This is a genomic window from Nostoc sp. CALU 546, from assembly GCF_048836525.1.
Genome location: NZ_JAWJTF010000039.1, coordinates 7,180 through 64,850 on the forward strand (window position 1 = coordinate 7,180; position 57,671 = coordinate 64,850).

Sequence of the window (57,671 nt, forward strand, 5' to 3'; positions counted from 1 at the left end):
GGTTATGAAGCCCGCAGCGAAGCTATTTCTAGCTTAAGTTGACACCAATGGGCGGCATCCCTCTCCATGCCACTTGCCGGATGGAGTTTTCCGCCGCTTTCAATGATTCAAACGCGACTCGAAAATACTCGCTTGCCGCCGGCGCTATCCACTTTGTCGTTTAGAATTCAATTCTGAATTCTGCCTCCTGACTCCTGAATTCTTCTTCGGTAAATAATATTGGCTGTTTGGTGGTACAATGTTCTCGTATTATATTAGTGAAACCAAAAGCTGCTTGATTCACTTAATAGTTAAGTTGACAAGTGTAACAGCTAGCATCAACTACATCTGCCTCTAGTGAACCTAATCACCTAGTGGTTTTTCGTTACGATTCGCTAGAGCATCTACCGAGTAAACTTCCTTTTGTTCCTGATAATTTTCCCAAACTTGGCTTTAAATGCAGTTGGGTTTCTAAAAAACTATTGCGTCTTCTAGCTATTTTTGTAGTTTAGATTGCAATTTCTAAATTTGGGTTGCTGGCAGCAATATTTTCTGAGTATGATGTATTATGTGTCCGCTTTCCCAGGTTTTTAATTAACGCCTCACGTTTACCATTCTGAGGGTTTGCGCTGTTATATTTAGTGTATGACCTGGCTTGTTTGTTGTGTACTAGCGATCGCTAGTACGATCCCCAATAGCCAAGTTATTTAACTCTTGCTTACCAGCGTTATTCGCCTAACCTATACCCTGAATCTCCATTAACCAATACCTGTTTTTGGTGTGGTTGGGTGTAACAACAGCAAACTTATATATCGTGTAGTAATTACTGATTTATCAGCATATTTACTATACTCGCATATCTTTGCAAAAAAACATTCAGTACCTTAGTAAGAAAAGGTGTAGACGATGATACCTAATTTTTGTAAAACTCTGCAAACTTTGAAGAAATTATCTAGTCATTGCTTTTAGTTTCTTGTTATACATATAATTACCGCCTGCCCCATTGCTGCTGATGTATTGCTTCTCACATAGCAACCGCCCCCTCTAGAGAGTCTACAAATGCTTAAACCCCTTTTGCTGTCAGGATGGTTCCGCGCACAACCATTTCTCAATTACGTTGTCGTTGTGATACTGATTGCACCCTTGTTAGGGGCATCGGGTCACTCGATCCCAGTAAGATCCGAAGTAGCTAAACTAGCTTCGACAACTGGAGATTCTGACTCTGTATCAAAGGAAATAGCTGTAGTTGGGGAACCTGAGATAGCTGAAATATTCAAAGCAGATCAAATCAACTCATTAACAGAAGATTTTGACTCTGTACCAACACAAAGTACTGCTCTCCAGGAACCGCAAGTATTACCAGCGGATAAAATTGATTATTTGGCTCAAGTAGATAGTTTTGTGGCAAACAGCGATTTAACTGTTCCTGATACTTTGGCAGCAGTTGAACTCGCACCATTGACAGATGCTCCTGTTAGTCAGCTGAATTTAATACAAAAACTCAAAGCTGCGAATATTAAGTCTTTGAAAGGACAAGAGAATTCTCTCTCTAGAGAAAAGTCTTTTACTAAATCATTGGCAGCAGTTCAAGTAGCACCAACTCTGAGAGAATTACAACCAACCATAACAACAGAAATACCTGCGACTGAATCAGTAGATGAGTCCCAAGCAGAACAAATAGATCCTATCGGTAGCCCTCATCCTATTCCTTGGAAATGGATTACAACTACTCAAGAAGCAATTGGTTCCAATGGTGGTTCTGGAGTGCGTCACTACCGCAGCGTACCCGTAGTTTCTCCAGATGGTAAATATGCTGTTTATAGCCGGGTGCAACTAGAAGTAAAACCCCAAATGTATAACAGTCGTGTCACCAGCATTATGTTTGTCCAAGATATGCAAACTAAAAAGTTGTGGGTGATGGCTTCAACGACTCCAGTGAGTGATCCTTTATTAAAGGTAAAGGCTGTAAAGGCGGAAGCCTCAGAAGAAACTGATCCGAGCGGTAAGATTGGGGTATTAGTTCCAGTTAGCTGGTCAGAAAAAGGCGATCGCTTCTTAGCACGCAAATTTGAAGGTATATTTAACGCAGGTGAATCTACAGATAGTGCAGTGATTTGGGATCGGCAAAAAAATCACGCTAATACAGTAGCTCCTGCGAATCAGGAAGATGAGCATGAGAAAATCGCTGTATTGTTAGGCTGGAGTAAAAGTCAACCAGATCATGTGCTGTTCCGTGCAGGTGAATTGGGCGAGGAAGACTGGCCGTTAATGCAAGTTACTAATGATGGTAAGACTGTAACTACAACAGACGATGATCAGCCGATTACTTTTGGCAAAAAGGTTACAGAAATTTGGGCAGGCCCACAAGTCGCCTATCGATAGTTTATCAAAAATCCTATATATTCCCGTTGTCGTCACTAACGACAACGGGATTTTTATTTTGTACAGTTTCAGATTTTATCCAGAAAACAATGAAGAGTGCTGTTCACGGTCGCGGGGCGTTTAGCAAACAAATTGTAGGTTGGGTGGAGGCTTTGCGTAACCCAACATTCAGATATGTGTTGGGTTACGCAAAGCCTCCACCCAACCTACTGGTCTGCCCCATTAATTTTGCAAGGTTTGTAGTAAGCACTTAAGTGCTTAAAAATACAGGAATAAAGTCCTTACTACAAACTTTCAAAATCGTAGAATGATAGGTCATGATTTCTGTTTTTGGCTCTGCTGTATCCGCGATGCAATAACTGCTCTCCGAACGTCTCGATCTGATAAATTACCAACTGATAGCAAATGTTGGGGAATTCCTCCCATACGCTCTAGAATGCTTTGCTCACCATGAGATGCGGAATTTTTCTGATCCTGTCTATCTTTTATGAATAGCAAGAAGTCCAGCACTTCTTCCACTAGAGAATCTGAAACCTGCTCAATTTCCCGAATTAGTTCTTCTCTGGCTGTCACAGGTTATTTGCCTCAATACCAAACTATTTCATTTATCACGTTAACAGGATTCCAGGGACGATTGCATCCTAAGAGCTTAGGCAAAGACGCGATCGCTTTTTTACTAAATCGTGCGTAGTCGTAGCCCAACTCAGGCATCGCTCCTATGTTTTGGATAGATATTTGAAAGATAATAGACTAGAGAATATTTCTTGCCATACTCAATTTATGAAGCGTATCGTACAATTCGCCCACAACTATGAATCTAAATAAAAATACTTAAAATTAAAACTAGAGAGGCTTAGGCTTATCACCCCTTTCCCATTCAGGGATAGCCCCTTTCACCCGGCGGATGGGCAAATTAGCAATTAAAGCTGTGGTTCGTTGGTTGCTTTCTAAGGAGAACTCCAAGCCCTCTGTCTCAATTTCTACATAGCGACAGACTACATCTAGGATTTCTTTCCGCATTTTTTCCAACGTTTGAGGATCTAAGTCAGCGCGATCGTGAGCAATCACCAATTGCAGGCGACGTTTAACTTGAGTTCGACTGCTATCAGGGCCGCGAAAAAAAAGTTTTTCTAGAAGTTCAATCATTACGAATAGGTCTGGGGCGGAGACTGGAAAGGTAAGTTAAACAATCTTTGTCCACAACAACCTTCTTAGACGGGCGAAGATGCTGTCTTGGGACGAGTCGATCTCCAGAAATTCGACACTTTCTCCTTCTAATCTACGAGCAATGTTCTCAAAGGCTGTGGCAGCTAAAGAGGGATTTTCCGCTAACACTAAGGGTTCGCCGCGATTGGTAGATACAATAACACGCTCGTCGTCAGGGATTACCCCGATCAGGGGGATGGCGAGAAGTTCCTGAACATCTTGCACTGACATCATATCATTTGCTTGCACCATTGCGGGTCTGATACGGTTAATTATTAAATGAACACGCTTGATACCTTGTGCTTCTAGTAACCCTACTACCCGATCAGCATCACGAACTGAAGAAATTTCTGGTGTGCTGACAACTAGCGCTTCTTTTGCCGGCCCGATCGCATTTTTAAACCCATTTTCAATACCGGCAGGGCTATCAATAATCACATACTGATACTTTTGCGCTAGTGCATTCACCAATAACTTCATCTGTTCAGGTGTGACTGCATCTTTCGAGCGATTTTGGGCTGCTGGGAGGAGTACGAGATTGGGTTGGCGTTTATCTTTCACCAAGGCTTGTTCTAACCGGCACTCTCTGGCTAAAACTTCTACCGCAGTATAAACGATGCGGTTTTCCAGCCCTAAGAGCAAATCCAAATTTCTCAGACCAAAATCCGCATCAACCAAAGCAACTTGACGCCCCATTTTGGCTAAAGCCATACCCAAATTTGCTGAAACTGTGGTTTTACCCACTCCTCCTTTACCGGAGGTAATCACAATAATGCGAGTCATGATAGAAATGCGGTCAATGAGGGTTCAGGAAATATAAAACAGTAAATTGCAGTATAAAGTATGAAGTATCGTATCAAGTATGAAGAAATATCTGTTCTCCTTGATGATAGCGAGGCATGAATATTTTTTTTATTTCATCCTTACTTATATACTTCATTCTTTAAGTAAATATTTATGGCTCTTGATTGCTCTTGGTGAATTGGTTTCTGGAAAAATCAGTCGCTCTAGCGATGCGAATTCCTTGGGGTGTAATATGTGCCACCTCTGGAGAAAACTGCATTGGTGGTTTTTCTGGTGCTCTAGCGACAGCATCGGCAATCCGCAGTTGGGTTGGTTCCATTTGCAAGGCCATAATCAGACACTCACGATTACCTCCAGCCCCAGCATGAGCGATTCCACGCAGACGACCCCAGATAATGATATCTCCATCTGCAATTACAATACCACCTGGGTTTAAATCTCCCAAGACAATTACTGTACCAGGATGACGAATTTCTACTCCAGAGCGGACTGTCATTTCTAAATAGAGGGCATCTGCCTGGGGGATGGCTGTAGCCGTTGGCTCGGTACTCAGGGAAGTTACGGGTTGTAATTGTTCTACTGAATACCCTGAAGTTACAGCAGCGATCGCAGTTTGCCGCCGACTTGTGGAGACAGATATAAGCCTGAGTTGGACTTCAGTTAAAGCCTCGGCGAGTTCTTGGAGTTGTCTAGCATCTACCAAACGATCTTGTGCCATTAAATGCACAGGTGTATTAGATACACGGAAGCGATCGCCAGCATTCAGACGTTGCCTTATTTGTTGCCAAATATCAGACCAACTAAGTTCTGAGGCAGATACTTGAGATTCCGGGGGCAAAATTAATAACAGTCGTCCCTCCTTACTCTTTAACTGGACTTGAGTATTGTCACTTACACGATGCCCTGGTATTGCTGATTCATTAGGATTTAAATCAGTCAGAATAAAATCTGATGGGGCATTGGTATTTGATTCTACATCTGGGTTGGTAGGATTTGACTCTACATCAGCAAGGACAGTATTTGATTTTAAATAAAGAAGGACAGATTTTAACTCCGCATCCGGGAGGATAGAATCTGACTCTACATCAGAAACAGTAGGATTTACCTCTATCTCGGAAAGGATAGAGTTTGGTTCTGCATTAGGAAGTGCAGAATTTGACTTTAGATTGGGAATCGCAGAATCAGAAGTCATGCAGTACTAGCCAAAAGACAAGGGACACTCCGAATAATTACTAATATTAGATCAGTTGCAAAATTCAACAACATCCTCAGACCAGAAAGTGCAGAGTGCCGAGTCCTGAATCATAGCGACAAAATTTTGCTTCTTTACTACCCTACAACAACAATTCTTATACTCTGCACTCAGCAAGAACTCTGTTCGGTATCTCGTGACTCAAGACTGTTTAGTTAACCTCTGATAAATTGTTCCCAAGGCATCAGCATCACCGACGTTACCAGGAAACAGCACCACAGGTAAGTTAGGAAACTGAGGATGATCGGACGGCGTTAATACCATTGAACAACCAGCTAAAATTTGACCTAGTAAACGGGCTGAGGTTAAAGCTAGTCCAGTACTTAAGACATCGTTTGAAGTAATACCACCCTTGCTGATTAAGAATCCTATATCAGATGGTAAACCACGCACAATATCCATCAATAAAGCTGAAACTTTTTCCCCAAACTCCAATCGTGTCTCGACATCTTTAAAACTTAGTTCCTGACGGCTAGTATAAACCACTGGTGTTTTGCCAGCTTCGTGTGCCGCCCCTGTACTTTCCTGAATTTCAGTTAGCAATGCAGTAGATTGATTTGCATCATCAAGTAATCGTGCTACATTTACTTCGATTCCTACTGTTCCTTCTACTTGTAACAGCGCCTCTAATTGCTGAGTAGTCTTTTTCACATGAGAACCAACAATCACCACACCGGGTTTGCCTTGGCGCACGTACTGCGCCATCTTTTCGGCGGCAATGGGTTGGGGAGGTAAAGCGGCTAAAGCTGTTAAAATACTTGCTGCACTGCGAAATAGAAAGCGTTTCCCTTGACTTGCTGCTGCTAATATATCTGCTGCAAAGCGGTTGAGATCGTCTTGAGTTTCACCATCTACAACAGCGCACTGATTACCATTAAATTGTAACAATCGTTCCAAACTACCAGCGCGAATATCGGACAGGAGAAACCTTTCTACTGCTTCAGCACTAATTCGTCCTTGAGTCTTTTCTTCGACATACTTGGGCAAGTAACTGTGATGGTAGCCGAAGACTGAATCATGGGCAAATTCTGTTTCATGGACTGGGGTGGGTACACCGCCAATAATTAAGTAATGCACACTGTCGCGAGTGATACGTCCGCCCTCAAAAAAAGCTGGTACGAGAAAATGAGCATCAAAAGGGCCGAGTTCTTGTGCGATCGCATCAGTTTCAATGGGATAATGTCCCCGCAAAGTAGAATCAGAACGGCTGACAATCAGAAAATCGTCAATCCCTTCAGCATTCAAAGCGATTTTTAGGTTCTGGCAAACTTCTTTGGTGACAGATGCAGCTGACTCTGGCGTTAGCGATCTAGTATTAGTCAGCACAAAGAAAATCGGCGAATCATCCTGCAACCCGCTGCGTAAAGTGTCCACATCCCAGTGCATTAGCAGCAAGCAGCTGTGGACTGTTTGAGAACCTGTAGGGTCATCATCCAGGACAATTATTTTGGGTTTGTTGCTCATTTAAGTCAACGGGGCGATTGTTTTCTGGGAAAGTAAAAGCGAATAGAAGTCGCTACAACACAAAGCTTAGTCCTCCTCCGTGGACTAATCCAAAATCAAGGGTTTTCTAACCTGCGGAGGCAGGTTTTGTCTCGTGTAGCTGCGACTTCTAGTCGCCCAAGCTTTACAAACATCTACTCAGCCTTTCTGCAATTTTCTGATTTCTGCTTGCACATCGATCGCAATTTGCAATGATTGATTTAGCAGTTGAGCATATTCGCCTGCTTGACTACTAACTTGTAAAGCTTTCAGGCTGGGTAAATTATTGACAAATAGCTCTTGATTATTCGCAAGCAATTTTTTATTATCTCGCAAAATTCGTTCCGTTTTCAGAGCGCGGACTAAATCTTCTCTAATTAGTTGCAGGGCGGCGGTTACTTTATCTCGGTCATGGATACTGCTTTCTACGTTTCCTGATGCTGCCAATTGGTCATTAATATCGATGGCAGCAACCAGATCATGATATTTATCAACTTCGTCTAAAAGTATTGTCAGTCCTTCAGGACAGCTTAATTGTCGCCACAGCCATCGCCCCACTAATATCGGCATGGGCACTAAAATTAATAAAAGAATTCCTAGTCGAATTGAAGAACCAATTGTTGGCAAAATAATAAACGCGTAAACAAAGCCAACAATTATTGGCGTTAGCGCCAGCGTCACCAGCATTTCACTGATAAAAAACCCTAATCGCTTTTTGCTATCTCGCAGAACCGAGGGACGAAAAACGTCTTCTGGATCGAACCCAGTTAAACGTCTCAGTTCCCCTTTACTAATTTCCAAGCCTATTAAATCCGGCTGCACGACTGGATAACTCCTATGGAAGCCCAAGTTAAGTATCTATTTTAATCGGCTTTACCGTGATGATTGTGGTTATATTCGGGAAACCAGTTTTCATCTAAAATTTGTTCTAAAGAGCCAATAAGTGCGATAGGGAATTTATCAATGGGAAGTTTTGAGCGATCGCTTGCTTCTGCTCTTCCTTCTTGGTAGCATGTATCAAAAATTTCTAAGATGTAAGGCTTAAGACTAGGACTATCTTTGAGTTGATCCTTAATTTCTCTGCGGAATGTCCTGATTTCCCCTTTCCAATGTCCTTCATTTCGCTCTCGTTCCACATCCCAATATGTGAGCTTAAGCAGATGTTCAAAAAGTCGAATCAACAGACTTTTCACCGCTCGCTTCTCGCTCCTACCAATATTTTCTAATTCTTCAGTCAAGTTATCTAAATCTACAGATGAAAATTGACCAGCGCGAAGTTGGTTGATAGTTGTCCTGAGCCACAGGTAATAATCTTGGTCATATAAAGTCTGAGTTGTTGATTGTATTTCTGTCACCATGCACTTGTTAAGCTCCTATTATCTTTGTCAAGCAATGTGTATTCTTATACACTAATTTTCATTCAGGTGTTGAATACTGAGAATTGCCTCTAATCTCTGACTCTAGCTGAATAGTTCTACCTTCACCAAAAGAAAATTACGCCTCTGTGACACCATCATAATAAAGAAATTCAACCGGAATTTCTGTTGTAACATCAAAAACAACTAGTACTAGTACCGCAAGGCGGAAGTCAAAAAAATTGTATTCCAAGCTCTTGCGCCATTTCAAATCAATGAAACGCTTACGCTGTATTCATTTTTAATTTTTAATTCTGCCTTGCGGTACTAGTCATGTTGTTGCGATCGCCTATCGGTGATTGTAGAGTACAATCCATCAACCTATTGGCGATCTAACTCATCAGTTACAATCCAGTAATATGTAGGCGATCGCATTTAAGCAAGGCAAGCCCACGTCAAGTTGAGTAGCATGGCTGCAAAACAACGATTAATAAATTTTGATGCTGCAACCGCTGAGATTGTATCTTCGCAGATGGGCGCAAAACTAAATTATCGACCGCAAGCCGCCGATACCAGTATCGATGCCGATACTTATCTATTCACCCAGTTGCGAAAACTCTCACTTGAACAACGAATAAAAATGTTCGCGGCTCATGAACGTGGAGTGAAAAAACTTTGCCTTGCAGGAATTAAATCACGACATCGCAATGTTTCCAAGGAAGAAATTCGTTGTATATTTGCCCGTGCCTTGCTGGCAGAAAAGTTCTCTCCAAACTTCCAGTCAATTGGTGTTGATGAAAGTATGTGGATTCAAGATTCCATTTCACTAGCAGGCGAACTCCACCAACTTTTTGAGTCAATAAATATACCTTATTACGTTAGTAGAGGTGTTGCTAGTTCAATTCATGGGGAACCTCGCTCGACTCGCGATTTGGATTTGGTGATTTCAGTTCAACTTGACCAAATCGATTTGTTGGTAACGACACTGGAAACAGCGGGATACTATTGTCCAGCAGGAGCGGTTGAAGATTTGAAGCGAGGATCTGAGCGAATGCTCAACATCACGCATACCGAAACCATAGCTAATGCCGATCTGTACATTACTGATGGTTCACCATTTGCAGTATCGCAGATGGCACGTCGCATATTGCCCAATTTAGATGGGATACCTGCATTTTGGGTAGCTTCGCCAGAGGATACGATTTTACAGAAGTTGCGCTGGGGGCAGAGTAGTCAATCCGAAAAACAGTGGCGTGATGTATTGGGGATACTCAAGTTGCAAGCACAAACTTTAGATTACACTTACCTTATAGAGTGGGCAGAATATTTAAATTTGGTTGATACGTTGAGTCGAGCATTGACTGAGGCTGGTATTTAACAAAATAGAATTCAGAATTCAGGAGTCAGAATTCTGAATTCCCTAGCAGTAAATCTTAAGGATAAAGACCTCTATCAGTCAGTGCTTGCGCCACTCTACCCACTCCTAAAGTGTAAGCTGCTAATCTTAAAGGAATTTGCCGCACCTCCGATTGGTGAATCACCTTGCGGTAGGCTTGCACCATCAAATGTTCCATTTCGCGGTTGACGCGCTCCTCATCCCAAAATACATAAGAAAGTCCTTGTACCCACTCCAAATAACTGACTACCACACCGCCAGCATTCGCCAAAATGTCTGGTAGTACTGTCACTCCCCGCGCCTCTAAGGCCAAGTTAGCCTCAAGAGTAACCGGGCCGTTTGCTGCTTCTGCTACAATCTGCGCCTGTACCTGATTAACATTTTCTTCAGTGATTTGGTTTTCTAAAGCGGCTGGTATTAAGACATCGCAGGGTAAAGTTAATAAATCTGCATTGCTAATTGGTACAGATTGCGGAAAACCCACAATACTCTTACGATTTTCAGCAGCATAAACTTTCAACTTGGGAATATCAAGACCAACTTCAGAAAATATTCCTCCAGCACCCGTTGAAACGGCAAGAATTTTCGCGCCTGCTTCATATAGTAATTCTGCTGCGGCACCACCTACATTACCAAACCCCTGAATAACTACTCGCACTCCTGCCAAAGATTTACCTTGATCTGCTAGCGCCTCACGCACAGTAATCATCACACCACGTCCGGTTGCCATTTCTCGTCCCAGAGAACCACCAATAGAAAGCGGTTTCCCAGTTACAACCCCTGGTACAGCATTACCAACATTCACAGAATAAGTGTCCATCATCCAAGCCATTTCACGGGACGAAGTACCCATATCTGGCGCAGGAATATCTACGGAAGGCCCAATATCTTTAATTAATTCGCTGATATAACGGCGGCTGATTCGCTCTAATTCACCAACACTGTAACGTTTTGGATCTATGGGAATGCCACCTTTACCACCACCATAAGGAATACCTAATAATGCACATTTCCAGGTCATCAGCATTGCTAGAGCGGATACTTCCCGCAGTGTCACAGCTGGATGGTAACGAATTCCGCCCTTGTAGGGGCCTAAAACATCGCAGTGTTGCACACGATGTCCAGCGAGAACTTGTATTTCGCCATTATCTAGTTTCACGGGAATGGAAACTGTGACGACCTTACGCGGGTGGCTGAGAATTTCCAGTAAACCCTGATTTAAATTTAATTCTTTAGCTGCCGCTTCTAAGTAGCTACACGCTTGATCAAATGGGCATATATGCGCTGGAGAAGCGGGTTCTGGCAGCAACAGTGATTTTGAAATCATAAAATTTTCTCCTAATCACGGTATCTTTGCGAACCGGATATCATTCTGTAACTAGCTTATCCTTTTTTTGGGAGAAGTGGGGATTTTGTAGTTTTTGTTACAGTTTTATATTTTATATTCTGCTATAGGAAAAATCAATATGTGGACTACTGGTCTGTCAAATTCATTTTGACGGTTAGAGAGACGCGATAAATCGCCGTCTCTACAGGAAATTTATCCATCAATTATTTATTGACAGACTACTACCACATCCTAGATAGTCTGCTTTCTTAAGGAAATCCAAAAAATAAATTATCCCCACAGGTTTTTATCTTGTTAATGCGATCGCAACATTCTGTCCACCAAAGCCAAAACTCAAACATAATATCTGGCGAATTTTACTTAGACGTGCTGCTGTAACGATTTCTAAGTCAAACTCTGGCTGCTGGAATCCTACACAAGGTGGTAAAATTTGATGCTTTAATGCCATGAGAGAAAAAGCCACACCTAACGCTCCAGATGCCCCTAATGTATGACCTGTGCTTCCCTTGGTGGAACTAACCGCCACGCCTTGAGGAAACAAACGCTGGATTACCATACTCTCCATCTGGTCATTTAGCTGGGTAGCTGTGCCATGAGCATGAATATAATCGATATCGGCTGGTGAGAGACAACTACGTTTTAGACATTGTTTAATAGCAGCGATCGCACTTTTGCCTTCTGGTTCTGGCGAATTACTATGATATGCGTCGTTAGTTAAGCCAAAACCGAGAATTTCACCATACACTTTTGCTTGACGCTGTTTTGCCAACTCTGCTGATTCTAAGACAAATAAAGCTGCGCCTTCGCCCAACACTAAGCCTTCCCGATGCAAATCAAAAGGATAAGCCCCAGTTTTCGCCAAAGCACCCATCTGCTGAAACCCAGCTAAAGTTAGGGGTGTAATCGGCGCTTCCACTGCACCTGCGATCGCTTGTTGACATTGCCCAGTTTGGATAAGTAAAGCGGCCTGAGCAATAGACCAAATTCCTGTTGCACAAGCTGCCATTGGTGCTAAAACCGTTCCAGATGAACCAATTTGCCTTGCAGCTGCGATCGCATTTATATGAGGTAATGTATCTAGCCAGTTTCCAAAAGAGGATACGGGAAAATTCGCCGAGTCTTCATACATTTGCCGCGCCAGAATTTCCCAAGATGCTTGATAAGAGCGACTAGATCCAATTACTACAGCACAATCAGCTAAAGGTGGAACTAACCCAGAATCTTGCAAAGCAGAATTAACAACCATCTGAGTTAACATTGTCAATTCAGATGGTTGTTGTCCAATTAAACCTAAAGGAAGTGGTGTTAGTTCTGGAAATGGTTGATGTAATCGAATTCCAGATTTCCCTGCTAGCAAATTTTGCCAGCTATCCTCTAAGCTTCCACCCAAGGCGGAAACTAGACCAATACCAGTAACAACAATTTTGACCAATTTATGAGTTAGGAGTTAAAAGTGAGGAGTTAAGAGTTAAGAGTTTTTTTACTACCTTCCTCGCCCCCCTGCTCCCCTGCTCCTCTGCCCCTTCCTCCTACTGTCCTGGTGTTTTCAGATTTTCAGCACCTTGGGTAACTTTGGCAGAGTCAATGCGATCGCCTTGTTGAATTTTGTTGACTACATCCAGGCCTTGAGTGACATTGCCAAACACGGCGTAGTTGCCATCTAAAAACGCCAAATCCGCCAAAGCAAAGTAAAACTGAGCAGAAGCGGAATCTGGTGATTGCGATCGCGCCATTGCTACTGCACCCTGTTTATGGGGCAATATGACAGGTTGAGTAGTAGCATCAAATGGTTTATTGTAAACCGGAGTATCTGAACCTTTTGGCTTAACTTCTAAAGGTATATAGCGAGCATTGCCCGTTTTTGGGTCAATATAGCTACCGGTTCCGAGTCTATCTGCTGGAACTTTTGGGTCTTTACCTTGGGGATCGCCGCCTTGAACTACAAAAGGTTGGGGTTCACGCACAACTCGATGGAAAGGTAAACCATCGTATACACCCTTTTGTACTAAATCTACGAAATTGCCAGCTGTAATGGGGGCATCAGTGCCGTCTACTTCAATAGTAATCGGCGAACCTTTAACCGTTAGCACCACAGTAGCCTTGCCTTCAAGCCGTGGTAAATCCGCCATTCCAGGAACACTCTCACTACTAGTTTGAGATACAGATGTTGCATCACTAGTTGTTTTGGTGCTTGCCTCACTTGTAGTCGAGGTAGCTGTTGAGCCTGGAGAAGAAGTATTAGAAGCGACTTGCTGTGGTGAACATCCTCCCAACATCAAGCCACTGATAATTACAAGGGAAAGCAAAAATTGTGAAATTTTTAACCGCATTGCCACTTACTGATTTAACCAGAGTATCTTATCGTTTTCAGGGGCATTGGGATTAGGGGAGAGGTGACAGCTAACAGGTGATAGGGAATAATCTGTACCCTGTAACCTCTACCCTAATATCTTACAGTCCTTCTAACGAGACTCCCAAAAAGCGGGCTAACTTTGCGCCTTCTGTTTCCAACTCTGTTAGAGATAACGGTTGTCCAACCCGTGTTAAGGGTATATCTCGCCGCCCCTTAATGCGTAGATAGAGGGCGCGACGGGGATTAAGACCTTCCTTGACGGCGATTCGCACAGATTGCACATCTTCTATGCGACTATCAATCTCAATTCGGCGGTTTTTGCCAGGAAACCCCCAACGGAAGATTTTGATTGTGCCAGTTTCCTGATTAAATTCGTTGTAACCGCCTCCTACATCCAATAAAATCACTAGCCACAAGTATGTAGCTAATAACAAACCAGCAGCGCCATATAACCCCATTACCAATCCTTGGGGGACGAATACCAGTTGAGTTGGATCGGAAACTATGAGTAAATTAACTTTTAAATAACTGGATAACCCAGCCAATAAAAAGCCGCTTGCTCCCAAGGTAACGATGGTTGCCCACCAGTAGTTACTAAACCGACGAGAACCGAGAACATTTTGATGCAGGAGGCGATCGCCTTTGTTAATCGTTGTTGATGTCGTCATTGAACTACCATTGCCTGTGAGATACTCGCTGTGACATACTCGCACACTGAATGCTTTTGCATAGAGTGGTGGCTCTCTGTGCTAATCCGGCTATTGCTTAGGAGGCACTTCAGCACTGTTTTAAGTCCACCGGATAACCTGCCGCAGACTATGAATTTTTTACCCTGTAATCTACAAATTTTACTATCCCGGATGATGCTGGCTTACTTGCACTACGAGACAAACCGCTTAGGCTATTTGTATTAGTCAAGATATGCCAACTTCTTTTCCCCTTGGCTAACGTTTCACATAGGTTTTCCAGAGGTGTATCAACGACAGTGGTGGCGAAGTTACCATCCACATTTTACCAAACATCGTTCACAAAAACTCAACTGCGCCCCTCCATGTTCCTGCTACCGATATAATTTCTTAGGGCATGTCAATACCATTTTTTTACTCAATGCCTGATAAAAATTCTTTCTCCCCTGCCCCTCTGCCCCCCTTCTCCCCTGCTCTCCTCTCCCTGCCTCTTTTTCACCTATTGGGAATGAGTTAGCTATATACGTCCATCTGCATTAATTTTTTTTAGATTTCTGAGAAAAGTTGTGTCAAATTGTAAAAATTCTGATATTCATATTATTAATAAGGTTCGTGTTTCATAGCTCATTTGCTTCTGCGTATCAGGCAAAAACCCTGACTAGTGTGATAAATTAAGAATCATTAAGTTACCACAAGCTAGATTACTAGCCGATGGTACGTGTAATGTCATAACCCTGAGAAATAACGACTTAACTAGTCTGCAAGCTCTCAGAATCTCAGTTGTTTAAAAGCTGTTGAGATTGTCAAAAAAAACGTTAATTCCTCACGGTAGTCGGTTAGATTGACTCTCCGTACTACCTTAAAAACGTTGCAATTTTAGTAAAAAATGAGGATTTAGTCTGATGACCATCGCAGTTGGACGCGCCCCCAGTAGAGGGTGGTTTGACGTTCTAGACGACTGGCTCAAGCGCGATCGCTTCGTATTCGTAGGTTGGTCAGGGATATTATTGTTCCCCTGCGCCTTCCTAGCACTAGGCGGTTGGCTGACCGGCACAACCTTTGTTACGTCTTGGTACACCCACGGATTAGCCTCCTCATACCTAGAAGGTGCTAACTTCCTGACAGTGGCAGTATCCACCCCCGCCGACAGCATGGGACATTCCCTATTGCTGTTGTGGGGCCCAGAAGCCCAAGGCAACCTCACCCGTTGGTTTCAATTGGGTGGTTTGTGGCCATTCGTAGCCCTGCACGGAGCCTTTGGTTTGATTGGCTTCATGTTGCGGCAATTTGAAATTGCCCGTCTGGTAGGTATCCGTCCTTATAACGCCCTCGCCTTCTCAGCTCCCATTGCAGTATTCGTCAGCGTATTCCTGATGTACCCCTTGGGACAATCTAGCTGGTTCTTTGCACCCAGCTTTGGCGTAGCGGCAATTTTCCGGTTCCTACTATTCTTGCAAGGTTTCCACAACTGGACACTCAACCCCTTCCACATGATGGGTGTTGCAGGTGTATTGGGTGGTGCTCTATTGTGCGCCATTCATGGTGCCACAGTTGAAAATACCCTGTTTGAAGACGGTGATGGTGCTAACACCTTCCGCGCCTTCAATCCCACCCAGTCTGAAGAAACCTACTCAATGGTGACAGCAAACCGTTTCTGGTCACAGATTTTCGGTATTGCTTTCTCTAACAAACGCTGGTTGCACTTCTTTATGTTGTTCGTGCCAGTCACAGGTTTGTGGATGAGTGCCGTCGGCATCGTCGGTTTAGCACTCAACCTACGGGCTTATGATTTCGTTTCCCAAGAATTACGGGCGGCGGAAGACCCTGAGTTTGAAACCTTCTATACCAAAAATATTTTGCTGAACGAGGGTATCCGCGCTTGGATGGCTCCTCAAGATCAACCCCACGAACAATTTGTATTCCCTGAGGAGGTATTACCACGTGGTAACGCTCTCTAATAGACCAAATGTCTTAGGCGGCGCTGGACGCGACCAAGAATCCACTGGCTTTGCCTGGTGGTCTGGTAACGCACGTTTAATCAATCTATCTGGCAAACTCCTGGGCGCTCACGTTGCCCACGCTGGTTTGATTGTATTCTGGGCTGGAGCGATGACTTTGTTTGAAGTCGCTCACTTCGTTCCCGAAAAGCCCATGTATGAACAGGGCTTGATCTTGTTACCTCACCTTGCCACTCAGGGCTGGGGTGTTGGTGCTGGTGGTGAAGTCATCGACACCTTCCCCTACTTTGTTGTTGGTGTACTCCACCTAATTTCCTCAGCCGTCCTTGGCTTTGGCGGTATCTATCATGCCGTTCGTGGCCCAGAAACCTTAGAAGAATACTCTTCTTTCTTTGGTTACGACTGGAAAGACAAGAACAAGATGACCAACATCATCGGCTTCCACCTGATTATTTTGGGATGCGGTGCGTTGCTGTTGGTGCTGAAGGCAATGTTCTTTGGTGGTTTGTATGACACTTGGGCACCAGGCGGTGGTGACGTTCGTGTTATTACCAATCCGACATTGAACCCAGCAGTTATCTTCGGTTATGTAATCAAGTCTCCCTTCGGTGGCGAAGGCTGGATTGTTAGCGTTGATAACTTGGAAGATGTGGTCGGTGGTCACATCTGGATTGCCTTTATTTGTATTGCTGGCGGTATCTGGCACATCTTCACCAAGCCTTTTGCTTGGTCACGTCGTGCATCCATCTGGTCTGGTGAGGCTTACCTCTCCTACAGCTTGGGCGCTCTGTCGTTGATGGGCTTCATTGCCTCAATCTACGTTTGGTTTAACAACACCGTTTACCCCAGCGAATTCTACGGCCCTACCGGCCCAGAAGCTTCTCAAGCTCAAGCTTTGACCTTCTTGATTCGTGACCAACGCTTGGGTGCTAACGTCGGTTCTGCCCAAGGCCCTACAGGTCTAGGTAAATACCTGATGCGCTCTCCAACTGGTGAAATCATCTTCGGTGGTGAAACCATGCGTTTCTGGGATTTCCGTGGCCCTTGGTTGGAGCCTCTACGTGGCCCCAATGGTCTTGATTTGGAAAAAATCAAGAATGATATTCAACCTTGGCAAGCTCGTCGCGCCGCTGAATACATGACCCACGCTCCTTTGGGTTCTCTGAACTCCGTAGGTGGTGTGGCTACTGAAATTAACTCCTTCAACTACGTATCTCCTCGCGCTTGGTTGGCGACTTCTCACTTCGTACTAGGATTCTTCTTCCTAGTTGGTCACTTGTGGCACGCTGGTCGCGCACGGGCTGCGGCTGGTGGTTTTGAGAAAGGAATTAACCGTGAGACTGAGCCAGTGATGTTTATGGACGACCTAGATTAGGTTGTAAAGTTTATCTCATCACTGACAATCAAATAGTCTAAAGGCTCTTGCGTAAAAGCAAGGGCTTTTTTTATAGGAAAATTAGTAATCTAGTGATTAAACGGTAATTAATACTATGAGCGATTCCAATTTTATTGATGCTTTGCGATGGACATCTGAAGCTAAAGAAAAATTGCAAAATATTCCCTTTTTTGTCCGCTCTCAAGCTAAAGCTAGAATTGAACAGCTGGCTCGTGAAGCAGGACAAGAGGTTGTGACGGCTGATTTAGTAGAAGAGGCTAGGCTTGAGTTTGGACAATAAAATATTCTGGAGATATTAACAATGACAGTCGCCAAGAATCGAGCAGACCGAGTAATGCTTTATGACATTAGCTGGCAACAGTTTGAAAATCTTCTAAAAGACTTAGGAGAGCATCGGGCAGCAAGGTTAGCTTACGATCGCACTACCTTAGAAATTATGACACCTTTACCAGAACACGAATATTACAAAGAGGTAATTAGTATTGCAGTTCAAGACATCGCTGAAGAGTTGGCTATAGACTATGAAAGTTATGGCTCGACTACTTGGAAGCGAGAAAGCCGAATGGCAGGGGTAGAGTCAGATAACTGCTTCTATTTTCAGAATGAAGCTACGGTTCGGGGTAGATTGGATCTGGATTTGAGACAAGACCCACCGCCTGATTTGGCACTGGAAATTGATGTTACCAGTAAGTCTTTAAATCGTTTTCCCATTTATGCCCGCCTGGGAGTACCAGAACTCTGGTGTTATGACTCCGGTGAACTAAAGATTTACCACCTGCAAGATGGAGAATATGTCGAATCAGAGAACAGTTTAGTATTTCCTACTTTAGCTATTCGGGATTTGCCAAAACTGATTGAGCAAAATCGGGCAAATGGCAGACGGGCAATTCGTCAAGCGGTGCGCGAATGGGTCAGAAAAGGCGGCAAGGGTGAACTACCCAGTAACCTAATTACGAATTACGAATTACGAATTACGAATTACGAATTATGATCAGCTTCCTCCCACATTCATTGCTGTTAAAAAAGCCTTCTGGCTCACATCTCTGTAAACTGTATTCAAATGCTTCATTACCACATCACTAGAAGTTGAGTTGACTGCATTTTCCTCTTCCTTCGCTAGTGGGATTGCTCCTAATACATCTAATACCATTTCGTTAGTAGATGGCGCAATCACTACCAAGGATGACTCTAGTGGCTCATTATATTGCCAGAAAGAATCAATTTTTACCGAGTATTTGTTATTAGAAATTGGCTGTTGAATATCGGGCGCTTCTGTGGTATTGGGTTTAATCTTGGCACTACGTAATTGACGTAAATCGCTGATAATTTGCTCTTTGGTGCGTCCCCGCAATTGAAATAATACAAAGGGGTCTTCACTAAATCGATCGCCTAACTGATAGTACAGCGCACCAATATGCTTGCAGGGATTTGCTTTATCAGGACAAGAGCATTTACTCTGGACATCACCAAGAGTAAATGGAAATATCGAAAGACCATTTGCCGTAAACACTTCTTCTATATTTTGTGGCATTTCTCCTGCTAGTAGCTTGGCAGCAAAAATTGCCCTTTGGGACATGGTTTCAATTACATAACCCCATTGTTCATCGCTAAATGGTTCAAGGGAAAGGGAAACTTTATAGGGTTCGATTTCACTACCTTGCACCCTAGCTAATACTTTTGCACCTTTAAATTCGATGCTCAAAACATTTCCTTGACGAGCATAATTTCTCGCACGTTCTAAACGCTTTTTAAAACGATAAGAATCTAGCAAATCTAGCCATTGTTGTGACCACCATTCTCGACTTGCTTGTAATGTGTAATTAGTCATAATTAATTCAAAATTAAAAATTATGGAATGGATGGGTTAATCTTACTTTGTGACAGTTACCTCAGACTATAGCGCTTATCGTTGGGAGCGTATCAGTTCCACAAAAATACGCCTACAGATTGGAAGTCCAGGGCTACAGAGGGACGTAAAACCTTAAATTAATTACGAATTACGAATTACGAATTACGAATTATTCCATCCCTGCCTTGTGTCGCAACCGCTCAACTAATCGGCGCGAAAAATCCAAGCCCTGATCGCGCAGACGCTCTCGGATTTCCAGGGCAGACTGTGCTAATGGTAGCGCCTCTGCGTAGCGTCCCTCTTGCTCCAGAACTTGCGCTAGCCCCGATTGAGCAGAAGCTACCAAGTTTTGCCGTCCCACTTTTTGCGCTAGCACTAACCCACGCTCGTACCAAGGGCGGGCTTCTGAAGGGCGATCGCGGTCAAGGGCTAGAAGTCCCAAGTTGCCGTAATAAATTGCTTGTCCTTCTTTATCTCCTCGTTTTTCTTCTATTGTCAATGCTTGCTTGTAGTAGGACTCGGCGCGATCGTATTGTCCCTGCTCTTGGGCAACTCCTCCCAGATCACTGAGGGTGATCGCCTTCATCTCTTCATCCCCCAACTCTCGGTAAATTGCTAATGCCTCCTGATACAGCTGCTCCGCCTCCACCCAGTCCTCGTGTTGCTCTGCAATCAGTCCTTGCAAACGAATTGCAAAAACCTTATCCCGACGGCTACCGCCCTGCTCGATCGCTTCTGCCATCTGATCTGCCCAACTTGCTGTCCGATCTATCTCCCCCTGATTGTAGTGAATCCAGGCGACACTATAAGCACCCCAACCAGCATCGCTCCACTGACCGAGCGCCTTTCCCGCCTGATATCGCCACTCACCCAAGCGCACCCCCTCATCCCAGTAGCCGCGAAACCAGAGGAATTGAGACAAAGCCTTTTCCAAATCGATGAGCATCTGGGCAGCCTGTCGGTCTTTCAACGTACCAGGGATACCTGCCATCTCCCGCAGAGTTGTCGCCACACCCTCTAGATTCTGCCACTCAGCTTCCAGCTTGTCATGGGTTTGATAGGCATCTTTGCCCTCACCCCCGTACTTCTGGGCAAAGTCCACCCAGTAGCGCAGAACTTTGCCTTGGGCAGCAGAGTCAAACCGAATTCCACTTAGGGGTGCAGTTACAACGGTATCTGTTCCGCCCATAACTGCCCGAATATATGTGCGGGTGAGGGGGTGCAGGCCAAACCGTTCTCCATCCAAGTCATTTACCAAAGATAGAGTGACTAACCGCTCTAAAGAAACTTGGATCTCGGTTATGGCTAAATCCGTAGCATCTGCCAATGCTGCGGTTTTTGCTGGTGTCAGGAATACAACTAAGGCAGACAACACTGTGCGATCATTTTCAAAGAGAGTTTTGGCAGTATCAGCAAACAGAAACCCGTAGAGATCCTCAGATTTGGCGGCATTCCGCAACCGCTCTAGGGCAACACTGATAGAGTAACCTTTGTGTGCCACCTGTCCCAATGTCCAATCTAGCGCTAGGGGATTGCCACCAGAGGCTTCATATAAAGCGGTCAATATCTCTGGCTTCGTGGCGTTTAGTTCCTGGGCTAGACGGGGGTGCGATCTTCCCTTCTCTGTCATTAATTCCAAAGCTTCTGCCTCTAAGAGACGATCTAAGCGGATGGTGACGGCACTTTCCCCAGTGCGGCGGCGGCTGGTGATGATGGCTTTGTTGGGGGTGGGCAGTTTCCGCAAAAACTCGGCAATCATATCGCGTTCTTCTGCATTCAGAGTTTCCAAGTTGTCCCAAATTAATAGGGTGCGCCGTCCCCGCAGAGCATCGAGAAGGGCGCGGCGGCGTTCTGTGGCATCAGTCATTTTCACAATGTCTGTCTGTCCCAACCCCTTGGCAAATTCCCGGCAGAAGCTATCGAGAGAAGACAGAGCGAGGGTTTCTTCCCGCACTCCTTCAGCTGAGAGCCAGGTAGTCTTGGCAGAAACAAACAGGTAGGCATCAAACAAGGCTTGCTCACGGGCTAGGTGTGCTACCTCCAGTGCTAAGGCCGTTTTGCCCATACCACCAATACCATCGATCGTTACACCCCAACCGCGCTCCTCTGGTGAAAGTGCTTCCAAACAACGGGCGATTTCTTGTTTGCGCCCCACAAACACATCGTTATAGCGGGGCAGGTTATCGGGCAAATTTTCTGAGCGCTTTCCCTGTAATTGGCTTAATCGCGCCTCTAGGCTAGTAACTTCCTGGCGTTTCTCGTCTAGTTGCACCTTCAGATGAGCCGGAATAGTCAAGTTGGTATAGCCTGCCGCCTGCTGTTCCAACACCATCAGTATCATACGGGCGGTAGAAAGCATTTGTTCGAGGTTTGTTTGCTCTTCCATAGCAGCCTGTGGGAATTACTTACTCTGATTTATTCAGTCTAGCTTCAAGATTTGCCACTTCTTGACGTTTTTCTTCTAGCTCAATTCTCAGATGACCTGGCATTTGCAGCTTACCAAATCCAGCAGCCTGCTCTTCTAAAATTGCTAGTGAACGACGTGCCATTGCCAATGCAGGTGTTACAACCTCTTGATTGCTCATCACTCTAGGCAAATCTGCGACTGGGGTTGAGTTTGGTAGTCCTTTCCCTCCCCGCAGCATGGCGATAGGAAAATCTTCCATCGCCGTATCAAAAAACGGAGTCTGTTCTGCCTGACGTTGGGTTCTGGCGCTCTCTGGAACGGTTTTACCCAAATGATTGATCAGATTTGAGAGCATAACTTTGGAATCGCCTGGTTGATTAGCCGCTCCCCGCAATGCCTCAATTAGATGATAAGTATAGAGACTCATGCTTCCATCAGGGCGTATCCAAGAAACCTGATTGCCTCTAGAGGACGTAAACACCGCCCTTCCTTCGCCCTGCTTCAAAGCATCGACTACGCCCTTGGGCAACGCCGTGGCGATAAAATCAGCAGGTAGTTCGCCTTTAGAAGTAGCCATACCCTCTGCATGACAACTATCAATTACCACCCACAACCGCTTTGCTTGAATCTGCCGCAAAGCTTCAGTAAATTCTTGGGCAGATAGCGCGGTATTAGCAATATCTGTGGATTTGAAATCATGTTGCAGCAAATAATAACACTGACTTGATAAGTCAAAGCACCCATGACCAGAGTAAAAAACTACAATTGTTGCATCTTTATCGGCAGCAGCCTTTTCCTTTAACCACGTTAATCCATCTAAAATTTCACTGCGCGTTGTCTGTTCATTCTGCAATAAGCGAATATGTTCGGAATCATCGAGATAGGCACACAAGTTTGGATCGGTTAACACTGTTTTCAGGGCTTGCACATCTTTAACTGTGACAGGCAATGAATATCGAGATTCGGCTGTTCTGCCAACCCCAATTAACAGCGCATAACCGTGGGTAAAGTGATTCGACATGATGGCACAGGGTAAAGAAGAAGGTGTGATATTTTTCAATATCGCATATTTAATCTAGTGGTCTGTCCCATTAATTTTGCGAGGTTTGTAGTGAGCGCTAAAGCGCTCAAATTAAGGACTAAAGTCCTTACTACAAACTTATTCTGCATCATCGTCAATTACTGCACTGCGATCGAGTAATAGTAAGTTGCGAAGTTGGTCTGTATCCATTTCGGTTAACCACTCTTCACCAGCACCTACAACTTGTTCAGCTAGTTGTTTCTTACTTTCAATCATGTCATGAATTTTTTCTTCTAAAGTGCCTGTACAAACAAATTTATGTACTTGCACATTTCGGGTTTGACCAATCCGAAATACTCTATCTGTGGCTTGATTTTCTACGGCTGGGTTCCACCATCTATCAAAGTGGAATACATGATTTGCTCGTGTTAAATTCAGTCCTACTCCACCTGCTTTCAGAGAAAGAATCATAATCGGTGGCCCTTGAGGATCGTGTTGGAAACGGTCAATCATTTCCTCTCGTTGTTTTCTACTGGTGCTACCATATAAAAAGAATATTTCTCGTCCTAACTGTTTTTCTAAATAGGGTTTAAGTAACTTACCCCATTCAGCAAATTGTGTGAAGATTAAAGCGCGATCGCTTTCTGCTAAAACTTCTTCTAACATTTCTTCTAGCCGCAGAAGTTTGGCTGAATTATGTTGTTCTAATGTCGCTTGTTTCAAATATTGGGCTGGGTGATTGCAGATTTGTTTAAGTTTGATTAACAAAGCCAAAATCATCCCCCGACGTTGCAATCCTTCAGCAGATTCTATCTCTACTAAAGATTGTTCTACAACTTGTTGATAAAGTGCAGCTTGTTCACCAGTTAAACCACAAAATACGGTCATTTCTTGCTTATCTGGTAAATCTTGAATGATGTCGCGATCGCTTTTCAATCGCCGCAGTATAAATGGTTGCACTAATGAACGTAACTGAGTCAAAGAAGCCGTATCACCATACTTTTCAATTGGCATGGCAAACCGCCTCTGGAAAAATTGCTTATTGCCTAAATACCCAGGATTGAGAAAATCCAAAATAGACCATAGTTCTTGCAGTCTATTTTCTACTGGTGTCCCCGTTAATGCAATGCGAAATGTCGCTTCTAACTCCCGGACTGCTTTTGACTGCTTCGCCTCTGGATTTTTCACATTCTGGGCTTCATCTAAAACAATTATCTGCCAAGAGACACTTTGCAATGATTTAATATCTCGATGAAGAAGTGAGTAGCTGGTAACGATTAAATCGTGCTTTTTCACTGCTTCTAAAAACGCTTTCCCTTTAGGGCGTTTATCACCGTGATATTGCAAAATTTTCAGGCTTGGTGCAAATTTATTAACTTCCCTTTCCCAGTTGCCTAAAACAGAAGTTGGACAAACTAATAGTGTTGGATTTTCTAGTGCATCCTGTTCTTTAAGATGTAGCAAGAAAGCAATGAACTGCACGGTTTTACCGAGTCCCATATCGTCGGCGAGACACGCGCCTAAGCCCCAACGTTCTAAGAATGATAGCCAAGCAGCACCACGTTCTTGATAAGGTCGCAACTGTCCTTTGAAGCCTGCTGGTGTGGGCAAAGGTGCGATCGCTTGATTATTATTCAGCGCCCCAATCAACTCTTGCAATGCCCCAGATGCATCAAAGCTGACCACTGGCAACTTTTCAATTGCCTGAGTATCCCCTGTACTAAGGCGCAAAGCATCTTCTAGGGAAAGCGCCATTTGGTCTTTGCGAGTGGTAAAAAATGTTTGGGCTGTCTTAATGTCTTGGGGACGCAATTCTACCCACTCACCGTTAATTTCCACTAGTGGACTATTTAAAGCCACAAGTTTATCAAACTCAGCTTTGGAAATAGTCTGTCCGCCAATTGCTAATTGCCATTGGAAATTTAGTAGACTCTGTAACCCTAAACGTCCCTGCTTTCCTTTTGGGGTTTCGGCAGTAATTTTCAACCCCAAACGATTTGCCCATCCTTCACGGTTTGCCAAACTGGGAGGCAAAATTACTCCTAAACCACTGTCTTCCAACCTCCAAGCTACAGCTTTGATAAACTCATAAGCTTGAATGGGGGTGAGACGAGAAGCTTGGGGATATTCGCTTTCAAAACTGCCTACTATTGTTGGATATAATCGGGAAGCTACACCCAAACCTCGCAAAAATGTTTCCTGTGGTTGCTCAATTGTCCGATTTTCATAAACCAATCGTTCAACCGGATTGTTCCAAATAGTTGCCGCATCCACCAAAAACTCAGGATCGTCAGCCGCTTGTAGGAAATATGCTAATGTCCAATCTGTTTCGCCAAACTCTGGAGAACGCAGTTGAAAACAGGTACGAAATAGAGTTTTAAGAGTTAATTGGTATTGTAGCGGCATAGTCCAAGCCTTCAGTGCCGCTTCCAGTCGTTCTATTTCAATGGCATCTGCATTGACAGTGCCAGATGTACTAGTTAAGGCTTGCAACCACTGTCGCACCCCAGCTGGTAAAGATGCGATTGTCTTAGCTTCAATTGGAGGTTGAGAACCTACCATTTCTCGTACTTGGGCATCTATCGTACTGTTGAGAAATCCCAAAAGTAATTCTTGAGGTTCGGCTGGGAAGTCTACATAGATTGGGCATGGGGCATGGGGCATGGGGCATGGGGCATTAGTTATTAATTCTTCTCCACCCAGTCCCTCTTGATAAGTACGACAAACCAACGGCATATTCGCAGAATATTTTTCTAGGCGAGTTCCATCTACTGCACTGTCTAGAAGTACTCGCCATTTGGCAGCAAATGCACCATCTGATTGTCGGTCAATTGTTGGTAAAAACTTACACCGTGAGATTAAATCTAAACTCCAACGGGCAACCTGCGACCAAAAGCGTAAATCTCCACCTAAAAAGGCATCTTCCCCTTTAGCAGCATTTAAGGGAACAGCAGCAAGAAATTTTACTGCTTCGCTGGGGTTGAGACAAAAACCCTCAACTCGCCACGGTTGCAGATATTGCGGGGAGTCTGTATCTAGCCCCAAGCTGGCAGAATGTACAGGGAAAATCGCTGTTGTTCCCTCGCCGCTGTCGTCTGGGATATAAGTTGGTAGGGCAATGATTTGGGAGTGCGTTGGCAAACTGATCTCAGTGGCACTGGCGGCTTTGCGGGTTCGCCCAGTAGTTGCGATGGCTACTTGGGGTTTTTGAATGAAGTTGGTAATTGCCATGTTCTGCGATCGCAACCACTCACTCAACTCAAGCGATGTCATTGCCAATGGATGTAGTGCTATATCTCCAGATCCACTAGACTCTAAATTTACTCGTGGCGATCGCCAAGTTTCCCCCCAAATAAATAAACGACTATTTTGATTTCTTAGTAACCAATTACAGTGTAAAATCGCCATTTGCTAACTACTTATATTTTCCCAGAACTCAATAATTAAAATTGCAACTATTCTACTTTTTGCATTTTATCAAGAAGAATTTTTGACAAAATTGTGCATACAATAAATATTTAAGTAATTATTCCACATAACATCGTTAATAATGAATTTTCCCCTAATTAAAGTTTTAAAAAATGGAATATTAGTGGAACTAGATTATATACATCCTCAAGAGCATGAGGTTGTAAGAGCATTACTCAATGTTGTAATTGTTGAAGGTAAAACCTATCCGCAAAAGCAACCTTTATCTCAGGCAGAATTTTCAGCTTACTGGTTAAGCAAAGATGCCTTTGTTGTCAGGACATCTGTTGTAAATCCTACACACGAGACAAAAAAAATATTAGGGGCGTTTTATTTAAAGCCAAACTTTCCCGGTCGGTGTAGCCATATTTGCAATGCTGGTTTTATTGTACAACCAGGGTTGCGAGGTCAGGGTATAGGGCGGTTCATGGGAGAGGCTATGCTTTCGATCGCAGCAAACCTGGGCTACGAAGCAGTAATGTTTAATTTGGTCTTTGAGACTAATATACCTTCAATTACACTTTGGCAGTCGTTAGGATTTGAGATTATTGGGCGAATTCCAGGTGCGGCGAAGCTAGAGAATGAGCAGATGGTAGATGCGCTGATGATGTATCGCCCTTTGTATTGAACGACTTGTCTATCTTTGTATGTACCAGAAGTCAGCCATAGGGCATAAATGTTAGGATTGCCACAGAAAGAGAATAGCGAAAGAGAAGGACAAAAAACTGAATGGCAGAAGTTGACAAGTCAATATCCTTCGATGGAAGGGATATTCGACTGAAAGTAGGCCTACTTGCTCCCCAGGCTGGTGGGTCGGTTTTGATAGAATCAGGGGACACATCCGTTTTAGTGACGGCTACGCGATCGCAAGCCAGAGAAGGCATTGATTTTCTTCCCCTTACAGTAGATTACGAAGAAAGGCTATATGCCGCTGGTCGGATTCCCGGCGGGATCATGCGGCGGGAAGGTCGCCCACCAGAAAAAACAATTCTCACCAGCCGTCTTATAGACCGTCCCATGCGTCCTTTGTTCCCCTCATGGTTGCGGGATGACCTACAAATTATTGCTTTAACGCTGTCGATGGACGAGTTAGTTCCACCCGATGTGTTAGCAGTTACAGGCGCTTCCATTGCTACCCTGATTGCTCAAATCCCTTTTAATGGGCCAATGGCAGCAGTGCGGGTTGGTTTAGTGGGAGATGATTTCATCATTAACCCCACTTATGCCGAAACTGAAGCTGGAGATTTGGATCTGGTAGTAGCAGGTTCACCACATGGCGTGATCATGGTGGAGGCGGGAGCCAATCAGTTGCCAGAACGAGATATTCTTGAGGCGATTGACTTTGGTTATGAAGCAGTGCGGGACTTAATCAAAGCGCAGCAAGATTTAATTGCAGAATTGGGTCTGGTCATAGTGCAAGAAGCACCACCAGAAGTAGACCAGACGCTAGAAAATTATATCCGCGATCGCGCCAACGGTCAGATTAAGAAAATCCTGTCTCAATTTAGTTTGACCAAACCCGAACGCGATGCAGCTTTAGATGTCGTCAAGGATGAAATTGCCGCGACGATTACCGAACTGCCAGAAGAAGACCCCATTCGAGTTGCCGCAACTGCAAATAAGAAGGCACTTGGTAACACTTTTAAAGATATTACCAAACACTTCATGCGGCGACAAATCATCGAAGATAACGTCCGCGTTGATGGTCGTAAACTCGATCAAGTGCGTCCGGTTTCCTGTTTAGTTGATGTCTTACCAAAGCGAGTCCACGGCAGCGGTTTATTTAACCGGGAACTAACTCAGGTATTATCCACTTGTACTCTGGGTACACCTGGGGATGCTCAAAACCTCAACGATGACATGCAGCTAGATCAGCACAAGCGTTACCTGCATCATTACAACTTCCCGCCGTTCTCAGTCGGAGAAACCAAGCCAATGCGTTCTCCAGGAAGGCGTGAAATTGGTCACGGGGCATTGGCAGAACGAGCGCTCCTACCTGTGCTACCGTCAAAAGAACAATTTCCCTACGTGATTCGCATCGTCTCGGAAGTACTTTCTTCCAACGGTTCCACCTCAATGGGTTCAGTCTGCGGTTCCACCCTCGCCCTGATGGATGCTGGTGTACCAATTCTCAAACCCGTTAGTGGCGCAGCAATGGGTCTGATTAAGGAAGGGGACGAAGTACGAGTCCTGACGGATATCCAAGGGATTGAAGACTTTTTGGGCGACATGGACTTCAAAGTTGCCGGGACGGATACCGGGATTACCGCCTTGCAAATGGATATGAAAATCTCCGGTTTGTCTTTGGAGGTGATAGCCCAAGCCGTCCACCAAGCCAAAGCAGCCCGGTTGCACATTCTGGAGAAAATGCTCGCCTGCATTGACACGCCGCGGACTGAAACCTCACCTTATGCCCCACGTCTGTTAACAATCAAGATTGATTCAGACATGATTGGTCTGATCATCGGGCCTGGAGGCAAGACTATTAAGGGGATCACAGAGGAAACTGGTGCAAAAATTGACATCGAAGATGATGGCACCGTGACAATTTCGGCTGTGGATGAGAACAAGGCCAAGAGAGCTAGAAATATCATCCAAGGCATGACCCGCAAGTTGCACGAAGGGGATGTCTATGCAGGACGCATTACTCGGATCATACCGATAGGTGCATTTGTGGAATTTTTGCCTGGGAAAGAAGGCATGATCCACATTTCTCAACTAGCTGACTACCGCGTTGGCAAAGTTGAGGATGAAGTAGCGGTGGGCGATGAAGTAATTATCAAAGTGCGCGAAATTGATAACAAAGGTCGCATCAATCTCACCCGCTTGGGTATTCACCCAGATCAAGCAGCAGCAGCACGAGAAGCTGCGGCGGTAAATCGTTAAATCGATTTGGGATTTTAGATTAGATTAAATCTAAAATCCGCGATGCCTATTGTGAAGGCATCGCCGTATGCTTCTCTAATTATTTGCAATTTTGTAGGATTTCTGATGTAGCAGGAGGCAGAAGGCAGGAGGCAGGAGGTAAAAGTATTAAGCTGTTCCTAGCCTTGGGGTTTTCAAAATGTCCTAACCTGTGTGGCTACGGCTATATCAAGTTACCGAATATTTCTTTGTAATCTCTGCAAAAATGTTCAGTGCTCTAAAATACCCACTGATGAGCTACTTACGTGACCGTAGTTGTCTTAGGATCAGTATCTATTAAAATACGGTATACTTTATTAAAAAGTTGAATTTTACGAGCAGCGATCGCAGTTAAACCAAAAATATTTTGAAAGCTAAAGGCACTCTGCTAGTTTTTAATTTGTTGCACATTTGTGTTATGTCCAAGAATTTATTGTTATATGATTGTGCAATCTCTTCAGCTTTGTTGACAATGGAATAACCAAGGAAAGTTTTTGGACAGTGTTCGGTTTTGTCGTGCGCTTTTTCCCTGCGTACTAGTTAACTTCAATAGCACAGTGAATGGTACAGTTGGGATTGGATTAATGCAAACTTCCTTTACCTTTTAATTGCAATGTGGAAAAAGGCATGAAAATCGGATTAGTAGAACTTCCTCAAATAAAAATCCTAGATCCTGAAGGCAATGACTGGACAAAGGAAAACCAATATTCTTTATGCGATCGCATTCTCTATGGATGTAAAGAAACATTATTCAATCAATTAGTTTAATGGAAACTAAAAATTCATTACATTTAAAAGGAATAATACTGCTTATCCTTGTTAATGTAATTAGCGCTACAACCTTTCCATTGACTAAAGACATCGTTACTAGTCTTTCACCAAGTGCATTGATTGTCAGCCGCTTTGTCATCGCGGCAGGGGTTTTTACCTTAAATTTACGTAATATTAATGCACTTTTATTTCGTGATGGTACAGTACTAGGGCTTTTGCTTTTCTTTTTCTTAGCTATAGAAACAGTTGCACTCAAGACGATACCAGCAAACCGGGCAGCATTCATTGGCAGTTTGAACGCACTCATCGTCCCCCTACTAGGATGGCTGAGTGGTCAACGCGTGCTGTTAAGAAGTTTCCTAGCTGCTGGAGTCGCTGTGATTGGTATTGGCGTGATGTTTTGGGAAGGGGGAGAACTAGGAATTGGCGATCTGTTGATGTTTTTTGATGCTTTTGTCTATGCAGCATACATACTTTTTTTAGAGCGAGTCGCCTCCCGTCACCCCACTTTAACACTCACTAGTGTTCAACTTTTGTTCATTGCGTTAGTAGGGGTACTCTGGAATAACACACAAATCCTTAACGAATTTGAGGCAATTCGCCAGCACTGGGGAGCGATTCTCTATTTAGGGCTGTTGGCGACGGCTGCTGTCATCTGGCTTCAAACATTAGCACAGCAATGGGTTTCATCTGACGAAACCGCCTTACTCTATACACTTGAGCCATTGTTCGCCACAATTTTCTCGTTTTGGCTACTTGGAGAACATCTGGGAATACGCGGTCTCATTGGTGCAATTCTTGTCTTAGTTGCTCTGTTTCTAAGTCAAATCCCTCAAAAAATTGAGCCGGAAGCGGAAGCAAAAGTTGAGGTACAGAGCAGTTAACGGACTATTAACTTATTAGAACCATAAACTTCTTAGGTTGAGTTTCGTTCTTAAACTCAACCCAAAATTATCCTTAACCCAATACAGTTCAGATAAGACCAAAACACTTGTAGAGACGGCGATTTATCGCGTCTCGAAAACCCACAATTTTCTACACTTAGCCCTTAACTGAACCGTATTTATCCTTAACCCAGGCGTATTTCAATACTGCACGCTTTGTGCATTTTTAACTCGGAATTGGGTTTGGGGAAAAGGTTAAAGGGTAAAGGTTAAAGGTTTTTTCTTTCCCCTTTTCCCCTTAACCGACAAGTATTGAGGCGTATTGCTCTTTAATCTATTTGTTTAAAAGTATCGAAAAATTAAGGTTAAATGCCTGAAATCCATACCAAATATTTGATACTTCAGTCTAAAAAATGTAGTTCAGCCTGAAGTGAGAATTGAAATTTTATAGAGCATAAAATCTTGCAAATATGCATGAATTCAAAAAATATATTAGAAATATATTTGAAACTTATTTTGCCATAAAAGCAGCAGTAAAATTAGAAAAATTTACTTTACAAAAAATCACTTTACATAGTAGATTTAACTCTAATTAAGCCAAGTTTTTTTAAATAAAATGGTTCTTTTTTTATGAGTACAATAGAGGTAATTTCAGCTTCAAAGCTCAATTCTCGTATCACGATTCAACAAACAGGAAAAGGACGAGGAGTATTTGCTAGACAAAAATTTGTCCAAGGAGAAACTGTCGTGGTGGGTATTCCAATTGAAGAAGTTCCCGAACGAACAATTTATTCCTTTCAGACGGATTTTAATTTGTATGTCAACCTAGACGAGCCTGCTGTCGTCATTAACCATTCTTGTGATCCAAATACTGGGGTAAGAAACAATCAGTTTGGAGGATATGACTTCGTTGCTTTAGGGGATATCGAAGCAGGTGAGGAGATTACCTGGGACTACGAAACCACTGAATATGAATCAATTGCTGTCCGCCGATGTTTGTGCGAATCTCTATCTTGTCGAGGGAAAACATTAGGATTCAAATTTCGGGAACAAATGTTGCGTGATACTTATGGAGAGTATATTGCAGATTATCTCAAAACTAAAAGCAAATAATATTTGTTAAACCACATCTATTTTGAGAAGTATAGTTTTTCAAAATCCTGGGAGCATCAACTGTTGTAGAGACGCGTTAGCACTGCCAGACAAAGTACAATTTCGCGTCTCTACATTCTTTTATTAAGCCTTTTTCAACCAGCTAAACATAGCGCGTAAATCTTTACCAACTTCTTCAATTTTGTGTTCAGATTCTTTACGACGCATGGCGGTAAATCCTGGTTTACCAGCTTGGTTTTCGAGAACAAATTCTCGTGCAAATTGCCCAGATTGAATTTCGCTGAGAATCTTCTGCATTTCAACCTTGGTTTGTTCGGTAACAATCCGTGGCCCACGAGTATAATCGCCATATTCAGCAGTGTTAGAAATGCTGTCGCGCATTTTGGCTAAACCACCTTCTACAACCAAATCAACAATCAGCTTGACTTCATGCAGACATTCAAAATAAGCCAATTCTGGTTGATAACCAGCTTCTACTAAAGTTTCAAATCCAGCTTTGATTAAAGCGCTCAAACCACCGCATAATACTGCTTGTTCGCCAAATAAATCTGTTTCGGTTTCTTCGCGGAAAGTAGTTTCGAGAACACCGGCGCGAGTACCACCAATACCTTTAGCGTAAGACATGGCGCGATCGCGTGCCTGACCACTGGCATCTTGATAAACTGCAAACAGCGCTGGTACACCTTCCCCACCTTCATAAGTCCGGCGTACCAAATGCCCTGGCCCTTTGGGTGCTACCATCACCACATCGACGTTAGCTGGTGGTACAACTTGCCCAAAGTGAATATTGAAGCCGTGGGCAAAAGCTAACACATTCCCTTCTTCTAGATTTGGTTCAATCTCGTTTTTGTAAATCGTTTTTTGGACTTCATCAGGTAACAAAATCATGATGAAGTCAGCAGCATTAGCGGCATCTGCAACGTTTTTCACAGTTAAACCAGCTGCTTCAGCTTTTGCAACTGACTTACTACCCGGATATAGTCCCACAATCACATTCAAACCACTATCTTTGAGATTGAGAGCGTGGGCATGACCTTGGGAACCATAGCCGATGATAGCAATAGTTTTTCCAGCCAAAAGGTCTAAATTGGCATCTTCGTCATAATACATCCGGGCCATAGAAGCATCTCCTGTCAGCAAGCATTGTCATTAATTGGCAGACTTACGATTTTACCTCAAATCGAGTAACACAGATGAACTGTCAATCGTTCAATTTATCTCTGGGGATTAGGGACTGGGGATTGGGGATTAGGGAGATGAGGAAGCAGGGGAAGAAAAACTATTAATTATTGCCCAATGACTAATGACTAAATCTGTTACATAAATCGCAACAATACAGGCTTTGAGTTTTACTTCAGTAATACTGGGGTTAAATTCATCCATCTGGGGGTAGATTATGTACGCTTCAACTAAATTACCGCGCACATCTGCTTTATTTGTGAGTGCATTATTAGGAGGGGTGATTTTCACCAGTTGCGCTTCTTCCGATCGCTCAACAAATTCGGCTATACCTCAAATGGCCGCCGATGGGATGGCAAATCGAGCATCTGCACCTGCTGGTGAAAGCAGTATTTCCCAAAAGGCGGAAGCTTCACCAATAGCGCGTTCTCGTCCCCAACTCATCAAAAAGGCAGCAATCTCTTTGACTGTCAACTCTGTAGATCAGACTGTTGATGCTGTTTCACAAATTATCAATAAACAGCAAGGGGATTTAATCGGTTTGAAGCAACAACAACCCAAAAGTGACAACCCGCGTCACACAGCAACAATACAGTTGCGGATACCTGAGAATCGGCTAGAACCTACCCTAGAGCAATTAGCTAAATTGGGCACTGTCGAGAGTCGTAATATCACTGCGGAAGATGTAGGCGATCGCCTTGTAGATTTCCAAGCTAGATTAACGAATTTACAGAAAACTGAAGCCAATTTACAAAAAATTATGGATCGGGCTGGTTCTGTCAGAGATGTGCTTAGTGTTGCCCAAGAACTAAGTAATGTCAGACAAACCATAGAACAAATCAATGCCCAATTGAAAAGCCTACAAAATCAAGTTGCTTATTCCACGATTACCCTGAACCTAGAAGCCGCAGTTTCTAGTACCAGTCCCCAACCTGCCTTGGGTTTGCAAGTTCAGGAAACTTGGAACAACTCTACCCACTCTTTGAGTGCATTTTCTGTTGGCTTACTCAAGCTGGGTATTTGGTTAATTGTTTACAGTCCCTATTTGTTAATTTTTGTTGCTCTTATCTATGGCTTTAACCGTTGGCGGCGAACTCATTCACCACGTTTGACACAAACACCAGAATCAACTAGCTCTGAGTAAACTTGCATAAACCTTACATCTACTTTTGATAAATTTACACAAGTAAAAAGCGATTCAAGTATTCCCAACTATGATTGTCTGCGCCTCTCTCTTGAAAAGTTCTGCTTATCCTGTAGTTTTGATTACTTTAATCATTCTTTAAATGTAAAAGGCAATACAAAATATATGATGACAAGTTTGATACAAATTTGTTAAGAATAGTTACAATAGTCGGCATCCCGGATAATATTTCTTATGGTAAATTCACTTGACAATAATCCACCCCATCAAGTAGTTATTGTAGGCGGTGGTTTTGGTGGACTTTATGCGGCAAAAACACTAGCCAAAGCGGCAGTAAACGTTACTCTGATTGATAAACGTAACTTTCATCTATTTCAACCCCTTTTATATCAAGTCGCTACAGGTGCGCTGTCTCCGGCTGATATTTCTTCGCCGTTGCGTTCTGTCCTCAGCAAGAGCAAGAATACGACAGTGCTGCTGGGAGAGGTGAATAATATTGATTCACAAGCGCAAAAAGTTATTGTAGGCGACGAAGCAATTCCTTACGATACGTTAATTGTCGCCACAGGAGCCAAGCATTCCTACTTTGGCAAAGATAACTGGGAAGAATTCGCCCCAGGCTTGAAAACTGTAGAAGATGCGATAGAAATGCGTAGCCGGATTTTTTCGGCCTTTGAAGCCGCAGAAAAAGAAACCGATCCAGAAAAACGCCGTGCTTGGTTAACCTTTGTAATTGTGGGTGGTGGCCCAACTGGTGTAGAGTTAGCGGGTGCGATCGCAGAATTAGCAAATCAAACCCTCAAAGAAGACTTCCGCAACATCGACACCTCAGAAGCCAAGATTTTGCTATTAGAAGGTTTGGATCGGATTCTGCCACCCTTTGCACCAGAGTTATCACAAGAAGCGGAAGCATCCCTGACGCGCTTGGGTGTGGTTGTGCAGACAAAAACATTGGTAACGAATATTGAAAATGATGTTGTTACCCTCAAACAAGGCGATGAAGTTAAAGAGATTGCCTCAAAAACGGTATTATGGGCAGCAGGTGTGAAAGCTTCCGCAATGGGAAAAGTGTTAGCCGAACACACTGGTGCAGAGTGCGATCGCGCTGGACGGATTATCGTTGAACCTGACTTGAGTATTAAGGGACATCCCAATATTTTTGTAGTTGGCGACTTAGCAAATTTTTCTCATCAAAATGGTAAACCCCTACCTGGTGTTGCACCTGTAGCCAAGCAAGAAGGTGAATATGTAGCAACATTAGTCCAACAGCGGCTTGCAGGTAAGACTTTACCGCCTTTTGCTTATACAGATCATGGTAGTTTAGCAATGATTGGGCACAATTCTGCTGTAGTAGATTTGGGCTTTATGAAGCTGAAAGGTTTCTTTGCATGGCTATTTTGGCTGGTGATTCACATCTACTTCTTAATTGAATTTGACAACAAATTAGTAGTAATGATTCAGTGGGCATGGAATTACTTTACCCGTAATCGCGGAGCAAGATTAATTACAGGTAAAGAATCAATCACGGAGTTTGTAATTAGCGATCGCAACAATTATTCAGCCGATAATAAACAGCCGGTAAATGTTTAATTGGGAAGAGGTGATAGGTGACAGGTAACAGGTAACAGGTAACAGGTGACAGGTGACAGGTGACAGGTGACAGGTGATAGGGAATAATCTGTACCCTGTAACCTTTACCCTATTCCCTTCTTCACTCCCCACTCCCCGCCCTCATAAATTAGCAGTAAGCTATTTGAGGGCGTTTTTCATAATCCACATAATGGCAACTATTAACGACAACTACCTGAAACTGAAAGCGGGTTATCTGTTTCCAGAAATTGCTCGGCGGGTGAATGCCTTTGCAGAAGCGAATCCTGATGCTAACATCATTCGGCTGGGCATTGGCGATGTTACTGAACCTCTGCCAGAGGCTTGCCGTACAGCGATGATTAAAGCTGTGGAAGAAATGGGCGATCGCAATACCTTTAAAGGCTATGGCCCAGAGCAAGGCTACGCTTGGTTACGGGAGAAAATTGCTACTCACGATTTCCAAGCACGGGGAGCCAATATAGATGCTTCCGAAATCTTTATCTCCGATGGTTCCAAGTGCGACACAGGCAACATTCTAGAAATCTTTGGTCATGACAACATAATTGCCGTAACTGACCCAGTTTACCCTGTGTATGTAGACACTAATGTGATGGTGGGAAATACTGGGGATGCCAACGATAAAGGCGAATTTGAGGGTTTAGTTTATCTACCAATTACGGCTGATAACAACTTCACCGCCGAGATTCCCTCAAAGAAAGTCGATTTAATTTATCTCTGCTTTCCCAATAACCCCACTGGCGCAACTGCTACCAAGGAATATCTCAAAGCATGGGTAGACTATGCCAAAGCTAATAACTCGATTATTTTCTTTGATGCAGCCTACGAAGCTTACATTACTGATCCGTCAATTCCCCACTCAATTTATGAAATTGAAGGTGCAAGAGATGTTGCGATCGAATTTCGTTCTTTTTCCAAGAACGCAGGTTTTACAGGAACCCGTTGCGCGTTAACCGTAGTACCGAAGACACTCACAGCAAAAGCCGCCGATGGTTCCGATGTCGAACTGTGGAAACTGTGGAATCGTCGCCAGTCTACCAAATTCAACGGCGTTTCTTACATCATCCAACGAGGAGCCGAAGCGGTTTACTCCGAAGAAGGACAAGCGCAAATCAAAGGATTGGTGAGTTTCTATCTCGAAAACGCCAAAATTATCCGCGAGAAACTCACAGCCGCCGGATTATCAGTTTATGGTGGCGTGAATGCACCTTACGTTTGGGTGAAAACTCCTAATGGTTTATCCAGTTGGGAATTCTTTGATAAATTGTTGCAAACTGTCAACGTTGTGGGAACACCCGGTTCTGGCTTTGGTGCTGCGGGTGAAGGTTACTTCCGCATTTCGGCGTTTAACAGCCGGGAGAATGTCGAAGAGGCGATGAAGCGGATTGCTGAGAAGTTTAAGGTGTAGAGCGATCGCTTTTGTTAAACTCAATCTATTAGTCAAAGGTTACGGTGGGCTGTATTATCCACCGCAACCTCATAGATTTTGAATTTTGAATTTTGAATTGGAGCGTTCGCCCTTGGCGTCTCGAAGAGAAGCGATGTGACTGCTGCTATCCCCGTTTTGAAAGCTGTTAGCCAGATGCAATTAGCACCTGGTAGCACAGTGACAATTCCTGATGTTAGCTGGCAAGAATTTGAATCTATTTTAGAAGAATTAGGAGAAAAAAGAACTACCCGAATTGCCTACAGCCAGGGTACTTTAGAAATTATGGCTCCTTTACCAGAACATAAAATTCCCAAAGATTTAATTTCTGATATTGTCAAAATATTGCTGAAGGCTAAAGATATCAGATATCAACCTTTTGGTTCCACCACCTTTAAACGCCAAGGTGTAGCAGGAGTTGAACCTGATGCTTGCTTTTATATTCAGAATTATCAACAAATGATTGGCCATCGTCGCTTACAAACTGATGATCCCCCGCCAGATTTAGCGATTGAGACTGATGTCACATCAAAAACTACTCTCGATGCTTATGAAGCCATTGGAGTCCCAGAATTATGGGTTTTCGATAGCGGAAATCTTTCTATTTATTTGCTGAAAGATAGGAAATACATAAAATCTAATACCAGTCCTAATTTTGCAGATATAGCTATTACTGAGATTATCCCTGCTGCTGTGGAGCGTAGTTGGCAAGTAGGAAGTTTTCAAGCTTTGGAAGAATTGGAAGCGATGATTCAGTAAACGATCAATTAGGCATCGCTTATTGTGAGTTACTACCAAATGTGGAAATTGCAATTATGGCAATATATGCAGTAGCAACAAATCTGATAGAATTTGCGATCCTATTTTGGAAAATACTGAAATAAATGGCGAGTTAAACAGTTCAGCAAATTACGGAAAAGTTTCAGGAGTAGGTTTGTTGGGCATCAGTTTTGGGTATCTTAAAGGTTATAGTTAAAGTTACCTAACGATCGATAGTTAGAGGGGTAAGATTAGCAAATGCCAAATAATCATTTATCAAAGACAAGATACGAAATAGCAGACAAACCTAAACTCAGACCCTATGGCTCAAAGGTTGATATTATTCTTGGCGGCAACAATCAGTTTGGTTTTGATGGAGAAAGTTGTCTCATTTTGGGTAATGAACTGATAGTTCGTCTCATTCCTCGGCAAAACAAGAAGTTTGAGTTTCAGAAATTTACAGCCTATTTAGAAGGTTTTGCTACTGCTAGTGAAGCAGAGGAGGCTGGTTTAAAGTTTGCGATGTCAGTTTTGTGGGCAGCAGTCTCATTAAGATGTCCACTACGGTTAGAATATCACACTCCACTGCCATGTGTAGTATACGATCGGACTCCACACGGAGGGATAGTGATGTCATCTGATAGTACGTTCTCCTTCACTAGTGGAGCAAGCCTAGTTGTTGAAGTACTGGAGCAAAGTTTCACTTCTAATATCCCAATTAATAATAAACGGCTGCTCGTCTCAATGGAGCTTTTTGCCGCAGCTCGTTTAGAGGCAACAGAACGTGCAAGATTTGTTGGTCTTGTATCAGCACTTGAGCCATTAGCTGAACAGAAAAAATTTGAATACCCAGATTTAAAACAAATTGTAAAAGATACCTTAAATAAGGTACAAAATTCACTGGATTTACCTGATGATATAAAACGATCGCTCGAAGGGAGTATCAGGAATCTAACGCGCGAATCTGTATCACACGCTATTAAACGCCTTATTACAACTCATTTAACTGAGGACAAAATAGCATTAGAAATTCTGGAAGAAGCTTATACAATCCGCAGCAAGATTCTACATGAAGGGGCTTTCTATCCAGATTTACAGGATAAAAGTTATAAAATTGAAGACGTTATACGCCGTCTCTACTCTGCGATAGTCGGATACGAACTTCGTTTCCCAGCAATCACATATACAAATAATGATTAGCCTTGAGATGAACAGTTAAATTAAAGGTTCGATTTTAAAGAGTAAATAAAGTGCGATCGCCTTCACGTCGTGCTTGCCAAATTAGAATTTTGGGTATGTTTGGCAGAATTAGTTTCTGGCTCTGAATACATAGCAAATAATTCACTAAAAACCTCTTCCCCATTAATCTCTCCACTACTAATAAATCGTTCTACTTCAACCGAACCATCCTCAAAAAATTCCACTTCCCATCGTTCACCAGCCACCGCCACATTTACCATAATAGTTTCATCCCGATGATGGGCTAATGTGTAACTAATTTTCTTTTGTCCCAATTGATTTAGAAAAGTAACTAGTTTGCCAAATCCATGATTCTTCATCAGTATCCATTAATTACATTAATAAATTATTCCTGAGAATTACTTCCTCTTTCTTCACTATCATCGGGTAAATCAATTTTTGGTTGTCCATAATTAGCCAAAGTCACCCCTTCTTCTAAATATACAGCAGAGTATTTACTCAACCCAATACGCTGTGCAGAATAAATTCCTGAATGACCGGAAAATAAATAGCTCACTACACAGCCAATAGCAATAAATACTCCTGATTCCAAACCAAATAATTCAATTCCCATTAAGATTGATGCTAAAGGTGTATTTGCTGCGCCCGCAAACACACCCACAAATCCCATTCCGGCTAAGAGTGGTGCAGGTAATGCTAAAAGCAACGATAAAGCATTACCTAAAGTAGCACCAATAAAAAACAAAGGTGTCACTTCTCCACCCTTAAAACCTGCACCTAAAGTTAAAGCAGTCAAACCCAATTTGGCTGCAAAATCCCAAGGAGGTAGCTGAGTATAGAAAGAATCAACGATTGTTGGGATACCAAGCCCGATATACTTGGTTGTTCCACTCAATCCAACAATTGCTGCTATTATCGCACCACCTATCAGAGGACGCATTGGAGGATAAGATATCTTGGTTTTAAAGAAATGACTAATTTTGTGAGTTATTTTAGCAAAAAATCTTGCGACTATTCCAAAGATTACACCTGCAATAATTGCAGAAATTAGTCCCCAAATTGTGAGCGTCGGTATTAACGGAGCGTGTCGGTATGCGGTATGATGTAAACCCAATAGTAAGGTGACTTGATTCCCTACGATCGCAGCAATCAAAGAAGGAAAAAGAGCATCATAATGAATCTTCCCAATCGCTAAAACTTCCAGACCAAATACGGTTCCAGCTAAGGGAGTACCGAAAACTGAAGCGAATCCCCCACTTATACCAGCTGTTAATAAAATTCGCCGATTAGCCCCTTTCAAATGCAGTATTTTAGTCACCTGGTCTGCCAAAGAAGCACCCATTTGTAATGCTGTCCCTTCACGACCGGCTGAACCTCCAAAAAAATGGGTGAGGTCTGTTCCTAGTAAAACAAGAGGAGCCATGCGGAAGGGAATAATATTTTTGGGTTGATGGATTTCTTCAAGTAAAAGGTTATTTCCAGCTTCTACAGTTTGACCAAATCGATGATAAATCCAACCACTTAAGAAGCCGCCAATGGGAAGGAAAGCGATAATCCAGCGATGTGATTCTCGCCAATCAGTTGCCCATTCCAATGATGCTAAAAGAGCCGCAGAAGCAATTCCAGCAAGAATGCCAACTACAAAAGAAATAGGCAGCCATTTGATTAGGTGAGGTAAGGCAATAAAAGGTTCAAATTGACGTAGCTTTTTCATAAAAAAATCGTAATTAAAGTAGAACTCCAAAATTACTCTATTTGAGATTGATCTTTCAATTTAAAATCTAAAATCTAAAATTTCATTATGCTGACGGTTTTCTAGCAAGATTACAGGTATTGGGCTGGCTTCTAAAACTGCTTGTGATACTGAGCCAATCAGCACTTGCTCCCAAGATTTATGACCGCGTTTGCCCATAACGATCGCAGTGACAGAATACTCTTGAGCAATGCGAATAATTTCTTCTGGTATTGCGCCTGTAACAGTCAAAAATTCATAGCTGATATCAGATAACAACTGTTTGCTTTGTTCTTTTATTTGTTGGATATCTTGTTGATTTGAGGTGTTAACTACATGCAGAACTATTGCTTCCCCATTACTGCGGCGTGCTAAATCTGCTACTTTGGTTAAAACTTCTGTGGCTAAACTCGATGTATCTACGGCTGCCAATAACAAGGTACGAGTAGCAACTGTGACTTTGGTGGGGTCAACTTCGCCTTTTGTGAGCAATTTCGGCGCAAAGGTCATGGTTGCCCAAGCGCCTAACGGTGCAGTGATTAAAATTGATAGAGCTGCGATCGCTAAAATTATCTCACCTCCAGCAATTCCTTGGGAGAGGGGTATTGCTCCAATGGCAGCTTGGACTGTGGCTTTGGCTGAGTTTCCTGGTAGCAGAAATAATCTTTCTCGCCAATTCCAATTACTACCTAAAGTTGAGAGATACCAGCCCAACATCCTACCAATCAGTAAACCAATTGCCAGAATTATAATGCCAGGTAACAGAATCTTTTCTAATACTTGCAGTTGAATAGTTGCCCCTAACAAGACAAACAAAAAAATCTCAGCTACTATCCATAAACTGTCAAATCCACCGCGTAATCTTCGGGCTAAGGGAGCATCTAATTCAATTAAGAAAAACCCCATAGCCATTGCTGCTAAATAACCAGAAAAGTAAGGCAAAGCATGAGCAACAATGACCAGGAATAAAGCTAAACTGGCAGCAATCACAGTATCTTGAACGGCATTCTGAGTCCAGTTTTGTTTGGTTAATAGTAAAACTAATAAACGGGCTGCTAAATAGCCAAACAATACTCCCAGCAATATTTGCATAATAATTTGGAACGGCAGCAATTGCAGAGCAGTCAAAGTGAATCCCCCAGGTAGGGTAATCTGCTCAACACCTCCGTCACCTAAGAAACTTAGCAGTAGGCTGAAAACTAGTAATAGCAATACATCAGATAAAGCACTGCCAGTCAAAATTGCATCGGGAATTCCTTTTGTGACACCCCAACCTAAACTTTTCAACCTGAGCATTCCTGGGACGATTACAGCGGGAGATTCAGCGCCAATCACACAACCCAAGAGTAATCCAGTGGGGAAGTCAAATTTAAAAATTATCATAGCGGTAATTGCGATCGCGATCGCTTCTGTTGCTGCTGGCAAAAATCCCAAGCGCAGCGCCACAGTTCCCTGTTGAGCCAGTTTTTCTCTATCTAAACCCAATCCAGCTTTCATCAGGATAATCATTACCGCCAAAGTTCTTAACTCATCAGCAGCACCCAGCACATCTTCACTGATGACATTCCGAACTTGGGGGCCAAGGATAATCCCCACTAAAATCATGCCAATTAAAGGCGGAGCTACTAAACGACGGGCAAGTTGACCGGCAAAAAAGCCCATCATTAAAATCCACAATACACTAGCTAACATCCCATGACTCCTTGAGGCGCGATTTGTAGACAGATGCTTTCTACAGGGGAGTCAGGTAATGCATTTAGCCAAGCCCTACTCTCCCGCAGTTAGCGAAGAAAGTAGGAGCCATCAGCCTTCCATATCAAAAATTATCCGTTTGGAAAGGCGGTTTTGGCGAGCTCCATCACCATTGATAGTTTTTCATTAAATTGATAATACCATTTTTGCTGTGAGTCAATATCTTTGGTATTCTACGATATAAATAATATTAGTTAAATAATGTGTATCATTGGCGGTATTATATGCTGCCATCATCAGAAAGTAATTATCAGCCTGTTGAAGATTCTCAGACAAAACTAGATCAGTTTTTAGTTTGTGGGCTAGGAAGTTTGGGTCAGCATTGCGTTGCAGTACTAAAAGAGTATGGTGCTGTTGTCAATGCTATTGATCAAGAACAACCCCAACATTTGGAAATACCAAATTTATTAAGTTTATTAGAAAACTTATTCATCGGAGATTGTCGTCAGAGCAGTGTTTTAGAACAGGCAAACATTTCTCGGTGTCGAACTGTACTTTTAGTCACTAGCAATGAACGAGTAAATATAGAAGCTGCCTTTGCCGCAAGGCTTTTAAATCCTCAAATTCGCCTGGTTGTACGTTCTGACAAACAAAATCTCAATGAACTGTTAAGTCAGACCCTTGGTAATTTTATTGCTTTTGAGCCGAATCAAATTTCCGCTTCTGGCTTTGCTCTGGCAGCCCTTGGAGATGACAATCTTGGATATTTCCAACTGGAAGAACGTCAATTTCGGGTAGTAAAGCGTCAGATAAAAATAAGTGATAACTGGGCTAATAAATGGCATATACATGAATTAAATACTTTATATCGTCGGGTTTTAAATTACGCTAATGATTCATCTCCTTTGCCTAAAGAATTTAATCATTGGGAACCAGAAACGACATTAAAACCAGGTGATACGATTATTTATATCGAAGTTACAGAGCAGCTTAAAAGTTTAAAACAAATTGCTACTGTGCGTAAACATAACTGGCAGCAGTTATGGCAAGAGATTGTATTAGGTAGAACCTGGAAAAATTTAAAAAATAAAATAGTATATCTCTCGCGGACATTCTCTCGTTATCAGAGTTTGCGGGTGGCAATTATTTGTGGAATTACAGTACTTTTTCTTTGGTGTTTTGGAACAATTATTTATATCTTAAATTATCCTGAAAGTAACATAATAGAAGCATTTTATGCTATTGCTGTCTTGCTTTTGGGAGGATATGGAGATGTCTTTGGTGGTGTTAATTTTAAAACGCCACCAGAGCCGGCTGAAAATATGCCAGGATGGTTGCGATTGTTTAGCCTCGCGCTAACTGTAACTGGTATAGGTTTTGTTGGGGTTTTATATGCGTTGCTAACTGATACTCTGTTAAGTTCAAGGTTCCAGTTTTTTAATAATTACCAGCCATCAATCCCCCAAAAAGACCATGTTGTACTTATTGGATTAAATCGAGTCGGTCAGCGAGTCGCGGCTTTGTTAGAAGAATTCAAGCAGCCTGTGGTGGGTATTAGTAGCACAGCACTTAACGCCGATTTTCTCAACAAAATACCACTGATTATTGATAATATTGCCGATGCTTTAGATAAGGTAAATCTCGCTCATAGTAAAAGTGTCGTTGTAGTTACAGACGATGACATGGAAAATTTGGAAATAGCTTTGATGGCATACGCTAAAAGTCCTAAAACTCGTGTGGTCATTCGGACTTATGACCGATATTTTCGTGATAATGTCGCACGATTGTTTCCTTATGCTCAAGTTATTTGTACCTCTGCTATTTCAGCAGAAGTATTTGCTGCTGCGGCTTTTGGAGAAAATATTCTCAGCTTATTTAACTTCGATACTCAAACTATTTTGGTAGTAGAGTACATGATTGAAGCTGGAGATACACTGAATGGATTACTATTGGCTGAGGTTGCCTATGGTTATGGAGTCGTACCAATTTTATATCAAAGTCTCAGGCGATCGCCTGTTAAGTTCATGCCTGCCGATCATACACAACTTGCTATTGGCGATCGCCTGATTGTTCTGGCAAATAGTCATAGCCTCCAGCGAATTGAACGAGGTGAAATGTTTCCTCGAAATTGGCAAGTACAGATTGAGAAAGTTTTAGCTCAAGATGCTATTTTTGATGGTGCAAATGAAATCAGTATAATATCGGGATGTAACATCGGCACTGCTAGAGAGTTGATGCATAATTTACCTGGACTGCTACCAACAGCATTATATAAACAACAAGCTCTGTTACTAGTAAGAAGACTTAGTAAATTAAGAGTTACAGCCCGGTTGAAACCATTTGTTCAAGATACAAATTGAACTGGGGATTGGGGATTGTGGACTAGGGACTGGGTAGTATCTGAAGGGTTATAAAAGTTTGTAGTAAGGACTTTAGTCCTGGATTTTTAAGCACTGAAGTGCTTAGTACAAACTCATTATATTTAATGCGATAGACCACTAGGGACTGGGTACTGAACTGTATTGCCTTATATTTGTAAATATTTTTTCCTATTAATTACTAACAATAAAACAGCAGCGATCGCAAATAAGCTTCCAGTTATAAATGTTGCCTCCGCTCCCAATGTTTGCCACAATCCACCAGCTAGCAGACTGGCGGGTAAAAGCGCTAATCCTACAGCCAAATTTAGGAATCCAAAAGCAGTACCGCGCAGATTTGCAGGGATACTATTTGCCACTAGCGCCAATAGCAATCCTTTACTCATACCCAAATGCAAACCATAAAGGGCAAACAATCCCCAGACTTGCCAAGATGTCTGCACGAAAGCAAAACCCAGATACACCAGGGCGTATAAGAGAAATCCGCCTACTAGTAACCCAAATTTACCCACGCGATCGGAAAGTATTCCTATTGGGTAGGCACTGAATGAGTAGGTGATGTTCATCATCATTAATGTCAATGGGATGAGTGAGGCTGAAATACCTGTTTGCTCGGCTCGCAACAACAAAAAAGCATTACTGGAGTTGCCTAAATTGAATAACAGCGCCACTGCTACAAGTACCCAGTATCCTTTACCCAAACTGCGTAAAGCTTCCCATTGCAAAGGGTTGCTTCGGTTCCCTTGAATTTCACTTGTTTTTGGTTCACTCACTCCCACTGCTAATAAAGCCACTGCAAAGAATCCAGGGATGAGTGCTAGCCAAAAAATCAGGCGGAAGTTATTTTGGGAAGCAGCCATCAGGGCAAATGCTGCCAAAGGCCCCAAAAATGCTCCAATAGTATCGAGAGATTGACGCAATCCATAAGCTGCACCGCGTACTTCTGGATTAGTGGAATCGGCAACCAAAGCATCACGGGGTGCTACCCGGATACCTTTGCCAATGCGATCGCCAAATCGAGCTATTAATACTCCAGTTGGGCTGGTAGCTACAGCAAATAAAGGTTTTACAAAGGCTGATAATCCGTAGCCAAACACCGCTAATCCCTTACGATGTCCCAAGTAATCACTCAATACTCCCGAAAAGATTTTTAAAATTGAAGCTGTTGCTTCTGCAATACCTTCAATGATGCCGACAGTCAAAATATTCGCCCCTAAAACTGATACTAGAAACAAGGGCAACAGAGAATTAATCATCTCGGAACTAATATCTGTCAGCAGACTGACAAACCCCAAAACCCAAACAGTCCGGGGGATTTTCTGGACAAATTTATTTTGTAGCTGCATATTGCCTATTTCTGCTATGTATACAGCCAATTCATTTGCTGTAAAGATTTTTGAAAATATTATTACTATATCAGTATCTATAGCCGTTGCTGTGTTTGCTAGCACAGTGAGAATACTTTGCTTTCTTGCAAAATCTGCGATCGCGATTTGTTTAATGCACAAAGATACTTGTAATACCAATTTTTTTATGAAGCTGCATATAATTCGATCCCCCCTTATTAAGGCTACGGTGTACACACAAGTCTTGTCGCATTCATATCTTTATTAAAAAATCTCGGACTGCGTTTCTATTCCGCTTCGGAATGAATTCCGAGTCTCATAGCTGAAGTCCACTTAAGTGGACTGAACAATCGATTTAGTCCACTTAAGTTTTTCTTTCCCCTTAGAGGATGTTTGAAAAGTGGTTAGCTGTGATTTTAAGCACTGGTTGATCCCCCCTAACCCTCCTTAAAAAGGGGGGAAAATCCTTAAAGTCCCCCAATTTATCGGGGGATTTAGGGGGATCGAAAACGTTTTGATACCGACGAGGAGACTTTTCAAACACCCTCTTACCCTTTTCCCCAAAACCCGACAAGTATTAATGCAACTTCACATTAAATTTGGTATAATCTACTAAAGCTTTAAAGCCTGCAAATTAGATTTTCAGCTATTTACTGAACAGGGATATCAGGCACAAGGAATAGACTCAGAATTTGTATAATTAACTGGATATAAATTAACAGCAATGGGTAGGTAATTTATTCCTGTAGATAGATGCGTTTTTTTTATAAAAAAATACAGTTCACATCAGACCAAAACACTTGTAGAGACGGCGATTTATCGCGTCTCAAAAACCCACAATTTTGTACAATTAGCCTTTAACGCAAGCGGATTGATTTATAACCCAGCAATTTTGTTGATAAAAGATAAGTATCAAAAACAACTAAATTAGTATTTCTAAAAGTTAAGTGAGAAAACCGTACTTCTCTGATAGGTTTTCTGTACCATATATCTAAGTTTAGCTAGATAAAATCGAAGTGTAGCTGAAGTAATGCTGTTTTTTCAAAAATTTACACAGCATTAGCAGGAGAGCGAAAACATGACAAATCAATTGAAAACGGCTGCTTTACTAGCTGCGCTAAGTGGTCTTTTAATCGCAATTAGTTACTGGGTAATTGGCGGTTCTAGTGGCTTGATTATCGGGATTGGCTTGGCAGCAGCAACAAACCTGTTTTCCTGGTATCAATCAGATAAGATTGCGCTAGCAGTATATCGGGCCCAGCCTGTGAGTGAAGGGGAAGCACCAGGACTTTATCAGATGGTGCAAAAATTGAGCGATCGCGCCAATATTCCCATGCCCAGAGTTTACATCGTTCCTAGTCAAGGTGCTAACGCCTTTGCTACAGGGCGCGATCCCGAACACGCTGCTGTGGCTGTCACCGAAGGCATTTTAAATATCTTGCCAGAGGACGAACTCGAAGGCGTTATCGCCCACGAACTCACCCACATTATTAATCGTGACACCCTCACACAAGCTGTTGCTGCTACTGTTGCTGGTGCTATCTCATTCCTAGCCCAAATGGTTAGTTACAGCTTATGGTTTGGCGGTGGTTCACGAAATGACAACAGAGGTGGAAATCCAATAGGAATTTTATTAACAGTCATACTTGCACCAGTGGCGGCGACAATCATTCAGCTAGCAATTTCGCGCACACGAGAATTCTCTGCTGATGCCGGTTCTGCTAGATTAACTGGTAATCCCCGCGCCTTAGCTAGGGCATTGCAACGGTTAGAAGCCTCAGCAAAACAGATACCTTTAAATGCCAATCCAGCTTATGAGCCGTTATTGATTATCAATTCTATCTCTGGACAGTTTTTGAGTAACTTATTCTCCAGTCATCCTGCTACAGAAGTGCGAGTTGCAGCATTACTGAAATTAGAGCAACAACTGCCAACAAAAACTTATTAATTTGTCATTTGTGAAATTTGCAATGACTTGTTACTACCATTACAGGGTGCAGTTTTCATCAACGGACATACTTTGCAATTAAGGATGTTTTAACTATGAATGCTAACAACATCGAATCCATTGAAGCCACAGTAATTGAATCTACCGAATCCATCGTAATTGTAGAAATCAGTTCTGAAACCGACGAATTAGTGGAAACCGAAATGGCTGGTGAAACTGATGAGGTGAAGCGCGAAACTAAAGCGCTGATTGAGGCGCTAAAAAGACGCGCTCAAGCTGAGGCTGATTCCGCAGGTACTCTTACCCGTGAGACATATTTGAAAGTTGTGCGTCAAGCACGGGCATTAATTGAAGGAAGGAAATTGATGGAACACGATCGCTTAGAAAATTCTTGGGTGGTAATTCAGGATGAAGCTGAGAGAAACTGGCACTTATTAATGAAAGATTTAGTAGACTTCAGCTTTCGCCTGCAAAAGGCGGCCATTGCTGCTTGGGATACCTTCAATCACCCTTACTCTCGTTAAAGATGGTATGAAGGGTGCGATCGCAGATCAATTTAGACTTATTTAGTGTCAACTCAAACCTTGGCGAGGGTCATTCGCCGTTATGTCTCTACCTCAGCCAATGCCTCATGGCTGAGGTAGAGACATTTTCAATTGCCGATTTAACATTTTAGCCTTAACGTGGAACTGCTAACTATATGTATTAAGGACGCAAAGAGTGATCATGAGGCAGACACAGGAGCTAGGACAGATTATCATCCTGAATGGTGCCCCTCGATCAGGAAAGTCGAGCATTGTCGCAGTGATCCAGGAGACATTTGATGGTCTGTGGATGAACTTGGGTGTGGATAGGTTTATGCAAATGACTCCCGCACGATACCTGCCTGGGATCGGTCTGCGACCAGGGGGAGAACGCCAAGACCTCGAACCCTTTGTTCCCATTCTGTACAGCGCTATGTATGAGTCCATCGCCGCTCACAGCCGCTTAGGTTTGAATGTCGTGGTTGATGTCGGACACCATGATGCCTACGCAATTCCCCAGGGCATTCTGTCCGATAGTGCCCGACGTTTGAACGGATTGCCGGTCTTGTTTGTAGGCGTTCGCTGTCCCATTGAGAGCATTATGGAACGACGACAAAACACAGGTTGGAACGTAGGAAGTGCAGCCGACTCCGCGAAGCCACACCCAGTTGAGTTATGGCAACATGAAGTCCACATTCCTGGCATCTATGATCTTGAAGTCGATACCTCGTTGTTAAGCTCAGGTGCGTGTGCCGAGGTGATACGCCAGCACCTCGCCGCAGATAATCCAGCACCGTCGGCATTCCAACGACTCGCTGCACAACATACTTAAGTACATCGAATTTTTCTTGCCGACTGAGTTGTAATAGTGTGAAATTATTTGATTTTTTATTTCACCAGAACTACTACAATTACTATTGATGCTAGATAATGGGAAGGCTTTGACATTTTCTTCCCAATCTAGCCCAGGAAACAATAATTAACACTTATGCGAACTCATTATTGCGGCGAACTCCGAAAAGAACATATTGGAGAAACAGTTACCTTTTACGGATGGGTAGACCGTCGCCGCGATCACGGTGGTGTGATATTTTTAGATTTACGCGATCGCTCTGGAATCGTCCAAATCGTTAGTGATCCGCAACGCACCCCAGATTCTTACGAACATGCAAACGCCCTGCGAAATGAATATGTTGTTGAAATCACTGGTAGGGTAACACAACGTCCCGAAGAATCGCTGAATACCCGCATCCCAACAGGCGAGGTGGAAATCTACGCCGATAAAATTAAACTTCTCAATGCTGTTCGCAAACAGTTACCTTTCCAAGTTTCCGTAGCTGACACCGAGACAGTGCGCGAAGACTTGCGGCTGAAATATCGTTATTTAGATTTGCGACGCGAACGCATGGCGCAAAATTTGCAACTGCGTCATCAAATTGTCAAAGCCATGCGTCGTTATCTGGAAGATTTGGAAGGTTTTATCGAAGTCGAAACCCCAATACTTACCCGTTCTACCCCAGAAGGAGCGCGGGATTATGTTCTACCCAGTCGCGTCAATCCTGGTGAGTGGTATGCTTTGCCGCAATCACCCCAGCTATTTAAACAATTGCTGATGGTATCCGGTTTAGATAGATATTATCAGATTGCCCGTTGTTTTCGTGACGAAGACTTACGCGCCGACAGACAACCAGAATTCACTCAGTTGGACATGGAAATGAGCTTCATGTCCCAAGAAGAAATTATTGAACTAAATGAGAACTTAGTTTGCCATATCTTCAAAACAGTTAAAGGAATTGAGTTACAGCGCCCTTTCCCCCGTCTCACCTATGCTGAGGGGATGGAACGCTATGGGAGTGATAAACCAGATACCCGCTATGGTTTGGAATTAGTTGATGTCTCAGATATTGTGAAAGACTCCGGTTTCAAAGTCTTTCGAGACACTGTGACTAATGGTGGTATCGTCAAAATCTTACCCATTCCCAACGGTAACGATGTAATTTCTAATGTCCGAATTAAACCAGGCGGCGATTTATTCAAAGAAGCCAGTGAAGCCGGTGCTAGAGGTTTAGCTTATATCCGCGTCAGGGATGATGGCGAAATTGACACCATTGGCGCTATTAAAGACAACCTAAGCGAAGAACAAAAACAAGAAATTTTACGCCGTACAGGTGCAAAAGCTGGACATTTGCTGTTGTTTGGGGCTGGTGATGCTGCTACAGTTAATAAAACTTTAGATAGATTACGGCAAGCGATCGCTAAAGAATTTGGTTTAATTGATCCAGAAAAAATCAACTTACTCTGGATTACAGATTTCCCGATGTTCGAGTGGAATGCTGACGAAAAGCGTCTAGAAGCATTGCACCACCCATTTACAGCACCTCATCCTGATGATTTGAGCGATTTAAAGACTGCACGCGCCCAAGCTTACGACTTGGTACTCAACGGCGTAGAAGTTGGCGGCGGAAGTCTGCGGATTTATCAGCGAGAAATTCAACAGCAGGTATTTGAAGCCATCGGTTTATCTCCTGAAGAAGCACAAAGTAAATTTGGCTTTCTCTTAGAAGCATTTGAATATGGTACACCGCCGCATGGTGGCATTGCCTACGGTCTAGATCGTTTGGTAATGTTGCTAGCTGGAGAAGAATCTATTCGAGATGTAATTGCTTTTCCAAAGACACAACAAGCACGTTGTTTGTTAACAGATGCACCTTCGAGTGTAGATGCTAAACAGTTGAAAGAATTGCACGTAGCTTCGACTTATAAACCAAAGTCTTAGTGAACTAGTGGGGTTATAAAAGTTTGTAGTAAGGACTTTAGTCCTGGATTTTTAAGCACTTAAGTGCTTACTACAAACCCATGAGAAAGCAAAGATAATGAATAAAAGCTTGCTGTTATCGTAAAACGCGAACATATCTTTCTTGATTTCACCTGCCATTTACTTTAACCAAGCAGTATTGGCTATAAACCAATACAGTTCAGATCAGACGCAAACACTTGTAGAGACGGCGATTTATCGCGTCTCAAAAACCCAAGATTTTTGCCAGTAGCCCTTAACTAAACCGGATTGTGGTATAAACTGCATTGAAGTGATGAGGACACTCAATGGAAGTTTTCTTAGCTAATATTAATCATCTTGAAAGTGTTTCAGTACTATTTGATCGGTATCGTATTTTTTACAATCAGCCATCAAACCTTGAAGCTGCTAAAGAGTTTCTCAGAGAACGTTTCCAGAATAATGACTCGGTAATATTTGCAGCTAATGACAATGGGGAATTAGTTGGATTTACTCAGCTTTATCCCAGCTTTTCTTCAGTGTCAATGAAACGAGTATGGATATTGAACGATTTGTATGTGGAAGAGTCGTATCGCCGCAAGGGAATTGCAAAGTTATTGATGAGTGTTGCAGAAAAATATGCACAAGAAAGTGGAGCCATTCGAGTAATTTTAGCTACTCAAATTTCTAACATAACCGCGCAAAAACTCTATGAAGCGCGAGATTACGTTAAGAATAAAGAATTTTACCATTACGCTTTACCGTTACAGTAGTGTCAATACGGTTCTGATTATTGTAGAGACGGCGATTCATCGCGTCTCTTGTCTTAACCGTAATTGAAAAACGCTATCAGAGCGAAATTGCTAGAAACCCCCTCAAAACAAAAAACCCGCCGTAGCGGGTTAAACAACAAAACTATGAACAATGAAAACTTGATTTAACTGGAATATCTCATCTCAGCTTCCAGTTGACGAATCAGCTGTTCGTCGCCTTTTGCTCTGGCTATTTCTAAGCGATGCTCTAGGCTTTTTTGAATATTCGCTCTGTGAGTTTCTCGTGCTTTGCTCACACTTTGTAGTCTATTTTGATTCATAGTGATTACCTGGTTTAATTTTTCACTTTATTGTCTTGTCTTCTTAACATAACACATATTTTGTAGCTGTTGCTACAGAAAAATATTTTTTTATATATTTTTACCAAAATATGTCCAAAAAGCAGATAGATCAACAACCACTCGTGACTTTACTGAGCGATTTCGGCGATCGCGATGTTTATGTAGGCATAATGAAGGGAGTCATAGCCCAAATCAACCCCAGACTGACGATAGTAGACTTAACGCACCAAATTCCGCCGCAAGACATCGCCGCAGCCAGGTTTAGCCTGATGAATGCTTATCCCTATTTCCCAGTGGGGACAGTGCATGTAGCAGTAGTAGATCCGGGTGTGGGAAGCAAACGACGAGCGATCGCAGTAGAATTTGCTCAAGGGTTCCTCGTAGGCCCAGATAATGGTATATTCAGCGGCATACTCAGTCAAAGTCCAGCGATGTCTACGACGGGCTACGCCTACGCAGCCGTCGAACTCACAAATCTTAACTATTGGCGAACTCCTCAACCAAGCAAGACTTTTCACGGTAGGGATATCTTTGCACCAGTGGGAGCTAATCTTGCTAGTGGTGTTCCTCTCAAACAGTTAGGTAAAGAAATTGATCCAGCAAGTTTGGTAAAGCTAGATATAGGCGACTGTAAGCAAACAACCACTAATGTAGTGGGTTGCATTCAATATATTGACCACTTTGGCAACCTAGTGAGCAACATTCCAGAGAGTTACGTCCAAGGCAAAACTTGGTGTGTGCAAGCCGCCGGGTTGAATATACCAGGCTGTGAAACTTACAGTGATGTTAAGGTTGGAGAGATAATAGCTTTAGTTGGCAGTCACGGATGGGTAGAAATTGCCATTAATTGCGGCAATGCTCACTCACAGTTACAGATTAATTTACAAGATGCACTACAAGTCTTGTTTTTGTAAGACTTGAATTGCAATAAAGCAACTGCTGAAAGACATAAGTTTAGATATGGTGACATTAAGTTCGTTTCATTGCCCATAATAATAAAAGTAACCCTTGAGCAATTTCCTGTTGTACTCTACAAGAGAATCATAATTATATTCTTAACTATGACTACACAAACACTCTCAGCACCAGAAGTTTATCAAGGCCAGTTTGGGGAATTTACAATTACTCAGAGCGATCGCACTGGCGTAATTATCTACCGCGCTGGGTTAATGGTAGCAGCACTGAGCTTTGCCATCGGCAGCGCTTTGGTTTTATTCAACAATAACCCGACTGTTTTCACCATCCTGACACCTCTATATGCTTGTTTTAGTCTCGCCCTTGGTGTAAGTTTATTTACCATTCATATCTACATGGCATCACTGCACCGAACTTTGCAAGTTTTTTGGGCGATCGGTACTATCGCATCAGTGATATTGGCAATCTCTAGTAGTGAACCTTTGGCTCTTACTGTTTACAATCAACCGATTACCTTATTCGGAGTTGGTTTTATCTTCGTTGCTTTGACAGGTATTTATTTTAAAGAGGCTTTTTGCTTCAATCGCCTGGAAACCAAAATATTAACCCCAATAGTACCGCTACTATTATTAGGACATTTAGTGGGAATTTTACCAACTCAGGGAGAAAGTATTTTATTAGGAATTTGGGCGATGTTATTTTTAGTGTTTGCCCTGCGAAAGACAGTGCAAGAAATTCCTGCGGATATTGGAGATAAGTCTGTATTTACCTATTTGAAAGAACAACGTTTAGCGAAGGTTTAATGCAGGCAAAAAATCGTCGGTGTCAAAAGTTTCCAAAAGTCAAACTAATCAAACGCCAAGAAATGTGGACACTTACGGCTCAAGGGTGGGCGATTGCGATCGCTTTGATTGCTTATTTAATATTTTTCACTATTACTCATGTACACTCATTTCTCGCCGTAACTTCCCCAATCAAATCAGCACAAGCATTAATTGTTGAAGGATGGCTACCAGATTATGCTATAGAAGAAGCTTTGGCTGAATTTCAAAATGGTTCTTATAGTCAAATAATTACCACCGGAGGCACATTAGGAAAAGGAAGTTATCTTACCGGATACAAGAACTTTGCAGAGGTGACAGCCGCCACCTTCATAAAACTTGGTTTAGAAACAGAAAAAGTGGTAGCTGTTCCGACACCTTTCGTGGTTAAGGATCGTAGTTATGCATCTGCTGCTGAATTTTATCGCTGGCTATCCAATTCAAATTTACAGATAGAATCAATTAATCTTTTTTCTTTGGATGTTCATACCCGTAGAAGCTGGCTAATTTTCAAAAAATTACTGAATCCTGATATCAAAGTTGGTGTGATTGCTGCCAAAACGCAAGATTACGATCCAGAAAAATGGTGGGATTCTAGCGCAGGTGTGCGAACAATTATTGATGAAGGCATCGCTTATGTTTATGCACGGTTTTTGAATTGGAAAGCCTAATAGTGATAATTCGTAATTCGTAATGACGCTCCTGCGTCGCTAACGCTGCGCTAACGTAATTCGTAATTCGTAATTCCCCGACTTATTTGAGAAGTTGGGGGTCTATCTAATGAGCATTTTATGTTTAATTAGAGGATGTTTGAAACCCATATTCCGCACTTCAAATTGAAGTATAAAAAGATTACGAGGAAGAGAAAAGCCAAAAATTAGGATAGTTAAGAACTAGAGTACAGAATGAATCTAACGCATGAAGATAAATGAGCAAATATAAAAAATTTGACCCATAAAATAGGTTATGCAAGGACGCTGATTTTGAAGAGCAATGATTGTTCCTCCAGATGTTGATAAATTTTGATTCAATCTGAAAACAGTGTTTAGCTTAAGAAAGTAGATAATACTTTTGACAAGATGATGGTAAACAATTCAAAATATAATGGCGTTCTGAGGTTAAATTAATCACTTGATTAATTCCATTTAAAGTCAAAAAGTGAATTCCTTGGAAACATTGAAAGACCCATCTTAAGGTAGGAGAAATTGTTAATTTTCCTAGTTGATTTTTGATGCCGACTTTGAGTCTTTTTAAGCTATTTCTCAGTTCCCTTTGACCAAGATTATAAACTAACAGACACAAAGACATTAAAAATAACATCGTCTCAATGCGCTCAGGGTTTTCTACAAAAAAACTATCTGCAAAAAATAAAGGGTCTTTCAGAAATCTAAATCCTCTTTCACAAGACTGTTGATTTTTATAAGTTGTAATAATTTCTGAGGGTGTTAACTTTTCGTCATCAACTAAATTCGTCGCTAAAATAAATCTTCCGGCTGATTTTCTGAGGATTTCTATCTCTTCTAGTTTTTCATGAATCTCTGCTGAGATTTTATAAACAGTTTTCTTCTGTTTTGACTGACTTTCAAAAAGTTGGAGTTCTTTAATTTCAAAGAGTTTCAGCTTTTTATTGATGACTTTTAGTTTATATCTGGCTGTCTGCGGAGTTTCAAAATCTTCTCTTTTTAATTCTTGTAGTAGTTTTTCAACGTTAACTTTTTCTTTCTTGAGCCTTTGCTCTAGCTTCTCTAAATCACTGGACTTTCTTTTTTGGCTTTCTACTATCAGCCAAGTTTGTTTAATCCCACCATAATTTACTATTTCTTCTTTCCACTGGTATTCATCTAAAGTTTGGGCTACCCCTTTCTCTCTTGATTGTGTGTTTCTCTCTTCTATCTCTACCAATTGCACTAAGTCTCGTGCTTTTTTTATGGTCATTGGCACTCTACTTATCCATTTTAAATGTGCAATTAAATTGAGATTTTCCTGACTATATAATGCACTATCACAGACCATAATACTATCGAAATCTATTTGCTTTTTAAACTCTACTAAGATTTTGCCAAATACAGCTTTGTCCGCTTCATTTCCATCTCCAACTCTCATTAATAATGGGATGTCTCCATCACTACTAGTTATTAAATCTAAAACACATTGTTTCAAATCTGGTCTGTGGTCACGAGAATATCCTTTAGTGATAATTATTGGTCTTTCCCTGGTTATTTCCGATTCTTTTTCCTGATGCTCTTCACTGTTGTATTCTCCATGCAGATGAAATGATGTTGCATCCAAATGTGAGTATTTTGTAGATAGATTAAATTTTTTAATTACTGATAATACAATTTCCATAAACAGATTATTCAATCCACTTTTATATAACTTATCCATAACTCTGCCAATTTTATCGTCATTGATGTAATCAGTTTTTACATCTTCTCCCAATAATATTTCGATAGCTTTATCATCAAAAAACTGACTAAATAAATATAAAGGTCTTGAGACAAATCCTAATCCATTGATTAAAATTGCTTTCACCAGTGTTCCTGCTGTTATCTTTTCACGAGGGTCTATTCCTAATTGGGAATTAATTATTTCAACTATTCCTATTTCATCAATTAACCCAGCTACTATTCCTAAATGGTCAATATTTTTAATTTGAGTATTTTCGATTGGAGACATTTTTTACCCTCAAATGTTTTTGAGTTTATATGAATTGTCTCACTTGGATTGAACCAATGTCTATTTAGTTTTAGACAAAGCTTGAAATCAATTTCTTCTCAGCAATGTAAGCCTCACCGTCTTCGTCACACAGGTTTATTTCTGCGAGTTTATTAAAGATTCACATGTCTTATTATTTACTTGTATTCGGAAATCATTATTTAGGCTTTTATACTACATTTTGAAGTGCGGAATGTGGGTTGAAAAGTCCTCTTGTCGGCATCAAAAATTTTCGCTCCCCCTCAATCGCCCCTTGCAAATGGAGGAAACCGGAAATCCAGTTCCCTCCCCTTTGCAAGGCTACGGTGTACACACAAGTCTAATTACCCCCCTTAATCCCCCCTTGCCAAGGGGGGAAATAGAAAATCTAGTTCCCTCCCCAA

48 protein-coding genes and 1 riboswitch are annotated in these 57,671 nt (G+C 42.4%); of the genes, 25 read left to right on the forward strand and 23 right to left on the reverse strand.

The genetic code is table 11. The annotated features are described in order from the left end of the window. Positions 1 to 1,038: 1,038 nt before the first annotated feature. Positions 1,039 to 2,361, forward strand: coding sequence for a hypothetical protein (locus RRG12_RS19795; protein WP_069073051.1), 1,323 nt, complete (start codon positions 1,039 to 1,041; stop codon positions 2,359 to 2,361). A 315-nt stretch (positions 2,362 to 2,676) separates the two neighbouring features. On the opposite strand, the gene RRG12_RS19800 is transcribed toward RRG12_RS19795, so the two are convergent. The 8 genes from RRG12_RS19800 to RRG12_RS19835 all read right to left on the reverse strand — a co-directional run bounded on the left by RRG12_RS19800 (position 2,677) and on the right by RRG12_RS19835 (position 8,463). Then, positions 2,677 to 2,934, reverse strand: coding sequence for a hypothetical protein (locus RRG12_RS19800; RefSeq protein WP_420760434.1), 258 nt, complete (start codon positions 2,932 to 2,934; stop codon positions 2,677 to 2,679). 12 nt (positions 2,935 to 2,946) lie between these two features. Continuing rightward, positions 2,947 to 3,072, reverse strand: coding sequence for a hypothetical protein (locus tag RRG12_RS19805; RefSeq protein WP_256091210.1), 126 nt, complete (start codon positions 3,070 to 3,072; stop codon positions 2,947 to 2,949). Between the two features lie 132 nt (positions 3,073 to 3,204). After that, on the reverse strand, positions 3,205 to 3,507 hold the full coding sequence (gene minE / locus RRG12_RS19810; RefSeq protein ID WP_069073053.1) for a cell division topological specificity factor MinE: 303 nt from the start codon (positions 3,505 to 3,507) through the stop codon (positions 3,205 to 3,207). 36 nt (positions 3,508 to 3,543) lie between these two features. Further along, positions 3,544 to 4,350, reverse strand: a complete 807-nt coding sequence (gene minD / locus RRG12_RS19815) for a septum site-determining protein MinD (RefSeq protein ID WP_012410009.1) — start codon at positions 4,348 to 4,350, stop codon at positions 3,544 to 3,546. Positions 4,351 to 4,522: 172 nt separating this feature from the next. After that, positions 4,523 to 5,563: a septum site-determining protein MinC gene (minC, locus tag RRG12_RS19820; protein ID WP_420760435.1), complete on the reverse strand. Its 1,041-nt coding sequence runs from the start codon at positions 5,561 to 5,563 to the stop codon at positions 4,523 to 4,525. 201 nt (positions 5,564 to 5,764) lie between these two features. After that, positions 5,765 to 7,087 (reverse strand): four-carbon acid sugar kinase family protein, encoded by a 1,323-nt coding sequence (locus RRG12_RS19825; RefSeq protein ID WP_420760436.1) that lies wholly within the window; start codon positions 7,085 to 7,087, stop codon positions 5,765 to 5,767. A gap of 177 nt (positions 7,088 to 7,264) precedes the next feature. Beyond that, positions 7,265 to 7,927 carry a hypothetical protein gene (locus tag RRG12_RS19830; protein ID WP_069073056.1) on the reverse strand — a complete coding sequence of 221 codons (663 nt, stop codon included), beginning with the start codon at positions 7,925 to 7,927 and terminating at the stop codon, positions 7,265 to 7,267. 41 nt (positions 7,928 to 7,968) lie between these two features. Continuing rightward, a complete protein-coding gene (locus tag RRG12_RS19835; protein ID WP_420760437.1) occupies positions 7,969 to 8,463 on the reverse strand; it encodes a DUF29 domain-containing protein in 495 nt (164 codons plus the stop codon). Positions 8,464 to 8,992: 529 nt separating this feature from the next. Between RRG12_RS19835 and RRG12_RS19840 the strand changes: the two genes are divergently transcribed. After that, on the forward strand, positions 8,993 to 9,838 hold the full coding sequence (locus RRG12_RS19840) for a hypothetical protein (protein WP_420760472.1): 846 nt from the start codon (positions 8,993 to 8,995) through the stop codon (positions 9,836 to 9,838). A gap of 55 nt (positions 9,839 to 9,893) precedes the next feature. Here RRG12_RS19840 and RRG12_RS19845 read toward each other — a convergent pair whose 3' ends face one another. From RRG12_RS19845 to RRG12_RS19860, 4 genes are all read right to left on the reverse strand, one after another. Further along, positions 9,894 to 11,183, reverse strand: a complete 1,290-nt coding sequence (locus RRG12_RS19845) for a Glu/Leu/Phe/Val family dehydrogenase (protein WP_420760438.1) — start codon at positions 11,181 to 11,183, stop codon at positions 9,894 to 9,896. A gap of 307 nt (positions 11,184 to 11,490) precedes the next feature. Continuing rightward, a complete protein-coding gene (locus RRG12_RS19850; protein ID WP_420760439.1) occupies positions 11,491 to 12,636 on the reverse strand; it encodes a beta-ketoacyl-ACP synthase in 1,146 nt (381 codons plus the stop codon). A 97-nt stretch (positions 12,637 to 12,733) separates the two neighbouring features. Continuing rightward, entirely contained in the window at positions 12,734 to 13,534 is an 801-nt protein-coding gene (locus RRG12_RS19855; RefSeq protein ID WP_420760440.1) for a peptidylprolyl isomerase, read from the reverse strand. A 121-nt stretch (positions 13,535 to 13,655) separates the two neighbouring features. Continuing rightward, the gene (locus tag RRG12_RS19860) at positions 13,656 to 14,225 is read right to left on the reverse strand and encodes a photosystem I assembly protein Ycf4 (protein WP_069073062.1); all 570 of its coding nucleotides are present in this window, start codon (positions 14,223 to 14,225) and stop codon (positions 13,656 to 13,658) included. A 920-nt stretch (positions 14,226 to 15,145) separates the two neighbouring features. Between RRG12_RS19860 and psbD the strand changes: the two genes are divergently transcribed. The 4 genes from psbD to RRG12_RS19880 all read left to right on the forward strand — a co-directional run bounded on the left by psbD (position 15,146) and on the right by RRG12_RS19880 (position 18,588). After that, complete coding sequence (psbD, locus tag RRG12_RS19865; protein WP_179066789.1) at positions 15,146 to 16,201, forward strand: photosystem II D2 protein (photosystem q(a) protein); 1,056 nt, start codon at positions 15,146 to 15,148, stop codon at positions 16,199 to 16,201. Then, positions 16,185 to 17,576, forward strand: coding sequence for a photosystem II reaction center protein CP43 (psbC, locus tag RRG12_RS19870; protein WP_069070311.1), 1,392 nt, complete (start codon positions 16,185 to 16,187; stop codon positions 17,574 to 17,576). The genes psbD and psbC overlap by 17 nt, the downstream gene beginning before the upstream one ends. A 115-nt stretch (positions 17,577 to 17,691) precedes the next feature. Continuing rightward, on the forward strand, positions 17,692 to 17,877 hold the full coding sequence (locus RRG12_RS19875; protein WP_181931769.1) for a PCP reductase family protein: 186 nt from the start codon (positions 17,692 to 17,694) through the stop codon (positions 17,875 to 17,877). 21 nt (positions 17,878 to 17,898) lie between these two features. Further along, complete coding sequence (locus tag RRG12_RS19880; RefSeq protein ID WP_420760441.1) at positions 17,899 to 18,588, forward strand: Uma2 family endonuclease; 690 nt, start codon at positions 17,899 to 17,901, stop codon at positions 18,586 to 18,588. On the opposite strand, the gene RRG12_RS19885 is transcribed toward RRG12_RS19880, so the two are convergent. The 4 genes from RRG12_RS19885 to RRG12_RS19900 form a co-directional block, all read right to left on the reverse strand. After that, positions 18,589 to 19,425, reverse strand: a complete 837-nt coding sequence (locus tag RRG12_RS19885) for an SWIM zinc finger family protein (protein ID WP_420760442.1) — start codon at positions 19,423 to 19,425, stop codon at positions 18,589 to 18,591. A 190-nt stretch (positions 19,426 to 19,615) separates the two neighbouring features. Next, positions 19,616 to 21,832, reverse strand: a complete 2,217-nt coding sequence (locus tag RRG12_RS19890) for a tetratricopeptide repeat protein (protein ID WP_420760443.1) — start codon at positions 21,830 to 21,832, stop codon at positions 19,616 to 19,618. A 19-nt stretch (positions 21,833 to 21,851) separates the two neighbouring features. After that, on the reverse strand, positions 21,852 to 22,874 hold the full coding sequence (locus RRG12_RS19895) for a caspase family protein (RefSeq protein WP_420760444.1): 1,023 nt from the start codon (positions 22,872 to 22,874) through the stop codon (positions 21,852 to 21,854). A 138-nt stretch (positions 22,875 to 23,012) separates the two neighbouring features. Further along, positions 23,013 to 26,282: a DEAD/DEAH box helicase gene (locus tag RRG12_RS19900; RefSeq protein ID WP_420760445.1), complete on the reverse strand. Its 3,270-nt coding sequence runs from the start codon at positions 26,280 to 26,282 to the stop codon at positions 23,013 to 23,015. A 142-nt stretch (positions 26,283 to 26,424) separates the two neighbouring features. Between RRG12_RS19900 and RRG12_RS19905 the strand changes: the two genes are divergently transcribed. From RRG12_RS19905 to RRG12_RS19925, 5 genes are all read left to right on the forward strand, one after another. After that, positions 26,425 to 26,970 carry a GNAT family N-acetyltransferase gene (locus RRG12_RS19905; RefSeq protein ID WP_420760446.1) on the forward strand — a complete coding sequence of 182 codons (546 nt, stop codon included), beginning with the start codon at positions 26,425 to 26,427 and terminating at the stop codon, positions 26,968 to 26,970. A gap of 101 nt (positions 26,971 to 27,071) precedes the next feature. After that, positions 27,072 to 29,228: a polyribonucleotide nucleotidyltransferase gene (locus RRG12_RS19910; RefSeq protein WP_069070303.1), complete on the forward strand. Its 2,157-nt coding sequence runs from the start codon at positions 27,072 to 27,074 to the stop codon at positions 29,226 to 29,228. Positions 29,229 to 29,873: 645 nt separating this feature from the next. Next, on the forward strand, positions 29,874 to 30,014 hold the full coding sequence (locus RRG12_RS19915; protein ID WP_420760447.1) for a hypothetical protein: 141 nt from the start codon (positions 29,874 to 29,876) through the stop codon (positions 30,012 to 30,014). Continuing rightward, positions 30,014 to 30,901, forward strand: coding sequence for a DMT family transporter (locus RRG12_RS19920; RefSeq protein ID WP_420760448.1), 888 nt, complete (start codon positions 30,014 to 30,016; stop codon positions 30,899 to 30,901). The genes RRG12_RS19915 and RRG12_RS19920 overlap by 1 nt, the downstream gene beginning before the upstream one ends. A gap of 630 nt (positions 30,902 to 31,531) precedes the next feature. Further along, positions 31,532 to 32,014, forward strand: a complete 483-nt coding sequence (locus RRG12_RS19925) for an SET domain-containing protein (RefSeq protein ID WP_420760449.1) — start codon at positions 31,532 to 31,534, stop codon at positions 32,012 to 32,014. A gap of 123 nt (positions 32,015 to 32,137) precedes the next feature. Here the strand turns inward: RRG12_RS19925 and ilvC are convergent, their stop codons facing one another. Further along, the gene (gene ilvC, locus RRG12_RS19930) at positions 32,138 to 33,133 is read right to left on the reverse strand and encodes a ketol-acid reductoisomerase (RefSeq protein ID WP_420760450.1); all 996 of its coding nucleotides are present in this window, start codon (positions 33,131 to 33,133) and stop codon (positions 32,138 to 32,140) included. Between the two features lie 277 nt (positions 33,134 to 33,410). On the opposite strand from ilvC, the gene RRG12_RS19935 reads away from it, so the two are divergent. The 5 genes from RRG12_RS19935 to RRG12_RS19955 all read left to right on the forward strand — a co-directional run bounded on the left by RRG12_RS19935 (position 33,411) and on the right by RRG12_RS19955 (position 39,330). Next, a complete protein-coding gene (locus RRG12_RS19935) occupies positions 33,411 to 34,337 on the forward strand; it encodes a DUF4349 domain-containing protein (protein WP_420760451.1) in 927 nt (308 codons plus the stop codon). A 234-nt stretch (positions 34,338 to 34,571) separates the two neighbouring features. Beyond that, the gene (locus tag RRG12_RS19940) at positions 34,572 to 35,927 is read left to right on the forward strand and encodes an NAD(P)/FAD-dependent oxidoreductase (protein WP_420760452.1); all 1,356 of its coding nucleotides are present in this window, start codon (positions 34,572 to 34,574) and stop codon (positions 35,925 to 35,927) included. Positions 35,928 to 36,117: 190 nt separating this feature from the next. Beyond that, positions 36,118 to 37,353 (forward strand): LL-diaminopimelate aminotransferase, encoded by a 1,236-nt coding sequence (locus tag RRG12_RS19945; protein WP_420760453.1) that lies wholly within the window; start codon positions 36,118 to 36,120, stop codon positions 37,351 to 37,353. Positions 37,354 to 37,488: 135 nt separating this feature from the next. Beyond that, positions 37,489 to 38,130 (forward strand): Uma2 family endonuclease, encoded by a 642-nt coding sequence (locus RRG12_RS19950; RefSeq protein ID WP_420760454.1) that lies wholly within the window; start codon positions 37,489 to 37,491, stop codon positions 38,128 to 38,130. Positions 38,131 to 38,388: 258 nt separating this feature from the next. Continuing rightward, complete coding sequence (locus RRG12_RS19955; RefSeq protein ID WP_420760455.1) at positions 38,389 to 39,330, forward strand: hypothetical protein; 942 nt, start codon at positions 38,389 to 38,391, stop codon at positions 39,328 to 39,330. A gap of 62 nt (positions 39,331 to 39,392) precedes the next feature. Here RRG12_RS19955 and RRG12_RS19960 read toward each other — a convergent pair whose 3' ends face one another. Genes RRG12_RS19960 through RRG12_RS19970 form a run of 3 tightly spaced genes read right to left on the reverse strand, consistent with a single transcriptional unit; the run spans position 39,393 to position 42,754 of the window. Next, complete coding sequence (locus RRG12_RS19960) at positions 39,393 to 39,689, reverse strand: hypothetical protein (RefSeq protein ID WP_420760456.1); 297 nt, start codon at positions 39,687 to 39,689, stop codon at positions 39,393 to 39,395. Between the two features lie 26 nt (positions 39,690 to 39,715). Beyond that, positions 39,716 to 41,044, reverse strand: coding sequence for a voltage-gated chloride channel family protein (locus RRG12_RS19965; RefSeq protein WP_420760457.1), 1,329 nt, complete (start codon positions 41,042 to 41,044; stop codon positions 39,716 to 39,718). Positions 41,045 to 41,104: 60 nt separating this feature from the next. Beyond that, complete coding sequence (locus RRG12_RS19970; protein ID WP_420760458.1) at positions 41,105 to 42,754, reverse strand: cation:proton antiporter; 1,650 nt, start codon at positions 42,752 to 42,754, stop codon at positions 41,105 to 41,107. A gap of 95 nt (positions 42,755 to 42,849) precedes the next feature. Then, a riboswitch (Fluoride riboswitch) is annotated at positions 42,850 to 42,934 on the reverse strand. A gap of 104 nt (positions 42,935 to 43,038) precedes the next feature. Between RRG12_RS19970 and RRG12_RS19975 the strand changes: the two genes are divergently transcribed. Continuing rightward, positions 43,039 to 45,114 carry a potassium channel family protein gene (locus RRG12_RS19975; RefSeq protein WP_420760459.1) on the forward strand — a complete coding sequence of 692 codons (2,076 nt, stop codon included), beginning with the start codon at positions 43,039 to 43,041 and terminating at the stop codon, positions 45,112 to 45,114. Positions 45,115 to 45,281: 167 nt separating this feature from the next. Here the strand turns inward: RRG12_RS19975 and RRG12_RS19980 are convergent, their stop codons facing one another. Next, positions 45,282 to 46,478 carry an MFS transporter gene (locus RRG12_RS19980; RefSeq protein WP_420760473.1) on the reverse strand — a complete coding sequence of 399 codons (1,197 nt, stop codon included), beginning with the start codon at positions 46,476 to 46,478 and terminating at the stop codon, positions 45,282 to 45,284. A 1,078-nt stretch (positions 46,479 to 47,556) separates the two neighbouring features. Between RRG12_RS19980 and RRG12_RS19985 the strand changes: the two genes are divergently transcribed. The 5 genes from RRG12_RS19985 to RRG12_RS20005 all read left to right on the forward strand — a co-directional run bounded on the left by RRG12_RS19985 (position 47,557) and on the right by RRG12_RS20005 (position 52,496). Then, positions 47,557 to 48,426 (forward strand): zinc metalloprotease HtpX, encoded by an 870-nt coding sequence (locus RRG12_RS19985; RefSeq protein ID WP_420760460.1) that lies wholly within the window; start codon positions 47,557 to 47,559, stop codon positions 48,424 to 48,426. Between the two features lie 95 nt (positions 48,427 to 48,521). Beyond that, positions 48,522 to 48,950 carry a hypothetical protein gene (locus tag RRG12_RS19990; protein ID WP_420760461.1) on the forward strand — a complete coding sequence of 143 codons (429 nt, stop codon included), beginning with the start codon at positions 48,522 to 48,524 and terminating at the stop codon, positions 48,948 to 48,950. 202 nt (positions 48,951 to 49,152) lie between these two features. Continuing rightward, positions 49,153 to 49,782, forward strand: coding sequence for a chloramphenicol phosphotransferase CPT family protein (locus tag RRG12_RS19995; protein ID WP_069070292.1), 630 nt, complete (start codon positions 49,153 to 49,155; stop codon positions 49,780 to 49,782). 156 nt (positions 49,783 to 49,938) lie between these two features. Further along, positions 49,939 to 51,726: an aspartate--tRNA ligase gene (gene aspS, locus RRG12_RS20000; protein WP_420760462.1), complete on the forward strand. Its 1,788-nt coding sequence runs from the start codon at positions 49,939 to 49,941 to the stop codon at positions 51,724 to 51,726. 326 nt (positions 51,727 to 52,052) lie between these two features. Further along, the gene (locus tag RRG12_RS20005) at positions 52,053 to 52,496 is read left to right on the forward strand and encodes a GNAT family N-acetyltransferase (protein ID WP_420760463.1); all 444 of its coding nucleotides are present in this window, start codon (positions 52,053 to 52,055) and stop codon (positions 52,494 to 52,496) included. Between the two features lie 164 nt (positions 52,497 to 52,660). On the opposite strand, the gene RRG12_RS20010 is transcribed toward RRG12_RS20005, so the two are convergent. Next, a complete protein-coding gene (locus RRG12_RS20010; RefSeq protein ID WP_176727237.1) occupies positions 52,661 to 52,816 on the reverse strand; it encodes a hypothetical protein in 156 nt (51 codons plus the stop codon). Between the two features lie 110 nt (positions 52,817 to 52,926). Here RRG12_RS20010 and RRG12_RS20015 point away from each other — a divergent pair, with 110 nt between their 5' ends. The 3 genes from RRG12_RS20015 (at position 52,927) to RRG12_RS20025 (ending at position 55,244) form a co-directional block, all read left to right on the forward strand. Next, a complete protein-coding gene (locus tag RRG12_RS20015) occupies positions 52,927 to 53,751 on the forward strand; it encodes an SAM hydrolase/SAM-dependent halogenase family protein (protein WP_420760464.1) in 825 nt (274 codons plus the stop codon). A 147-nt stretch (positions 53,752 to 53,898) separates the two neighbouring features. Then, entirely contained in the window at positions 53,899 to 54,555 is a 657-nt protein-coding gene (locus RRG12_RS20020) for a DUF2301 domain-containing membrane protein (RefSeq protein ID WP_420760465.1), read from the forward strand. Continuing rightward, complete coding sequence (locus tag RRG12_RS20025) at positions 54,555 to 55,244, forward strand: ElyC/SanA/YdcF family protein (protein WP_069074910.1); 690 nt, start codon at positions 54,555 to 54,557, stop codon at positions 55,242 to 55,244. The genes RRG12_RS20020 and RRG12_RS20025 overlap by 1 nt, the downstream gene beginning before the upstream one ends. Positions 55,245 to 55,623: 379 nt before the next feature. On the opposite strand, the gene RRG12_RS20030 is transcribed toward RRG12_RS20025, so the two are convergent. Further along, on the reverse strand, positions 55,624 to 57,249 hold the full coding sequence (locus tag RRG12_RS20030; protein ID WP_420758599.1) for an IS1634 family transposase: 1,626 nt from the start codon (positions 57,247 to 57,249) through the stop codon (positions 55,624 to 55,626). Positions 57,250 to 57,671: the final 422 nt, after the last annotated feature.

Bases quoted from the DNA above. Each gene is read 5' to 3' on its own strand.
- RRG12_RS19795 (WP_069073051.1), top strand. From the start codon at position 1,039: ATGCTTAAACCCCTTTTGCTGTCAGGATGGTTCCGCGCACAACCATTT.
- RRG12_RS19805 (WP_256091210.1), bottom strand. From the start codon at position 3,072: ATGCCTGAGTTGGGCTACGACTACGCACGATTTAGTAAAAAAGCGATC.
- minE (WP_069073053.1), bottom strand. From the start codon at position 3,507: ATGATTGAACTTCTAGAAAAACTTTTTTTTCGCGGCCCTGATAGCAGT.
- minD (WP_012410009.1), bottom strand. From the start codon at position 4,350: ATGACTCGCATTATTGTGATTACCTCCGGTAAAGGAGGAGTGGGTAAA.
- minC (WP_420760435.1), bottom strand. From the start codon at position 5,563: ATGACTTCTGATTCTGCGATTCCCAATCTAAAGTCAAATTCTGCACTT.
- RRG12_RS19825 (WP_420760436.1), bottom strand. From the start codon at position 7,087: ATGAGCAACAAACCCAAAATAATTGTCCTGGATGATGACCCTACAGGT.
- RRG12_RS19835 (WP_420760437.1), bottom strand. From the start codon at position 8,463: ATGGTGACAGAAATACAATCAACAACTCAGACTTTATATGACCAAGAT.
- RRG12_RS19840 (WP_420760472.1), top strand. From the start codon at position 8,993: ATGGGCGCAAAACTAAATTATCGACCGCAAGCCGCCGATACCAGTATC.
- RRG12_RS19845 (WP_420760438.1), bottom strand. From the start codon at position 11,183: ATGATTTCAAAATCACTGTTGCTGCCAGAACCCGCTTCTCCAGCGCAT.
- RRG12_RS19855 (WP_420760440.1), bottom strand. From the start codon at position 13,534: ATGCGGTTAAAAATTTCACAATTTTTGCTTTCCCTTGTAATTATCAGT.
- RRG12_RS19860 (WP_069073062.1), bottom strand. From the start codon at position 14,225: ATGACGACATCAACAACGATTAACAAAGGCGATCGCCTCCTGCATCAA.
- psbD (WP_179066789.1), top strand. From the start codon at position 15,146: ATGACCATCGCAGTTGGACGCGCCCCCAGTAGAGGGTGGTTTGACGTT.
- RRG12_RS19875 (WP_181931769.1), top strand. From the start codon at position 17,692: ATGAGCGATTCCAATTTTATTGATGCTTTGCGATGGACATCTGAAGCT.
- RRG12_RS19880 (WP_420760441.1), top strand. From the start codon at position 17,899: ATGACAGTCGCCAAGAATCGAGCAGACCGAGTAATGCTTTATGACATT.
- RRG12_RS19885 (WP_420760442.1), bottom strand. From the start codon at position 19,425: ATGACTAATTACACATTACAAGCAAGTCGAGAATGGTGGTCACAACAA.
- RRG12_RS19890 (WP_420760443.1), bottom strand. From the start codon at position 21,832: ATGGAAGAGCAAACAAACCTCGAACAAATGCTTTCTACCGCCCGTATG.
- RRG12_RS19895 (WP_420760444.1), bottom strand. From the start codon at position 22,874: ATGTCGAATCACTTTACCCACGGTTATGCGCTGTTAATTGGGGTTGGC.
- RRG12_RS19900 (WP_420760445.1), bottom strand. From the start codon at position 26,282: ATGGCGATTTTACACTGTAATTGGTTACTAAGAAATCAAAATAGTCGT.
- RRG12_RS19905 (WP_420760446.1), top strand. From the start codon at position 26,425: ATGAATTTTCCCCTAATTAAAGTTTTAAAAAATGGAATATTAGTGGAA.
- RRG12_RS19910 (WP_069070303.1), top strand. From the start codon at position 27,072: ATGGCAGAAGTTGACAAGTCAATATCCTTCGATGGAAGGGATATTCGA.
- RRG12_RS19915 (WP_420760447.1), top strand. From the start codon at position 29,874: ATGAAAATCGGATTAGTAGAACTTCCTCAAATAAAAATCCTAGATCCT.
- RRG12_RS19920 (WP_420760448.1), top strand. From the start codon at position 30,014: ATGGAAACTAAAAATTCATTACATTTAAAAGGAATAATACTGCTTATC.
- RRG12_RS19925 (WP_420760449.1), top strand. From the start codon at position 31,532: ATGAGTACAATAGAGGTAATTTCAGCTTCAAAGCTCAATTCTCGTATC.
- ilvC (WP_420760450.1), bottom strand. From the start codon at position 33,133: ATGGCCCGGATGTATTATGACGAAGATGCCAATTTAGACCTTTTGGCT.
- RRG12_RS19935 (WP_420760451.1), top strand. From the start codon at position 33,411: ATGTACGCTTCAACTAAATTACCGCGCACATCTGCTTTATTTGTGAGT.
- RRG12_RS19940 (WP_420760452.1), top strand. From the start codon at position 34,572: ATGGTAAATTCACTTGACAATAATCCACCCCATCAAGTAGTTATTGTA.
- RRG12_RS19945 (WP_420760453.1), top strand. From the start codon at position 36,118: ATGGCAACTATTAACGACAACTACCTGAAACTGAAAGCGGGTTATCTG.
- RRG12_RS19955 (WP_420760455.1), top strand. From the start codon at position 38,389: ATGCCAAATAATCATTTATCAAAGACAAGATACGAAATAGCAGACAAA.
- RRG12_RS19960 (WP_420760456.1), bottom strand. From the start codon at position 39,689: ATGAAGAATCATGGATTTGGCAAACTAGTTACTTTTCTAAATCAATTG.
- RRG12_RS19965 (WP_420760457.1), bottom strand. From the start codon at position 41,044: ATGAAAAAGCTACGTCAATTTGAACCTTTTATTGCCTTACCTCACCTA.
- RRG12_RS19970 (WP_420760458.1), bottom strand. From the start codon at position 42,754: ATGTTAGCTAGTGTATTGTGGATTTTAATGATGGGCTTTTTTGCCGGT.
- RRG12_RS19975 (WP_420760459.1), top strand. From the start codon at position 43,039: ATGCTGCCATCATCAGAAAGTAATTATCAGCCTGTTGAAGATTCTCAG.
- RRG12_RS19980 (WP_420760473.1), bottom strand. From the start codon at position 46,478: ATGCAGCTACAAAATAAATTTGTCCAGAAAATCCCCCGGACTGTTTGG.
- RRG12_RS19985 (WP_420760460.1), top strand. From the start codon at position 47,557: ATGACAAATCAATTGAAAACGGCTGCTTTACTAGCTGCGCTAAGTGGT.
- RRG12_RS19990 (WP_420760461.1), top strand. From the start codon at position 48,522: ATGAATGCTAACAACATCGAATCCATTGAAGCCACAGTAATTGAATCT.
- RRG12_RS19995 (WP_069070292.1), top strand. From the start codon at position 49,153: ATGAGGCAGACACAGGAGCTAGGACAGATTATCATCCTGAATGGTGCC.
- aspS (WP_420760462.1), top strand. From the start codon at position 49,939: ATGCGAACTCATTATTGCGGCGAACTCCGAAAAGAACATATTGGAGAA.
- RRG12_RS20005 (WP_420760463.1), top strand. From the start codon at position 52,053: ATGGAAGTTTTCTTAGCTAATATTAATCATCTTGAAAGTGTTTCAGTA.
- RRG12_RS20010 (WP_176727237.1), bottom strand. From the start codon at position 52,816: ATGAATCAAAATAGACTACAAAGTGTGAGCAAAGCACGAGAAACTCAC.
- RRG12_RS20015 (WP_420760464.1), top strand. From the start codon at position 52,927: ATGTCCAAAAAGCAGATAGATCAACAACCACTCGTGACTTTACTGAGC.
- RRG12_RS20020 (WP_420760465.1), top strand. From the start codon at position 53,899: ATGACTACACAAACACTCTCAGCACCAGAAGTTTATCAAGGCCAGTTT.
- RRG12_RS20025 (WP_069074910.1), top strand. From the start codon at position 54,555: ATGCAGGCAAAAAATCGTCGGTGTCAAAAGTTTCCAAAAGTCAAACTA.
- RRG12_RS20030 (WP_420758599.1), bottom strand. From the start codon at position 57,249: ATGTCTCCAATCGAAAATACTCAAATTAAAAATATTGACCATTTAGGA.